Source organism: Geodermatophilus sp. Leaf369, assembly GCF_001424455.1.
In the GTDB taxonomy this organism is placed as follows: domain Bacteria; phylum Actinomycetota; class Actinomycetes; order Mycobacteriales; family Geodermatophilaceae; genus Klenkia.
This window is the reverse complement of the sequence record NZ_LMQA01000002.1, coordinates 962,813-1,018,780: the sequence shown is the minus strand read 5'-3', so window position 1 is coordinate 1,018,780 and position 55,968 is coordinate 962,813. Positions and strand designations below refer to the sequence as shown.

The window sequence follows — 55,968 nt, the reverse complement described above, 5'->3', positions numbered from 1 at the left end:
CGGTGACTGTACCCCGGGAGCCCCAGAGGCTCCAACTGTGCCCCTGGTGATCCTGCGGACCCGGACGGGCCGGGGCAGGACTACGAACGGGGGGTGATGCCGAAGGGGGCGAGGCCGGCGACGCCGCCGTCCTCGGCGGTGAGCACCCAGGGGCCCTCGGGGGTGATCGCCACGGTGTGCTCGAAGTGCGCGGCCCGCGACCCGTCCTTGGTGATGACGGTCCAGCCGTCCTCGAGCTCGACGGTGGCCGGGTCCCCCACGGTGACCATCGGCTCGATGGCCAGCGCCAGACCGGGGACCAGCTTGGGCCCCCGACCGGAGCGGCCGTAGTTCAGCACGTGCGGGTCCTGGTGCATCTCGGTGCCGATGCCGTGCCCGCCGTAGTGGTCGACGATCCCGTAGGCGTGCTCGTGGGCGGTGATGGACTCCTCGACCGCGTGGCTGATGTCGGTCAACCGACCTCCGACCAGGGCCTTGGCCAGCCCCGCCCACATCGACGTCTCGGTGACCGCCATCAGCGCGGCGTCCTCGGCGGAGGGCTCCCCCACCGTCACCGTGATCGCCGAGTCGCCGTGCCATCCCTGCAGGATCGCCCCGCAGTCGATGGAGATGTTGTCCCCGGCCGACAGCGTGCGACCCGACACCGGGATGCCGTGCACGATCTCCTCGTTGATCGAGGCGCAGATGCTGCCGGTGAACCCGTGGTACCCCAGGAACGACGGGATGGCCCCGGCGGTCCGGATGTGGTCCTCGGCGATGGCGTCGAGCTCCCCGGTGGTGACTCCTGGACGCACCTCGGCCCGCACCGCGGCCAGGGCCCCGGCCACCACCAGCCCTGCTGCCCGCATCAGCTCGATCTCGTGTGCGGTCTTGATCTGGATCATGCGTCCCCTCCACTTGGCCAGCAGCGGCACCCGGGAGAGCAGGTCGGCGCTCATCGCGCGACGTCCCTCATCGGTCGGTGGGCTGCTCGGCTGTCTCGTCGTCGTCGCGCTGGTGGCCCAGGGCCACCAGGGCACGGGCGGTGACCTCGTCGATCTCGCCGATCGCGTCGATGGTCGCCAACAGACCCGCCTGGTCGTACCAGCCCGACAGCGGCGCGGTCTGTTCCCGGTAGACCTCCAGGCGGTGCCGGACGGTCTCGGGCTTGTCGTCCTCGCGCTGCACGGGCTTGCCGTCGACGACCACGACACGACCCGACAGGCGGCGCACCAGCTCGTCCTCGTCCACGACGAGCTCCAGCACGCAGTCCAGGTGCTGGTCGAGCTCGGTCAGGGAGTCCCGCAGCTGCTCGGCCTGCGCGATGGTGCGGGGGAACCCGTCGAGCAGGAACCCCGCCTTGGCGTCGGGCTCGGCCAGCCGGTCGCTGACCATCGCCACGGTGATCTCGTCGGGGACGAGGTCCCCGGCGTCCATGTAGACCTTGGCCTGGGTGCCGAGCTCGGTCTTCCCGGTGACGTTGGCCCGGAAGATGTCGCCGGTGGAGATGGCCGGGACGCCCAGCTCGCCGGCGATGATCTGCGCCTGGGTGCCCTTGCCCGCTCCGGGGGGACCCAGCAGGACGACGCGCACTACTTCAGGAACCCTTCGTAGTTGCGCTGGTTGAGCTGCGTCTCGATCTGCTTCACCGTCTCCAAGCCCACTCCCACCATGATCAGCACCGCGGTCCCGCCGAACGGGAAGTTCTGGTTCTGCCCCTCTTGGGTGACCGAGAGGAACAGGTTGGGCAACACTGCCACCAGCCCCAGGTAGATCGACCCCGGCAGGGTGATCCGGGAGAGCACGTACTGGAGGTACTCGGCCGTCGGGCGGCCGGGACGGATGCCCGGGATGAAGCCGCCGTAGCGCTTCATGTCCTCGGCCCGCTCCTCCGGGTTGAACGTGATCGACACGTAGAAGTACGTGAAGAAGATGATCAACGCGAAGTAGATGGCGATGTGGATCGGGCTGGACTGGTTGATGACGTAGTTCTCGAAGAACTGGCGCACACCACCAGTCGCGTCGCCCTGCAGCTGGGTGATCAGCTGCGGCAGGTACAGCAGCGACGAGGCGAAGATGACCGGGATGACACCGGCCTGGTTCACCTTCAGCGGCAGGTAGGTCGACGTCCCGCCGTACATGCGGCGGCCCACCATGCGCTTGGCGTACTGCACCGGGATGCGGCGCTGGGCCTGCTCGACGTAGACCACCGAGGCGATGACCACCAGGGCCAGCACGCAGACCAGCGCGAAGACCAGGCCACCACGGGTCTGCAGGATCGAGCCGCCCTCGGCCGGGATGCGCGCGGCGATCGAGGTGAAGATCAGCACGGACATGCCGTTGCCGATCCCCTTCTCGGTCAGCAGCTCGCCCAGCCACATGATCACGGCGGTGCCGGCGGTCAGCGCGATCACCAGGACGACCGTGGTCCAGATCGAGTCGGAGGGGATCAGCTCCTGCTGGCAGTTCGGGAACAGCTGGCCACTGCGGGCCAGCGCGATGATCCCGGTGCTCTGCAACACCGCCAGTGCGATCGTCAGGTAGCGGGTGTACTGGGTCAGCTTGGCCTGACCCGACTGCCCCTCCTTCTTCAGCTGCTCGAACCGCGGGATGACCACGACGAGCAGCTGCACGATGATGCTGGCCGTGATGTACGGCATGATCCCGAGCGCGAAGATCGACAGCCGCAGGAGCGCGCCACCGGAGAACAGGTTGACCAGGGAGTAGACGTCCCGCTGGTCGGAGGCGTTGGCCTGGTCGAGGCAGCTGTTGATGGCCTCGATCGAGACGCCGGGTCCGGGGACGCTGGCGCCCAGCCGGTACACGGCGATGATCGCCAGGGAGAACAGAAGCTTGCGCCGGAGGTCTGGCGTCCGGAACGCCGCGGCGAACGCCTGCAGCACGTGCCCTCCCCGAGTCGGTCGTGTGAGGTTAGCAACGAGGGTGCCCGACTGGTCGCCGGGTCACCCTCAGGGTCTCCCGGCGCCGGCGCCGGGCTCCCCTGGTGCGCCACCGGCGCCCGTCGGAGGACGGGCCCCGGACAGCACGGACCCCCGGGGGGCAGGTGCACCCCGGGGGTCGGTGGGTCAGATCTGGGTGGTGCTGCCCCCGGCTGCGGAGATCTTCTCGATCGCCGATGCGGAGAAGGCGTGGGCGTGCACGGTGACGGTGACGCCACCGAGCTCGCCGGTGCCCAGGATCTTGACGGGCTGGCCACGCCGGACGGCGCCGGCGTCAGCCAGCGTGTCCGGGGTGAGGGCACCGCCGTCGGGGAACAGGGAGGCGATCCGGTCGAGGTTGACGACCTGGAAGACGACCTTGTTCCGGGGGGTGAAGCCCGAGAGCTTGGGCAGACGCTGGAACAGCGGCGTCTGACCACCCTCGAAGCGGGCCGAGACCTGGACGCGCGAGCCGGAGCCCTTGGTGCCGCGACCGGCGGTCTTGCCGCGCTTGCCGCCCTCACCACGACCCACACGGGTCTTCTTGGCGTGGGCGCCGGGTGCCGGGCGCAGGTGGTGGACCTTGAGAGTCATGTCAGTGTTCCTTCTCGTCCGCAGCTCAGACGATCTCTTCGACGGTGACCAGGTGCGGCACCGTCGCGACCATCCCGCGGATCTCGGGACGGTCCTCCTGCACGACCGAGTCGTTGATCCGCTTGAGACCCAGCGACCGCAGCGTCTGACGCTGGTTGGGCTTGGTCCCGATCTTGGACTTGATCTGGGTGACCTTGATCTGGCTCATGCTCAGGCCCCCTGACCGGCACGCGCCCGCAGCATGGCGGCGGGGGCGACGTCCTCGAGGGGCAGACCACGGCGGGCCGCGATCTCCTCGGGGCGGACGAGGTCCTTCAGCGCCTGCATGGTGGCGTGCACGATGTTGATCGGGTTGGAGGACCCGAGGCTCTTGGAGAGCACGTCGTGGATCCCGGCGCACTCGAGCACGGCACGCACCGGACCACCGGCGATGACGCCGGTACCCGGGCTGGCCGGCTTGAGCAGCACGACACCGGCCGCCGCCTCACCCTGCACGGGGTGCGGGATGGTGCTGGCGATGCGGGGCACCCGGTAGAAGTGCTTCTTGGCCTCCTCGACGCCCTTGGCGATGGCCGCGGGCACCTCCTTGGCCTTGCCGTAGCCAACACCCACGGTGCCGTCGCCGTCGCCGACGATCACCAGCGCGGTGAAGCTGAAGCGACGACCGCCCTTGACGACCTTCGAGACGCGGTTGATGGCCACGACCCGCTCCATGAACTGGCTCTTCTCGGCGGGACCGCCGGGGCCCCGACCGCCGCCGTCCCGACGGTCGCGACGGTCGTTGCCGCCCTGACCGCCCTGGCCGCCCTGTCCGCCGCCGGTGCCACCGGCACCGCCGGCGCCACCGCCGCGTCGCTGTGGTCCTGGCATCAGACGTCCCTCTCGATCTTCGTGTCGTTCATCAGAAGTCCAGCCCCGCGTCGCGGGCGCCGTCGGCGAGTGCCGCCAGCCGTCCGCTGTAGCGGTTGCCACCGCGGTCGAAGACGACGGCGGTGATGCCGGCGGCCTTCGCGCGGTCGGCCACGAGGGCCCCGACCTGACGGGCGAGGGCGGACTTGTCGCCCGCGGTGCCCTTCAGGCTGGCGTCCATCGTCGAGGCGTGCACCAGGGTGATGCCCTGGGTGTCGTCGACGACCTGCACGTGGACGTGGCGCGAGCTGCGCTTGACGACCAGGCGGGGGCGCTCGGGCGTACCGGAGACCCGCTTGCGGAGCCGGTTGTGCCGACGCAGTCGCGAGGTGCGACGCGCGGTGCTGGCGTCGGTGCCCACGGGCTTGTGCACCCGGGCCACCTTGTCGTTGGTCTGTGTCTGTGCCATCACTTGCCCGTCTTCCCGACCTTGCGCTTGACGACCTCGCCCTGGTACCGCACGCCCTTGCCCTTGTACGGGTCGGGCTTGCGCAGCTTGCGGATCTTGGCGGCGACCTCGCCGACCTGCTGCTTGTCGATGCCGGCGACCTTGAAACGGGTCGGGGCCTCGACGGTGAAGGTGATCCCCTCGGGGGCCTTGATGAGCACCGGGTGGCTGAAGCCGAGCGCGAACTCGAGGTCCGAGCCGCGGGCCTGCACGCGGTAACCGACACCGACGATCTCGAGGGTCTTGACGTAGCCCTCGGTGACACCGGTGATCATGTTCGCGATGAGCGTGCGGGAGAGACCGTGCAGTGCGCGGCTCTCACGCTCGTCGTCGGGGCGCTGCACGAGCAGCGAGCCCTCGTCGCTCTTCTCGACGAAGATCGGCGCGGCGACGGTGTGGGTGAGGGCGCCCTTGGGGCCCTTCACGTTGACCGTGCGGCCGTCGATGGCGACATCGACACCACCGGGCACCGTGACCGGGAGTCGTCCGATACGTGACATCTCGAGCTCCCCTTACCAGACGTAGGCGAGGACTTCCCCACCCACGCCCTTCTTGTTCGCCTGCTTGTCGGTCAGCAGACCGGTCGAGGTGGAGATGATCGCCACCCCGAGGCCGCCGAGGACCTTGGGCAGAGCAGTGGACTTCGCGTAGACGCGCAGGCCGGGCTTCGAGACCCGCCGGACGCCGGCGATGCTGCGCTCGCGGTTGGGGCCGTACTTGAGGTCGACCACCAGCTCCTTGCGGACCTGGCCGTCCTTCTCGACGTCGTTGACCTTCCAGCCGGCGATGTAGCCCTCCTGCTGGAGGATCTCCGCGACCTTGGTCTTGAGCTTCGACGAGGGCATGGCCGCGGCATCGTGGTACGCCGAGTTGGCGTTCCGGATGCGCGTCAGCATGTCCGCGATCGGGTCGGTCATCGTCATGTGTTCGTCGTGCCTCTCTCACCGCGGTTCCCGCCGCGCTCTGCGGGGGCCTCTCGGCGATCGGTGGTGCAGGAGGTGGTGCCTACGGAGCGCAGGTCACCAGGAGGACTTGGTCACGCCGGGAAGCTCGCCCGCGTGGGCCATCTCCCGGACGCAGATCCGGCACAGGCCGAACTTGCGGAAGACCGCGTGGGGGCGGCCGCAGCGCTGGCAGCGGGTGTAACCCCGGACCTTGAACTTGGGGGTGCGGTTCGCCTTGTTGACGAGAGCCTTCTTGGCCATGGTGTCTCCTCGTCCCGGGTCAGCGGGTCGTCTGCACGACGGTCCGGCCGGCGAAGGGGAAGCCCAGGAGGCTGAGCAGCTCGCGACCCTCCTCGTCGTTGGTGGCGGTGGTGACCAGCGTGATGTCCATGCCACGCGGGCGGTCGATCCGGTCGACGTCGATCTCGCGGAACATCGACTGCTCGGTGAGGCCGAAGGTGTAGTTGCCGTGGCCGTCGAACTGGGTGGAGCTCAGCCCACGGAAGTCACGGATGCGGGGCAGGGCCAGGCTGAGCAGCCGGTCCAGGAACTCCCACATGCGGTCGCCCCGGAGGGTGACCTTCGCACCGATCGGCATGCCCTCGCGCAGCTTGAACTGAGCGATGGACTTGCGGGCCCGGACCACGGCGGGCTTCTGCCCGGTGATCGCGGTGAGGTCACGGACGGCGCCGTCCATCAGCTTGGCGTCACGGGTGGCCTCACCCACGCCCATGTTGACCACGATCTTGGTCAGACCGGGGATCTGCATGACGTTGGCGTACCCGAACTCGCTCATCAGCGCCGGCGCGATGTCCGAGCGGTAGTGGGCGAGCAGCCGCGGCAGCTGCCGGGCGGCGGGGGCGTTCTGCGTGGTGGTCTCAGTCATGGTCACAGGTCCTTGCCGGAACGCTTCGAGACGCGGATGCTGCGGCCGTCCTCGTCCTTGCGGTAGCCGATGCGGGTCGGGGTGCCCTCGGAGTCGATCACCATCACGTTGCTCACGTGGATGGCGGCCTCCTGGGTGACGATCCCGCCGGACTGTGCACCGCGCTGGCTCGTGCTCACCCGCGTGTGCTTCTTGATGCGGCCGATGCCCTCGACGAGCACCTTGCCGGTCTTGGGGAAGGCGGCGATGACGCGGCCCTTGGCCCCCTTGTCCTTGCCGGACAGGACGACGACCTGGTCGCCCTTCTTGACCTTCAGCGAAGGCGTCTTGTCAGCCATGTTCACAGCACCTCCGGGGCGAGCGAGATGATCCGCATGAAGCGCTTGTCGCGCAGCTCGCGGCCGACGGGCCCGAAGATGCGGGTCCCGCGGGGGTCTCCGCTGTCGCGGATGATGACGGCGGCGTTCTCGTCGAACCGGATGTAGGAGCCGTCGGGACGACGACGCTCCTTCACGGTGCGGACGATGACGGCCTTGACGACGTCACCCTTCTTGACCCCTGCGCCGGGGAGGGCGTCCTTCACGGTGCCGACGATCACGTCGCCGATGCCCGCGTAGCGACGACCCGAGCCACCGAGGACACGGATGCACAAGATCTCCTTGGCACCGGTGTTGTCGGCGACGCGCAGTCGTGACTCCTGCTGGATCACTGCGTAGCTCCTGGGTTCTGTGGGTTGACCGCCGGGCCGAGACGGTGAAGCGGCGGTCGGGACTGACGTGCGACAGCCGGCGGCTCTCGCCGCCGGCCGTCAGGTCCCGGGTGTCGGCACGCCCGTGGGCGCGCCAGTGGTCCAGGGTACGCGCCACCCCGCCCCCCGGTGAAGGGGGGCGGGGCCGGCTCGTGCCTGGGGCTTACTTGGCCTTCTCGACGACGGACACCAGGCGCCAGCGCTTGGTGGCCGAGGTGGGCCGGGTCTCCATGATCTGGACCCGGTCGCCGATGCCGGCCGTGTTGCTCTCGTCGTGCGCCTTGAGCTTGCTCGTGCGACGCAGGACCTTGCCGTAGAGCGCGTGCTTCACGCGGTCCTCGACCTCGACGACGATGGTCTTGTCCATCTTGTCGCTGACCACGAGGCCCTCACGGACCTTGCGGTAGCCACGACCGGCCAGGCCGGGACCCGAGGCGACGGCCTCGTTGGTCTCGTTGGTGGTCTCGCTCATGCCACACCCTCGCTCGGGGCGACCGAGAGACCCAGCTCGCGCTCGCGCATGATCGTGTAGATCCGGGCGATGTCGCGGCGGACGGTCTGCAGTCGCCGGTTGTTGTCCAGCTGGCCGGTGGCCACCTGGAACCTCAGGTTGAACAGCTCTTCCCTCGACTCACGCAGACGCGTGGCGAGTTCGTCCACCGAGAGCTCGCGGAGCTCCGGGGCGGTGAGGCCGGCAGCCATCACACCTCTCCTTCACGGGTGATGAAGCGGCACTTCATGGGGAGCTTGTGGATGGCGCGGCGCATCGCCTCACGGGCGGTGGGCTCGTCGACACCGGACAGCTCGAACATGACGCGGCCGGGCTTCACGTTGGCGACCCACCACTCGGGCGAGCCCTTGCCGGAACCCATGCGGGTCTCGGCGGGCTTCTTGGTGAGCGGGCGGTCCGGGTAGATGGAGATCCAGACCTTGCCGCCACGCTTGATGTGGCGGGTCATGGCGATACGAGCGGACTCGATCTGACGGTTGGTCACGTAGGCGGGCTCGAGAGCCTGGATCGCGTACTCACCGAAGTTGATCGCGGTGCCGCCCTTGGCCCGACCGGTGCGGTCGGGACGGTGCTGCTTGCGGTGCTTGACGCGACGCGGGATCAGCATCTGTCAGCCCTCCTGGGGAGCGGTTGCCTCGGCACCGGCAGCCTCGGCGGTCGCGGTGCCCTCGGCGCCGACGGCCTCGCCGACGCTCTGCGCGGGAGCGGCCTCGGCCGTCGTGGGCTCCACCGCGGTGGCGGTGGTGTCCTCGGCAGGGGCCTCGGAGCCGGCGGTCGTGGGCTCGGCCGCAGCGCGACCGGCCTCGGTGCCACCAGCGGTGGTGCCGGTCGAACCCGACCGACGCGGACGCTGAGCCCGCTCGCGACGTTCCTGACGCTGGGCCAGGGCCTGGAGGGCCTCGCGCTCGGCCCGGGAGCCGCTCGCGTCGCCCTTGTAGATCCAGACCTTGACGCCGATGCGACCGAAGGTCGTGCGCGCCTCGTAGATGCCGTAGTCGATGTTCGCGCGCAGCGTGTGCAGCGGCACCCGACCCTCGCGGTAGAACTCCGACCGGCTCATCTCCGTGCCACCGAGGCGACCGGAGCACTGCACCCGGATGCCCTTGACCTGCGGGCTCCGCTGCGCGGACTGCATCGCCTTGCGCATGGCACGACGGAAGCTGACCCGGCTGGAGAGCTGCTCGGCGACGCCCTGGGCGACCAGCTGCGCGTCGGACTCGGGGTTCTTGACCTCGAGGATGTTCAGCTGCACCTGCTTGCCGGTGAGCTTCTCGAGCTCGCCGCGGATGCGGTCGGCCTCGGCGCCACGGCGACCGATGACGATGCCGGGGCGCGCGGTGTGGATGTCGACACGGACCCGGTCACGGGTGCGCTCGATCTCCACCTTCGAGATGCCGGCGCGCTCCATGCCCTTGCCCATCAGCTTGCGGATCGCCACGTCTTCCTTGACGTAGGCCGCGTACAGCTTGTCGGCGTACCACCGGGACTTGTAGTCGGTGGTGATGCCCAGGCGGAACCCGTGCGGGTTGACCTTCTGACCCACTAGCGGGTCCCTCCCTTCGAGTTGGTGTTGCCCGGCTGCCCGACCTGGGTGGCCGGACCCGTCTGACCGGTGTGGCGACGCGCCTTGCGGGAACGCAGGGCGAGCTCGGCGCTGGAGGCGACCGGGCTGACCTCGACGGTGATGTGCGCGGTCCGCTTGTTGATGCGGAACGCACGACCCTGCGCACGCGGACGGATCCGCTTGAGCGTCGGGCCCTCGTCGACGTAGGCGGCGCTGACGACCAGCGCGGCCGGGTCGAGCTGCAGGTTGTGCTCGGCGTTGGCCACCGCGGAGGCGACGACCTTGGCCACCGGCTCGCTGGCGGTCTGAGGGGCGAAGCGCAGCAGCGCCAGCGCCTCGTCGGTGGGCAGGTAGCGGATCATGTCGATCACGCGACGCGCCTTCATCGGGGTGACGCGGACGAACCGGGCCGTGGCCCGGGCGACCGGAGCGTCGGTCCCCAGCTGGGAAGTCATCTCAGGTTCTCCTCGTCCGCTCAGCCGCGCCGCGACCGGCGGTCGTCCTTGACGTGCCCACGGAAGGTGCGCGTGGGCGCGAACTCGCCGAGCTTGTGCCCGACCATGGCCTCGGTCACGAAGACCGGGACGTGCTTGCGCCCGTCGTGGACGGCCATGGTGTGGCCGAGCATGTCGGGGATGATCGTCGAACGCCGCGACCAGGTGCGGATGACGTTCTTGGTGCCCTTCTCGTTCTGGGCGTCCACCTTGGCGAGCAGGTGGTCGTCGACGAACGGGCCCTTCTTCAGGCTGCGTGGCATTGTCTGTCGGCTCCTCTACCCGCTCAGCGCTTCTTGTTCGCGCGCCGGCGGCGCACGATCATGGCGTCGGAGGCCTTGCGCTTGCGCGTGCGGCCCTCCGGCTTGCCCTTCGGGTTGACCGGGTGGCGTCCACCGGAGGTCTTCCCCTCACCACCACCGTGCGGGTGGTCGACCGGGTTCATGGCGACACCACGGACGGTCGGGCGCTTGCCCTTCCACCGCATCCGGCCGGCCTTGCCCCAGTTGATGTTCGACTGCTCGGCGTTGCCGACCTCGCCGATGGTGGCGCGGCAGCGGACGTCGACGTTGCGGATCTCGCCCGAGGGCATCCGCAGCTGGGCGAACCGACCCTCACGGGCCACCAGCTGGACGCTGGTGCCGGCCGAGCGGGCGATCTTGGCCCCGCCACCGGGCCGCAGCTCGATGGCGTGCACGACCGTGCCGACCGGGATGTTGCGCAGCGGCAGGTTGTTGCCGGGCTTGATGTCGGCGTTGGGGCCGCACTCGACCGGGTCGCCCTGCTTCAGCTTCGCCGGGGCGATGATGTAGCGCTTCTCGCCGTCGGCGTAGTGCAGCAGCGCGATGCGCGAGGTGCGGTTGGGGTCGTACTCGATGTGCGCCACCGTGGCGGGCACACCGTCCTTGTCGGCCCGACGGAAGTCGATGAGCCGGTAGGCACGCTTGTGCCCACCGCCCTGGTGGCGCGCGGTGACGCGGCCGTGGACGTTGCGGCCGCCCCGGCCGTGCAGCGGGCGGACCAGCGACTTCTCGGGGTGGTCGCGGGTGACCTCGGCGAAGTCGGCGACGGACGAGCCGCGTCGGCCCGGCGTCGTCGGCTTGTACTTACGGATGGCCATGGTGCCTACTCAGTCCCTGTCTGGTCTCGTGTGGTCGCTGGTCCCGGGGCCGTCAGGCGCCCGGACCGCCGAACAGCTCGATGCGGTCGCCAGGTGCCACGGAGACGATGGCGCGCTTGGTGTCCTTGCGCTTGCCCATCACGGCGCCCTTGGAGCGCTTCCGCTTGCCCTGCCGGTTGATCGTGTTGACGGCGAGGACCTTCACGTTGAAGACCTGCTGCACAGCGATCTTGATCTGCGTCTTGTTCGCGTCCGGGCGGACGATGAACGTGTACTTGTTCTGGTCGAGCAGCCCGTAGCTCTTCTCGGAGATCACCGGGGACAGCAGGACGTCCCGGGGGTCGCGGACGCTCATGCCTTCTCCTCGGTGGTCGCGGGTGCCATGGACGGCACCTCGCTGTCGATCTCGTGGGTCTCCAGGTCGGGGAGCTCGGAGCTGCTCGCGCGGCCCCGTCCGCCCTTGGCCGGCCCGGCGACGTACTCGGCCAGGGCGGTCTCGGTGAAGACCACCTCGTCGGCGCAGAGCACGTCGTAGGTGTTGAGCTGACCGGCCTCGATCAGGTGCACCCGCGGCACGTTGCGCAGGCTGACCCAGTTCAGGACGTCGTCCCGGTCCAGGACGACCAGCACGCGCTTGCCGGAGCTGATCGCGTCCAGGGCGGCGAGCGCGGCCTTCGTGGAGGGCGCGTCGCCCTCGACGAACGCGGTCACCACGGCGACGCGACCCTCACGGGCCCGGTCGGAGAGGGCACCGCGCAGGGCGGCGGCCTTCATCTTCTTGGGCGTGCGCTGGTCGTAGCTGCGCGGCTGCGGGCCGTGCGAGACACCGCCGCCCTCGAACTGCGGAGCGCGCAGCGAACCCTGACGGGCGCGGCCGGTGCCCTTCTGGCGGTACGGCTTGGCGCCGGTGCCGCTGACCTGGGCGCGCGTCTTCGTGGCGTGCGTGCCCTGGCGGGCAGCGGCCAGCTGGGCCACCACCACCTGGTGCATGAGCGACACGTTGGCGTTGGCGTCGAAGAGGGAGCCGGGCAGCGTGACGGTGCCCGAGGTCTCCCCCGCCGGCGTCTTGACGTCGACGGTGCGGTCGGCCCGCTCGGTCGTCGATGCGGTCACTTGGTGTCACTCCCCACGGGGCCGCCCTTGACCGCGGAGCGGACGAGGAGCAGGCCACCCTTCGGACCCGGGATGGCGCCCTTGATAAGCACCAGGCCCTTCTCGGTGTCGATCTTGTGGACCTTGAGGGACAGCGTGGTCGTGGTGACCGCGCCCATCCGACCGGCCATGCGCATGCCCTTGAACACGCGACCCGGGGTGGCACAGCCACCGATCGAGCCGGGCGAACGGTGCTTGCGCTGCACGCCGTGTCCGGCGCCCAGGCCCTTGAACCCGTGGCGCTTCATGACACCGGCGGTGCCCTTGCCCTTGCTGGTGCCTGTCACGTCGACGGTCACGACGCCGGTGAGGACGTCGGTGGTCAGCTCCTGGCCGACCGTGTAGTCGCCGGCGTCCTTCGTGCGGAGCTCGACCAGGTGCCGTCGCGGCGTGACGCCCGCCTTGGCGAAGTGCCCGCCTTCGGGCTTGTTCACCTTGCGGGGGTCGATCGCGCCGAACCCGAGCTGCACGGCGCTGTAGCCGTCCACCTCCGGGGTGCGCACCTGGGTGACCACGCACGGGCCCGCCTTGACCACGGTGACCGGCACGATGCGGTTGTTCTCGTCGAAGACCTGGGTCATCCCCAGCTTCTCGCCGAGGAGACCACGGAATGTGCTCGCCATTGTCTCGGTGCCCCTACTGGATGTTGACGTCGACCGAGGCCGGGAGGTCGATGCGCATGAGCGCGTCGACCGTCTTCGGCGTCGGGTCGAGGATGTCGATGAGCCGCTTGTGCGTACGCATCTCGAAGTGCTCCCGCGAGTCCTTGTACTTGTGCGGGGAGCGGATGACGCAGTACACGTTCTTCTCGGTCGGCAGCGGCACCGGGCCGACGACGCGCGCTCCGGTCTTCGTCACCGTGTCCACGATGCGCCGCGCCGAGGCGTCGATGGCCTCGTGGTCGTAGGCCTTCAACCGGATGCGGATCTTCTGTCCCGCCATCGCCTTGTCTCGCTCCTGCCGATCGGGTGTTGCCTTGGTCAGTACTGGGTCGGTTGACCCGGGTGCTCCCGGGACGACCCGGGCGGTGGGTGGCGGCCGGTCGCGGCCGCCACCCACCTGGGGACTACTGGTTGATCTTGACGACCCGGCCGGCGCCGACGGTGCGGCCACCCTCACGGATGGCGAAGCGCAGGCCCTCCTCCATGGCGATGGGCTGGATGAGCTCCACCGTCATCTCGGTGTTGTCGCCGGGCATGACCATCTCGGTGCCCGAGGGCAGCGTGACCACGCCGGTGACGTCCGTCGTCCGGAAGTAGAACTGGGGACGGTAGTTGTTGAAGAACGGCGTGTGACGGCCGCCCTCGTCCTTCGAGAGGATGTAGACCGAGCCCTCGAAGTTGGTGTGCGGGGTGATCGAGCCCGGCTTGACGACGACCTGGCCGCGCTCGACGTCCTCGCGCTTGATGCCGCGCAGGAGCAGCCCGACGTTGTCGCCGGCCTGGCCCTGGTCGAGCAGCTTGCGGAACATCTCGACACCGGTGACGGTCGTCTTCGACGAGGTCGGGCGGATGCCGACGATCTCGATCTCCTCGGAGACCTTGACGATGCCGCGCTCGACGCGACCGGTGACGACGGTGCCACGACCGGTGATCGTGAAGACGTCCTCGACGGGCATGAGGAACGGCTTGTCGATCTCGCGCTCGGGCTCGGGGATGGAGGCGTCGACCGCGTCCATGAGCTCCATGAGCTTGTCGCCCCACTCGGCGTCGCCCTCGAGCGCCTTCAGCGCCGAGACGCGCACGACCGGCAGGTCGTCACCCGGGAACTCGTACTCCGACAGCAGCTCGCGGACCTCGAGCTCGACGAGCTCCAGGATCTCCTCGTCGTCGACCATGTCGGACTTGTTCAGGGCCACGACGATGTAGGGGACGCCGACCTGGCGGGCCAGGAGCACGTGCTCCTTGGTCTGCGGCATCGGGCCATCGGTCGCCGCGACCACGAGGATCGCGCCGTCCATCTGGGCCGCGCCGGTGATCATGTTCTTGATGTAGTCGGCGTGCCCGGGGCAGTCGACGTGCGCGTAGTGCCGGTTCTCGGTCTGGTACTCGACGTGGGCGATGGAGATCGTGATCCCACGCGCCTTCTCCTCGGGCGCCTTGTCGATCTGGTCGAACGCGGACGCCTCGTTGAGGTTCGGGTACTTGTCGTGCAGGACCTTGGTGATCGCCGCGGTGAGCGTCGTCTTCCCGTGGTCGATGTGCCCGATGGTGCCGATGTTGACGTGCGGCTTGGTCCGCTCGAACTTGGCCTTGGCCACTGGGGTTCCTCTCGCTGAGTGTCTGTCGCAGTGCTGCTGCTGAGTCTGTGGGGTGCGGGCGGGTGCCCGCGCGGACCGGGCCGCCTGGTGGCTGCGGCCCGGACCGCTGTTACTCGCCGGTGGCCTTGGCGATGATCTCCTTGGCCACGTTGGAGGGCACCTCGGCGTAGGTGTCGAACACCATGGTGTAGCTCGCCCGTCCCTGGGTGCGGCTGCGCAGGTCGCCCACGTAGCCGAACATCTCCGACAGCGGGACCAGGGCCTTGACGACGCGGGCGCCGGAACGCTCCTCCATCGCCTGGATGGTCCCACGGCGGGAGTTCAGGTCGCCGATGACGTCGCCCATGTTCTCCTCGGGGGTGACGACCTCGACGGCCATCATGGGCTCGAGGAGAGCCGGGCTGGCCTTGCGGGCAGCCTCCTTGAAGGCGATCGAACCGGCGATCTTGAACGCCATCTCCGAGGAGTCGACCTCGTGGTAGGCGCCGTCGAGCAGCGAGGCCTTGACCCCGACCATCGGGTAGCCGGCGAGGATGCCGTACTGCATGGCGTCCTGCATGCCCGCGTCGACCGAGGGGATGTACTCCCGCGGGATGCGTCCACCGGTGACCTTGTTCTCGAAGGCGTAGGTCGCCGAGTCACCGCTCATCTCGAGCGGCTCGAGGGCGATCTGCACCTTCGCGAACTGGCCGGAACCACCGGTCTGCTTCTTGTGGGTGTAGTCGTAGCGCTCGACGGTCTTGCGGATCGTCTCGCGGTAGGCGACCTGGGGCTTGCCCACGTTGGCCTCGACGTTGAACTCACGCCGCATGCGGTCGACCAGGATCTCCAGGTGGAGCTCGCCCATGCCGGAGATGACGGTCTGGCCGGTCTCCTCGTCCAGGCGGACCTGGAACGTCGGGTCCTCCTCGGCGAGCTTCTGGATCGCCGTGCCCAGCTTCTCCTGGTCGCTCTTGGTCTTCGGCTCGATGGCCACCGAGATGACCGGCGCGGGGAAGGTCATCGACTCGAGGATGACGGGCTTCTGCGGGTCGCAGAGGGTGTCACCGGTCGTCGTCTGCTTCATGCCGTTGACGGCCACGATCTCGCCGGCGCCGACGCCCGCACGCTCTTCACGCTTGTTGGCGTGCATCTGGTAGATCTTGCCGACCCGCTCCTTGCGGTCCTTGGTGCTGTTCAGCACCGGGGACCCGGCGTCCAGACGCCCGGAGTACACGCGGATGTAGGTCAGCTTGCCCAGGTGCTGGTCGGCCTGGATCTTGAAGGCCAGAGCCGCGAAGGGCTCGGTCTCGTCGGCGTGCCGCAGGACCTCGGTCTCGCCGTCCAGCGCGGTGCCGACGATGGCCTCGACGTCCAGCGGGCTGGGGAGGTAGTCGGTGACGGCGTCGAGCATGGGCTGGACGCCCTTGTTCTTGAACGCCGAACCGGTGACGACGGGGTTGACCTCGCCGGCGATGGTGGACTTCCGGATCGCGGCCTTGAGGGTCGCGACCGAGATCTCCTCGCCACCGAGGTAGGACTCCATGATGTCGTCGTGGAAGTCGGCCAGGTTCTCGAGGAACTTGGTCCGGTACTCCGCGGCCTGCTCGGCGAGCTCGGCCGGGATCTCCTCGACCGCGTAGTCCTCGCCCAGCTTGGTCTCCCCGCGCCACGTGAGGGCGCGCATCTCGACCAGGTCGACGACGCCGATGAAGTCGCCCTCGGCACCGATCGGGATCTGCAGGACAAGCGGGTTGGCCGCCAGGCGCTCGACCATCATGTCGACGCAGCGGAAGAAGTTCGCCCCGGTGCGGTCGAGCTTGTTGACGAAGCACATGCGCGGGACGCCGTACTTCTCTGCCTGCCGCCAGACCTGCTCGGTCTGCGGCTCCACGCCGGCGACACCGTCGTAGACCGCGACGGCACCGTCGAGGACGCGGAGCGAGCGCTCCACCTCGACGGTGAAGTCCACGTGGCCCGGGGTGTCGATGATGTTGATGTCGAACCCGTTCCAGGTGCACTTCGTCGCGGCCGACGTGATGGTGATGCCGCGCTCCTGCTCCTGCTCCATCCAGTCCATGGTGGCCGCGCCGTCGTGGACCTCACCGATCTTGTAGTTGATCCCCGTGTAGAAGAGGATCCGCTCGGTGGTGGTGGTCTTGCCGGCGTCGATGTGCGCCATGATCCCGATGTTCCGGGTGTTGACGAGGTCGGCCATTGCCTTCTCCTCCTGCTCAAGTTCTTGACGCGGGCCCCGGGGGTGGCCCGGGGTTCGCCGCGGGGTGGCGGCTGGTGGCGCTGGTGGGTCTCACCAGCCGCCGGTGACTACCAGCGGTAGTGCGCGAAGGCCTTGTTCGACTCGGCCATCTTGTGGGTGTCCTCGCGGCGCTTGACCGCGGCACCGAGGCCGTTGCTGGCGTCCAGCAGCTCGTTCATGAGGCGCTCGGTCATCGTCTTCTCGCGACGCGACCGGGAGTACTGGATGAGCCAGCGCAGGCCCAGCGTGGTGCTGCGCGAGGCACGCACCTCGATCGGGACCTGGTAGGTGGCGCCACCGACACGACGGCTGCGGACCTCGAGGGCGGGCTTGACGTTGTCCAGCGCGCGCTTGAGGGTCACGACGGGGTCGGTGTCGTTCTTGGCCCGGACGCCCTCGAGGGCGCCGTAGACGATCGCCTCGGCGATGGAGCGCTTGCCGTCGACGAGCACCTTGTTCACCAGCTGGGTGACCAGCTGGGACTGGTAGACCGGGTCGACGACGAGCGGACGCTTCGGGGCGGGGCCCTTGCGCGGCATTAGCTCTTCTCCTTCTTCGCGCCGTAGCGGCTGCGAGCCTGCTTGCGGCCACGGACCGCCTGGGTGTCCAGGGAACCGCGGATGATCTTGTAGCGGACGCCGGGGAGGTCCTTCACGCGGCCACCACGCACGAGCACCATGGAGTGCTCCTGCAGGTTGTGGCCGACGCCGGGGATGTACGCCGTCACCTCGACACCGCTGGTCAGCCGGACGCGAGCGACCTTGCGCAGCGCCGAGTTCGGCTTCTTCGGCGTCGTCGTGTAGACGCGCGTGCACACGCCACGGCGCTGAGGGGATCCCTTCAACGCCGGGGTCTTGGTCTTCTCGACCTTGTCCTCGCGGCCCTTGCGGACCAGCTGCTGGATCGTGGGCATGGGTGGCCTTGATCTCCTGCCTGCGCTGGGTCGTGCTGTGGATGAGTGCCGTGCTGGTTCCTGCTGTGGTGCTCAGGTGCGGTGGTGCCTGGTCGATCGGTCCTGCTCCCGGGCCCGTCCTCAGACGTGGTCCGGCCCCCGCGGTCGGGCGTGTTGCCTTCTCGGAGTTCCGGGCCGCCTCGCTGGGAGTCGGACTCGGTCGCCCCTCGCGCCTGGAGCGCGATCCCGGGCTCTCGGTCGTGGACCGGGCGGGACCTCCTGGTGACCAGGCGATCCGGAGACCGACCCGGGCACCGCGGTGCGTCGGAGGAGGGAGCAGGCCCAGGTCTCCCTGGGCACGGCTGATGACGATACCCGGGCGGGTGGACCCGGTCAAAGCCGGGTCCGTCACGCCAGTTGCGGGCCCGCCTCCGACGTCGTCGTCAGGCCGTTCCCCGAGGGGCGTGCCGGACGGCGGCGACGGTTGCGCGGGCCCGGCCACCGCGAGGGGCGGACCCCGGGCAGTGGCCGGCCGGGACCGTACCGCCGTCGAGGCTACCGCCGGGGGGCCCGCCTGTCAGCCTGCGGTCGCCCGCGCGTCCCGTCCGGGCTGCTCCTGTCGTAGCCCCGCCCTACCGTCGGGAGGCACACCGTCACCCACTGCGCAGGAGGCCACCGTGCACGTCGACACCGCCCGCGAGCTGAAGGCCGCACTCTCCCAGCGGCTGTCCGAAGCCCCGCCGGGGGCCGTGGTGGCCAGCGGCCTGCCCGACGGGTCGGGCTGGAGCGGCATCGCCCTCGGTCTGGCACCGGTCGGCCCGGACCAGGTGCACCTGGCCGTGCGGCTGGTCTCCGAGGGCGACGCCGCCCTCGTCATGGACGGCCTCGACGACGCCGCCCGCAGCGAGGTCGACGTCCGCGTGATCGGTCCGGTCCGACCGCTCACCTCCCCCACCCCCGAGCAGCTGCAGCAGCGCACCCGTCCGCTGGTGCCCGGGCTCTCGGTGGCCCACCCCGACGTGACGGCCGGGACCCTGGGCGGCTTCGTCCGGCGGGCGGGCACGCCCGGCCTGCTGGTGCTGTCCAACAACCACGTGCTGGCCGCCAGCGACGCCGCCACCGAGGGCGACCCGGCGCTGCAGCCCGGCCCGGCCGACGGCGGCACGGCCAGGGACCGGGTCGGGACGCTGACGGCGTTCCAGCGGTTCGTGCCCACCGGCAACCTCGTCGACGCCGCGGTGGCCGCCCTGGACCCCGGGGTGGAGGCCGACCCGACCGGGTACCCCGGGGGTCCGCTGCTGGCCGCGGTGGCCGCCTCCCTCGAGATCGACCCCGACGAACTGGTGGAGAAGGTCGGCAGGACCACCGGGCACACCCACGGCCGGATCACCGCGGTCGAGGTGGACGGCGTGGGGGTGCAGTACGACGAGGGCGTGGTCTACACCTTCGACGACCAGGTCGAGATCGAGGGCGTCACCGGGGGCTTCAGCGACGGGGGCGACTCCGGGTCGGTCGTCTGGCGCAGCCGGGACCGCGCCCCGGTGGGTCTGCTGTTCGCCGGTTCGACCACCGGCGGGAGCAACGGCGGCGGTGTCACCTTCGTCAGCCCGCTGGCCACGGTGCTCCAGGTGCTCGGACTGGAGTGGGTGGCCGGCTGACGCGTCGCGGGCTTCCCACGCAGCGGCTCCCAGGAGCACCATGGGCCGGTGAGCACCCCGGCGACCGACCGCAGCGTGGCCAGTGCGGCCAAGACCGCCCTGGCCGCCCGGTTGGCCGCCGAGCCCGGTGTGGTCGGCGTGGGCATCGCCCGCCGGGCCTCGCAGTACGTGGTGCGGGTCGACCTGGTCGACGTCGACGCCGGGGTGTCGGTGCCCGGAGCCGTGGACGGGGTGCCGGTGGTGACCCGCGTGACGGGTCCGGTCCGGGCCCTCTGAGGCCCTGGGGCCGCACTCCCCCACGACCGGGCCTGCGCAGGACCGGTGGCCCGTGTCACAGTGCGTCTCGTGACCGGACGCCCCGTGGCCGACCCCCGCTCCAGCACCGTCGACGACGTCCTGCGCCGCAGCGCCGCGCGGGTGCCCGGCCGGGTCGCCCTGCGGTTCGCCGACCGGAGCTGGACCTACGCCGACCTCGACGACGCGGTGACCCGGGCTGCCGGGGTGCTGCTGGCCGCCGGCCTCGAGCCCGGTGACCGGGTGGCCGCCTACGGCCGCAACTCCGACGCGTACCTGATCGGCTACCTGGGCTGCGCCCGGGCCGGCCTGGTGCACGTGCCGGTGAACTACGCGTTGACCGGCGAGGAGCTGTCCTACCTGCTCGAGCAGTCCGGCAGCCGCCTCGTCCTGGTCGACCCGGGCCTGCGTGGAGCCCTCGACGCGGTGCTGGGCGACGTGCCGGCCGAGCAGGTGCTGAGCCTGCGTGACGCCGAGGACTCCCTGCTGGAGCGCAGCAGCACCGGCCCGGTGCCCGAGCTCGACGTGGACGTGACCGACCTCGACCTGGTGCAGCTGCTCTACACCTCGGGCACCACCAGCCGGCCCAAGGGCGCGATGATGACCCACCGCGCGCTGGTGCACGAGTACCTGTCCAGCGTGGTGGCCCTGCAGTGCGCCGAGGGCGACGACCCGCTGCACTGCATGCCGCTCTACCACTCGGCCGGGATGCACGTGTTCCTCATGCCCTACCTGGCCGTGGGGGCCACGAACTCCCTGATGGAGGCCCCCGACGTGCCCGAGGTGCTCCGCCGGGTGGAGGCCGAGCGCACCGGGGCCCTCTTCCTGGCCCCCACCGTGTGGGTGCCGCTGGCCAACCACCCCGACCTGGCCGACCGCGACCTGTCCTCGCTGCGCAAGGCCTTCTACGGGGCCTCGATCATGCCGGTGCCGGTCCTGCAGCGCCTGCAGCAGCGGCTGCCCGGGCTGGCGTTCTACAACTGCTTCGGTCAGTCCGAGATCGGGCCGCTGGCCACCGTGCTGCAACCCGCCGAGCACGACGCCCGACCGGACTCCTGCGGCCGACCGGTGCTGTTCGTCGAGGTGCGGGTGGTCGACGAGGACGGCTCCGACGTCGGCCCCGACGTGTCCGGGGAGCTGCTGTACCGCTCCCCGCAGCTGTGCACCGGGTACTGGGCGAACCCCGAGGCGACTGAGGCCGCCTTCCAGGGCGGGTGGTTCCACTCCGGGGACCTGGTGCGCCGGGACGCCGAGGGGTACCTCTACGTCGTCGACCGGATCAAGGACGTGATCAACACCGGCGGGGTCCTGGTCGCCTCCCGGGAGGTCGAGGACGCGCTCTACACCCACCCCGGTGTCGCCGAGGTGGCCGTCGTGGCCACCCCGGACGACCGCTGGATCGAGGCGGTCACCGCGGTGGTCGTCCGCCGGGACTCCCCCGAGGGGGCTGCGGTGGACGAGGCCGAGCTGATCGCGCACGCCCGGGGCACGTTGGCCGGGTTCAAGCTGCCCAAGCGGGTGCACTTCGTCGCCGAGCTCCCCCGCAACCAGTCCGGGAAGCTGCTCAAGCGCGTGCTCCGGGACGAGCTCACGGCCTCCCCCTCCGTCTGACCACCCCCACCACCCCAGGAGTCCCCCGTGCGCATCGGCATCCAGCTCAGCTACTCCTCCGGCGACTTCCGCGAGGCGGCCCAGGAGATCGTCGAGCTCGAGGGGGTGGGCCTGGACGTCGCGGTCGCCGCGGAGGTCTACACCTTCGACGCGGTCAGCCAGCTGGGGTACCTGGCGGCGGTGACCTCCTCGGTGGAGCTGATGAGCGGGATCCTCCCGATCTACAGCCGCACCCCGGCGCTGACCGCGATGACCGCGGCCGGGCTGGACTTCGTCTCCGGCGGCCGGTTCACCCTCGGGCTGGGCGCGTCCGGGCCCCAGGTGGTCGAGGGCTGGCACGGCGTCCCCTACGACGCACCCCTGGCCCGCACCCGGGAGGTCGTGGAGATCTGTCGGCAGGTGTGGCGCCGGGAGAAGCTCGAGCACGCCGGTCCGAAGTACACCGTCCCGCTGCCGGCCGACCAGGGCACCGGGCTGGGCAAGCCGCTCAAGCTGATCAACCACCCGGTGCGCGAGCGCATCCCGGTGCTGCTGGCCGCGATCGGGCCGAAGAACGTGCAGCTGGCCGCGGAGATCGCCGAGGTCTGGGAGCCCATCTGGTTCCACCCCGAGCGGGCCGCCGACGTGTGGGGCGAGGCGCTGAGCGCCGGGAAGGCCGTGCGCGACCCCGCGCTGGGCGAGCTCGGCATCGTCACCGGGGTGCCGGTGGCCATCGGGGACGACGTCGACCACCTGCACGACGCCGTCCGGCCGGCGTTGGCGCTCTACGTCGGGGGCATGGGGGCCAGGGGGAAGAACTTCTACAACGACCTCGCCGTGCGGTACGGGTACCCGGAGGCGGCTGCGACCGTGCAGGACCTCTACCTGAGCGGGCGGAAGGACGAGGCCGCGGCGGCACTGCCCGACGAGCTGGTCCGCGCGGTCTCCCTGATCGGTCCGGAGGGCCACGTCGCCGAGCGGCTGGCGGCCTTCGCCGAGGCGGGCGTGACGGTGGTGAACGCCCAGCCGCTGGACGACACCCGCGAGGGTCGTCGCGCGACCGTGGAGACCCTGGCCCGGCTCGCCCACGGCTGACCCGCACCCACTCCCCCGATGCGTCACGTGACGCGGGTGGGGACGGGCCGGACGCGCAGAGGCCCCGCAGACCAGCTGGTCTGCGGGGCCTCTGTCAGCGGTGGATCAGCTCCGCCAGTCGTACTCCTCCAGGCGGACGGCCTCGCCGGTGCCCGACCCGAAGACGTCCGGGCTGTAGTACTGCCCGTCGTCGTAGCCGGCCATCGTGTAGACCGCGGCGCGGGCCTCCTCGGTGGGCTCGACCGTGATGTTGCGGTAGCGGCTGATCCCGGTACCGGCCGGGATCAGCTTGCCGATGATCACGTTCTCCTTGAGCCCGAGCAGGCTGTCGCTCTTGCCCTGGATCGCGGCGTCGGTGAGCACCTTGGTCGTCTCCTGGAACGAGGCGGCGGACAGCCACGACTCGGTCGCCAGCGACGCCTTGGTGATCCCCATGAGGACCGGACGGGCCGAGGCCGGCTCGCCGCCCTCGGACACCACCCGACGGTTCTCGGTCTCGAAGAGCGTGCGCTCGACGAGTGCGCCCGGCAGGAACTCCGTGGCACCGGAGTCGATGATGGTCACCCGCTTCAGCATCTGGCGGATGATCACCTCGATGTGCTTGTCGTGGATCGACACGCCCTGGCTGCGGTAGACCTCCTGGACCTCACGGACCAGGTGCAGCTGCACCTCGCGGGGGCCCATGATGCGCAGCACCTCGTGCGGGTCGACAGCACCCTCGGTCAGCTGCTCGCCGACCTCGACGTGGCCGCCGTCCTCGACCCGCAGCCGCGAACGACGCGACAGCTTCTCGTAGACGACGTCGTCGGAGCCGTCGTCGGGAGCGATGGTGAGCTTGCGGAACTGCTCACCGTCCTCGATCGACACGGTCCCGGCGAGCTCGGCGATGGGCGCCTTGCCCTTGGGGACGCGAGCCTCGAAGAGCTCCACGATGCGGGGCAGACCGTGGGTGATGTCGTCACCGGCCACACCACCGGTGTGGAAGGTGCGCATCGTCAGCTGCGTGCCGGGCTCGCCGATGGACTGGGCGGCGATGATGCCGACCGCCTCGCCGACGTCCACGAGCTTGCCGGTGGCCAGCGAACGGCCGTAGCAGGTCGCGCAGGTGCCCAGCAGCGACTCACACGTGAGCACGCAGCGGACCTTGACCTCGCTGATGCCGGCGTCGACCAGCTCGGCGATGAGCACGTCGCCCAGGTCGGAACCGGCCGTCGCGACGACCGTCCCGTCCGAGGCCTCGACGTCCGCGGCCAGGGCCCGGGCGTAGACGCTGGTCTCGACGTGGGCGTCACGGGTGACCGTGCCGTCCACGACGGTGCCGATCGGCATGAGGACGCCGCGCTCGGTGCCGCAGTCCTCCTCGCGGATGATGACGTCCTGGCTGACGTCCACCAGACGACGGGTGAGGTACCCGGAGTCGGCGGTCCGCAGCGCGGTGTCGGCCAGGCCCTTGCGGGCGCCGTGCGTGGAGATGAAGTACTCCAGCACGGACAGACCCTCGCGGAAGTTGGCCTTGATCGGCCGCGGGATGATCTCGCCCTTGGGGTTGGCGACGAGACCACGCATGCCGGCGATCTGGCTGATCTGCATCATGTTGCCTCGGGCGCCCGAGTTGACCATGACCCAGACCGGGTTCGTGGTGGGGAAGTTGTCCACCATCGCCTGGCTGACCTCGGCCCGCGCACGGGTCCAGATCTCGATGAGCTCGGCACGACGCTCGGAGTCGGTGATGACGCCGCGCTCGTACTGCTTCTCGATCTTGCGGGCCTCGTCCTCGTGGCGCTCCAGGATCGCGGCCTTGGCCGGCGGGGTCACGACGTCGTCGATGGCGATCGTGATGCCCGCGCGGGTCGCCCAGTGGAACCCGGCCGCCTTGAGGGCGTCCAGGGTCGCGGCGACCTGCACCTTGGGGTAGCGCTCGGCGAGGTCGTTGACGATCGCCCCGAGCTCCTTCTTCGGCACCTGGTAGTTGACGAAGCGGTAGTCCTCGGGCAGGGCCTCGTTGAACAGCACCCGACCCAGCGAGGTGTGCACGACGGCCGGCTGGCCGGGCGTCCAGTCCTCGGGGGTCTCCCACGCGTCGTTCTTCGGGCCGTTGTCGACGCCGAAGACCTCGTCCAGCCGGATGAGCACACGCTCCTGGATGCCGATGGCACCCCGGTCGTAGGCCATGACGGCCTCCGAGGCGGACCCGTAGGCCTTGGGCAGCTCGTCGGCCCCACGCTCGTCGGCCGCGGCCTTGAGGGTCGTGAGGTGGTAGAGGCCCAGCACCATGTCCTGGGTCGGCGCGGTGATCGGACGACCGTCGGCCGGGCTCAGGATGTTGTTCGAGCTCAGCATCAGGATCCGGGCCTCGGCCTGCGCCTCGGCCGACAGCGGCAGGTGCACCGCCATCTGGTCCCCGTCGAAGTCCGCGTTGAACGCGGTGCAGACGAGCGGGTGGATCTGGATGGCCTTGCCCTCGACCAGCTGGGGCTCGAAGGCCTGGATGCCCAGACGGTGCAGCGTGGGTGCGCGGTTGAGCAGCACCGGGTGCTCGGTGATGACCTCTTCCAGCACGTCCCACACGACCGGGCGCGCACGCTCGACCATCCGCTTGGCGGACTTGATGTTCTGCGCGTGGTTGAGGTCGACCAGCCGCTTCATCACGAAGGGCTTGAAGAGCTCCAGGGCCATCTGCTTGGGCAGACCGCACTGGTGCAGCTTCAGCTGCGGGCCGACGACGATGACCGAACGGCCCGAGTAGTCGACGCGCTTGCCCAGCAGGTTCTGGCGGAACCGGCCCTGCTTGCCCTTGAGCAGGTCGCTCAGGGACTTCAGGGGCCGGTTGCCCGGACCGGTGACCGGACGGCCACGGCGACCGTTGTCGAACAGCGCGTCCACGGACTCCTGGAGCATCCGCTTCTCGTTGTTGACGATGATCTCCGGGGCGCCCAGGTCGAGCAGGCGCTTGAGCCGGTTGTTCCGGTTGATCACGCGGCGGTACAGGTCGTTCATGTCCGAGGTCGCGAAGCGGCCACCGTCCAGCTGCACCATCGGGCGCAGGTCCGGCGGGATGACCGGGACGCAGTCCAGCACCATGCCCATGGGCGAGTTGCGGGTCTGCTGGAACGCGGCCACGACCTTGAGCCGCTTCAGCGCGCGCAGCTTGCGCTGGCCCTTGCCGTTGCGGATGGTGTCGCGCAGCGAGACCGACTCGGCGTCGAGGTCGAAGTCCGACAGCAGCTTCTGCAGCGCCGCGGCGCCCATGCCGCCCTCGAAGTACTCACCGAAGCGGTCGCGCAGCTCGCGGTAGAGGCCCTCGTCGGCGATGAGCTGCTTGACCTCGAGCTTGCGGAAGGTGTCCATGACCTCGTCGAGACGGTCGATCTCCCGCTGCGCGCGGTCGCGCATCTGGCGCATCTCGCGCTCGCCGCCCTCGCGCACCTTGCGGCGCACGTCGGACTTGGCGCCCTCGGCCTCGAGCTCGGCGAGGTCGGCCTCCAGCTTCTGCTGGCGACCCTCCACGTCGGCGTCGCGACGGCTCTCCAGGTTGTGCTTCTCCGCGCTGATCTCGGCCTCGATCGTCGGGAGGTCGCGGTGCCGCGCCTCGCCGTCGACCGTGGTGATCAGGTAGGCCGCGAAGTAGATGATCTTCTCGAGGTCCTTGGGGGCCAGGTCGAGCAGGTAGCCCAACCGGGACGGGACGCCCTTGAAGAACCAGATGTGGGTCACCGGGGCGGCGAGCTCGATGTGCCCCATGCGCTCACGACGGACCTTGGCCCGGGTCACCTCGACGCCGCAGCGCTCGCAGATGATGCCCTTGAAGCGGACGCGCTTGTACTTGCCGCAGTAGCACTCCCAGTCCCGGGTGGGACCGAAGATCTTCTCGCAGAAGAGACCGTCCTTCTCCGGACGGAGGGTGCGGTAGTTGATGGTCTCCGGCTTCTTGACCTCACCGTGGGACCACTGACGGATGTCGTCGCCGCTGGCGAGACCGATGCGCAGTTCGTCGAAGAAGTTGACGTCGAGCAACTGATTACCCCTTTCCGGGGCTAGTTCTGCGTTTCTGGAGTCACGAGGTGGTGGCCGGCCGGCCCCGCATCACGGGGCCGGCCGGCGGTCGATCAGACGTCCTCGACGGAGGAGGGCTCGCGGCGGCTGAGGTCGATGCCCAGCTCCTCGGCGGCCCGGAAGACCTCGTCGTCGGTGTCGCGCAGCTCGATCGCGTTGCCGTCGGAGGAGAGGACCTCCACGTTCAGGCAGAGCGACTGGAGCTCCTTGAGCAGCACCTTGAAGGACTCGGGGATGCCCGGCTCGGGGATGTTCTCGCCCTTGACGATGGCCTCGTAGACCTTGACGCGCCCGAGGATGTCGTCGGACTTGATCGTCAGCAGCTCCTGCAGCGCGTACGCGGCGCCGTAGGCCTGCATCGCCCAGCACTCCATCTCACCGAAGCGCTGACCGCCGAACTGCGCCTTACCACCCAGCGGCTGCTGCGTGATCATCGAGTACGGGCCGGTGGAGCGGGCGTGGATCTTGTCGTCCACCAGGTGCAGGAGCTTCAGGATGTAGACGTAGCCCACCGAGATCGGCTCGGGGAAGGGCTCCCCGGAACGACCGTCGAACAGCCGGGCCTTGCCGGTCTCCTTGACCAGACGCTCGCCGTCGCGGGTGAGCGTCGTCGAGCCGAGCAGGCCGACGATCTCCTCCTCGCGGGCACCGTCGAACACCGGGGTCGCGGTCCGGGTGCCGGGAGCGGCACCGCGGGCGCCGGCGGGCAGGTTCTTGGCCCACTCCGGCTCGCCCTCGACCTGCCAGCCCGTCTTGGCGACCCACCCGAGGTGGGTCTCCAGGACCTGGCCGACGTTCATCCGGCCGGGCACGCCCAGCGGGTTGAGCACGATGTCGACCGGGGTGCCGTCCTCGAGGAAGGGCATGTCCTCCTGCGGGAGGATCTTGGAGATGACGCCCTTGTTCCCGTGGCGGCCGGCCAGCTTGTCACCGTCGGAGATCTTGCGCATCTGGGCCACGTAGACCCGGATGAGCTCGTTCACGCCGGCGGGGAGCTCGTCGCCGTCCTCGCGGGAGAAGACCCGGACGCCGATGACCTTCCCGGACTCACCGTGCTTGACCTTGAGGCTGGTGTCGCGGACCTCGCGGGCCTTCTCACCGAAGATCGCGCGCAGCAGCCGCTCCTCGGGGGTCAGCTCGGTCTCGCCCTTGGGCGTGACCTTGCCGACGAGGATGTCGCCGGGGACGACCTCGGCACCGATCCGGATGATCCCGCGCTCGTCGAGGTCGGCGAGGACCTCCTCGGAGACGTTCGGGATGTCCCGGGTGATCTCCTCGGCGCCCAGCTTGGTGTCGCGGGCGTCGACCTCGAACTCCTCGATGTGGATCGAGGACAGGACGTCGTCCTGCACGAGGCGCTGCGACAGGATGATCGCGTCCTCGTAGTTGTGGCCCTCCCACGGCATGAAGGCGACGAGCAGGTTCTTGCCCAGCGCCATCTCGCCCTGGTCGGTGCACGGACCGTCGGCGATGACCTGGCCGATCTCGACCCGCTGGCCCTCCTCGACGACCGGGGACTGGTTGATCGACGTCCCCTGGTTCGAGCGGCGGAACTTCAGCAGCCGGTAGGTCTGCCGGGTCCCGTCGTCGGCCATCACGGTCACGAAGTCCGCGGTGGAGTCCTCGACGACACCGGCCTTCTCGGCGGTGACGACGTCACCGGCGTCGACGGCGGCACGCAGCTCCATGCCGGTGCCGACCAGCGGCGCCTCGCTGCGCAGCAGCGGGACGGCCTGACGCTGCATGTTCGCGCCCATGAGCGCGCGGTTGGCGTCGTCGTGCTCCAGGAACGGGATCATCGCGGTGGCGACCGAGGTCATCTGCCGCGGCGAGACGTCCATGTAGTCGACGTTCTCGGGGGCGAGGTAGTCGACCTCACCGCCCTTGGTGCGGACCAGGACCCGCTCCTCGGCGAGGCGACCGGTGGCGTCGAGCGGGCTGTTGGCCTGCGCGACGACGAAGCGGTCCTCCTCGTCGGCGGTGAGGTAGTCGATCTGGTCGGTGACCTGACCGCCCTCGACCTTGCGGTACGGGGTCTCGATGAACCCGAAGGCGTTGACCCGCCCGAAGGAGGACAGCGACCCGATCAGGCCGATGTTCGGGCCTTCCGGGGTCTCGATCGGGCACATCCGGCCGTAGTGGCTGGGGTGCACGTCGCGCACCTCCATGCCTGCGCGCTCACGGGACAGACCACCCGGACCCAGCGCCGACAGGCGGCGCTTGTGGGTCAGACCCGCGAGCGGGTTGGTCTGGTCCATGAACTGCGAGAGCTGGCTGGTCCCGAAGAACTCCTTGATGGAGGCCACGACGGGACGGATGTTGATCAGGGTCTGCGGCGTGATCGCCTCGACGTCCTGGGTCGTCATCCGCTCGCGGACCACGCGCTCCATGCGGGAGAGGCCGACCCGGATCTGGTTCTGGATCAGCTCACCCACGGTGCGCAGGCGACGGTTGCCGAAGTGGTCGATGTCGTCCACGCCGTGGTCGGGCTCGCCGGCGTGCAGGCGCACGACGTACTCGATCGTGGCGACGATGTCGTCCTCGGTCAGCGTCTGCGTCGGCTGCGGCACGGCCACACCGAGCTTCTTGTTGACCTTGTACCGACCGACGCGGGCCAGGTCGTAGCGCTTGGGGTTGAAGAACAGGTTCTCCAGCAGCGCCTGGGCCGACTCACGCGTCGGCGGCTCGCCCGGACGCAGCTTGCGGTAGATGTCCAGCAGCGCCTCGTCCTGGCCGGCGATGTGGTCCTTCTCCAGGGTGGCCAGCATCGTGGGCGACCACTGGAAGTGCTCGCGGATGCGGTCCTCGTCCCAGCCCAGCGCCTTGAGCAGCACCGAGACGGGCTGACGGCGCTTGCGGTCGATGCGCACGCCGACGGTGTCGCGCTTGTCGACGTCGAACTCCAGCCACGCACCCCGGCTCGGGATGACCTTGGCGGAGAAGACGTCCTTGTCGCTGGTCTTGTCCAGGGTCTTGTCGAAGTAGACGCCCGGGGAGCGGACCAGCTGGGAGACGACGACGCGCTCGGTCCCGTTGATGACGAACGTGCCCTTGCTCGTCATGATCGGGAAGTCGCCCATGAACACCGTCTGGCTCTTGATCTCGCCGGTGGTGTTGTTCATGAACTCGGCGGTGACGAACAGCGGCGCCGCGTACGTCATGTCCTTGTCCTTGCACTCCTCGAGGGAGGCCTTGACGTCCTCGAAGCGCGGGTTGGAGAAGGACAGCGACATCGAGCCGCTGAAGTCCTCGATCGGGGAGATCTCCTCGAGGATGTCGGCCAGACCGCCGACGGCGGCGGCCTGCTCCTCGGGGGACAGCGTCGCCTTCCACTCCGGGCTGCCGACCAGCCAGTCGAAGGAGGCCGTCTGCAGCGCCAGCAGATCCGGCACCTCGAGGGGCTCGTGGATCTTGGCGAAGGAGACGCGCAGGGGCGCGCCGGGGATCTTCTGGGCCGCGGTGCCAGCGGTGTGCGCGCTGTCCTGCGGGTCGTCCGGGATGACCTGTTCGGTGCTGGTGGTGTCCGTGCTGGTGGGGCTGGAGCCTGCCAAGATGCGTCCTTTCAAGGACCTCACGACGTGCGGGCGGTCGGTGCGGGTCGTCCGTCAGCGGGGTAGTCGGCGCTGCGACCCGACGGCCGACGTGGTCCCACCGACGGCGTCAGCAGCAGGCGTCCCGGTCGTGTTCGGGAGCGCCCCTGGTGACCCGGCTCGGCGGGGTAGGCAGTCAGAGGGCAGCGCAACAGGAGACCCTACCCCTGTCGGGCCCCCCTGTCCACCGTGCGGCCGAGCGCCCCTGGGGGACGACGGCCCGCACGGGCGGGAGGCTCACGAACAGGCGGTACGGGTGGCACTGCCCGGGGGAATGATGCCAGGGGTGCGGCCCGCGCGACACCGCCACGCCGAGGCTGTGGACAGGCCCCCGGGGGCGTCAGCTCGTGGTGAGCAGGGTGAGCTCGCTGATCTTCCAGTCGCCGTCGACGTCGGTGACCGTGACCCGGACGGTCTGGGTGCAGGACTGCGCGCCCTCGTCGGTGACCGTGCACTCCGAGCCGGCTGGGGCGGCCTGGGTGCCGGAGTTGACCGACTCCACGACGTACTGGCCGAACACCACGAGGGTGGCGGTGTCCTGGGCCTCGTTGACCTGCTGCAGCCCGACCTCGAGCACCTCGTAGCTGGTGGTCGCCGAGACCTGCTCGTAGGTGTCGATGATCCCGCCCTGGGAGAGGTCGGCCTCGTACTGCTCGCGCAGCTCGCCGGTGAGGGCGTCGAGCTTGCGGTCGACGCTGCCCTGGGAGTCCCGGTAGTCGTAGGCGTAGACGTCCTCCACCCCGCTGCGGGCGGCGGCGAACACCGCGGCGTCCACGGAGCCCGGCTGCAAACGCTGCAGGAGCAGGTACCCGCCGCCGGCGGCCACGGCCACGCAGAGCAGGGCGAGCACGAGCACCAGGGCCGGCACCCGGCGCCGGGGCCGGGCGGCGGCGGGCTCGGGGGCCTTCGAGGCCCTCGGGGTCGTCGCGGCCTCCGAGGTCTTCGAGGTCTTCGAGGTCTTCGCGGTCTGCGGGGCCTTCGCGGTCGCCCCGGCGGCCGGGGTCGGACGGGGCACCGCAGCCGGACGGCGGCGCGGGGCGACGGGCGGGGTCCCGTCGCCGTCCTCGTCGGCGCGCCCTCTGCCGGCCACCCGGGGTCGGGGCGAGGGCCGCGGGCCCGGGCGTGCACCGGCCGCCCGGGGCCGGGGCGTCGGGCGCGGGCGGGGGGACTCCTCGGCCGGGGTCCCGTCGGGGGTGTCGGTCACGGTCGGCTCACCGTCCTGTGATCCCGGAGAGCAACCAGCGGTCGCCGTCCTTGGTCAGGTCGACCTCGATGCGGTAGCGCTGCACCTGGGTCTGCTCGGAGGCGTTGCTGCGCTGGGTGGACTGGATGACCATGAAGACCGTCGCGCTGTCGTCGTCGGCGGCACCGACGGCGGCCCCCACCACCTCGGTGTTCACCACGGCCTGGGCGTCGGTGATCTCCTGGCGCCGGGCGTCGAGCTGCCCGACGGACTCCTCCTGGAGGTCCCCGGTGGTCACCGAGCGGATCTGCTGGATGTCGTCGTCGAGGGTCAGGTGGTCGAACGAGGCGACGTCGACGATCCCGGCCCGCGCGGCCTGCAGGGCGTCCACGTAGTCGTCGGTGCGCACCGGGGACGGGTCGGGACGGGTCAGGAACAGGTACCCCGTCGCGGCGACGAGCAGCACCAGCAGCCCGGCCAGCACGGGCACCAGGGGCAGCGAGGGGCGCGACCGGGGAGCGGGGGCGGCGTCGTCGGGCTCCTCGTCGACCTCGGGGACGGCGTCGACCCCGGTCTCGGCGTCGACCGCGATCTCGGCGTCGACCGCGTCGTGGGAGTCGGGCTCGGTCGTGTCCGGATTGGTGGTGTCGGGGCGGGGATCGGCCACGGTGCGCTCCTCTCGTCGGTCGGTGGGTGGGGCTGCGGTGGCGGGCGTCACGGTACGACGGCGGGGAGCCGCCGCGCGCCACCGGAGGCGGGTCAGCCGGCCTGGCTGGAGAACGGGTTGGCGCTCAGCAGCCCGCCGAGCACCTCCTGGAGCAGCCCGGACACCGGCAGGGCGCCCGGCACGCCCGGGAGGGTGCTGCCCGGGGAGGCGACCCCGCCGTCCCCGTCGATGTTCTGCTCGCCGCGGATGCTCGAGCCGCTCTCGTCGACGCCGTCGGAGGGGTCGGGGTCCACCCCGCCCACCACGTCGCAGCGCACCGCGGAGGTGTCGAGGGTCGCCACCGCCTCCGGCGACCCCGAAGCGCCGGTGGACACGTAGCCCGAGGTGCAGGGCTGGGGGTCGTTGACGTTGGGCACGAAGCCGAAGTTGGCGCGCATGACGCCGTCGCTGCCCCGCCGGACCACCGAGAAGCTGCCGGTGACCACCTCGGGGTAGGTGACGAGCAGCTGCTCGACGCCGTCGAGCCGGGGCGTGGTGACGTCGTTGAGCACGTCGACGTTGCGGATCAGCGAGCCGAGTCCGGGGCCGGCGTCCACCACGAGCTGCTGCAGGGCGGCACCGGCGTCGGGGGCGTTGACCAGCAGGCTGCGCAGGTCGGCGTCGCTGCTGACCAGGGTGTCCGCGAGCAGTCGGAGGTCCGCCGCCCAGCTCTGGATGGCCGTGCGGGAGTCCACCTGGGTCTGCAGCACCGTCTGGCCGTCGGTGATCAGGGTCAGGGTCTGGGGCAGCGACTCCTCGGCGCGGGTCAGCAGCAGGTCGCCGTTGTCGATCAGCCGCGCGAGGTCGTCCCCGGCCCCGGCGAACGCGATGCCCAGCTCGTCGACGACGGTGCGCAGGTCCTCGGTGTCGATGGAGGTGACCAGCCCGTCGACGTCGAGGAGGAGCTGCTCGACCGGGATGGGGATCGAGGTGCGCTCGACCGGGATCACCGACCCCTGCCCCAGGAAGGGACCGGCGGCGTCGTCCGGGCGCAGGTCGACGTACTGCTCGCCGACGGCACTGCGGTTGGCGACCGCGGCCGCGGCGTCGGCCGGGATCTCCGGCGCGTCGGGGTCGATGTCCAGGGTGACCTCGACGCCGTCGTCGGTGAGGGCCATGTCGCTGACCCGGCCCACCGCGACGCCGCGGTAGGTGACCTCGGCGTTGACGAAGACGCCCCCGGAGTCGGCGAACTCCGCCGACACCTCGTAGCCCCCGCCGAACACCAGCCGGTCCAGCCCGACGTACCGGAAGCCCACGTAGCTCATGCCCAGGAGGGCGACGAGTGCGAAGGCCAGCAGCTGCAGCCGCGTGGTGCGGGTGATCACGGGGTCCCCCCGGTCAGCAGCCCGGTGAGGTCGGGCAGCCCGAGCAGGGTGCCGTCGGTGGCCTCGGTGAGGTCCGGGACGACGCCGGTGAGGTCGGGCAGGGTCGGCAGGCTGAACGGCGCCGCGGCTGCCCCGGCCGGCGCGCCGACCACCGTGGTGGCGTCGGGGCTCCCCGGGACCCCGCAGGAGTCGCCGACGACCTCCGCCGGGTCGAGCAGCACCAGCGCCCCGGAGGTCTGGTCCACCACGTACCGGCAGAAGAGGTCCTGCAGGTCGAGGTTGAGGTCCGCGGTGAGGTTGGTGAACAGGCCGTAGCCCCCGGTGCGCAGGTCCGGCCGGTACTGCAGCGCGGTCAGCGAGCTGGCCGGGAACGGGAAGGTGAGCAGCAGGTCCAGCGAACCGGCGAGGTCGGGGCCGGCGGCGGCGAGCTGGGTGAGGATCGGCTGCAGCAGCTGCAGGTCCGCGACCGTGTCCGCGCCGCTCTGGTTGATCACCCGGGTGCCCACGTCGCCGAGCTGGGCGAGCGAGTCGAGCATCGAGACCAGCAGGTCGCGCTGGGAGGTCAGCACGTCCAGCCCCGGCCCGATGGTGTCCAGCGCGGTGGTGATCGTGCCCGTGCCCGCCGAGAGGGTCGCCGACAGCGCGTTGATGCTGTCCAGCGCACGGCTGATCTCGGTGCGCTGGTCGTCCAGGCCGCCGATGAACGTGTCCAGCTGGGTCAACGTGTTGCGGACGGCGTCCTCCCGGCCCTCCAACGCCTGGCCGAGCTCGCTGGTGATCGTCTGCAGCTGGGTGAGCCCACCGCCGTTGAGCACCAGCGACAGCGCCCCCAGGACCTCCTCGACCTCCACGTTGCGGTTGGTCCGGTCCAGGGTGATCAGCGACCCGTCGGCGAGCTCCCCGGTGGGGGCCTCGGTGCCCGGGGCCGCGAGCTCCACGTACTTCTCCCCCAGCAACGAGGACTGGTTGATCGCCGCGACCGCGTTGGCCGGCAGCTCGACGTCCCCGGCCACCTCGACGGTGACCAGCGCGGTCCAGTCCTCCCCCAGGCTGATGTCGGTGACCTTCCCGACCGGCACGTCGGCGACCCGGACGCCGGACTGCGGCACGAGGTCCAGCACGTCGGCGAACTGGATCTGCACCAGGTAGGGCTCGTCGCCGACGTCGGCGCCCCCGGGCAGGTCCAGGGAGTAGGCCCCGCGGAAGCCACAGCCCGAGAGCAGCAGCGCGGTGCCGACCAGAGCCGTCACCCGGGTGGTGGTGGTCCGCTTCACGGCTGGACTCCTGGGATCGAGGGCAGACCGGGCAGGCCGGTGCCGCCACCGGGCAGCCCGGACGACGGCGAGAAGACCGCGGTGAGCAGCTCCTGCAGGTCGGGCACGCCGTTGCCGTTGAGGTCGTCGATCGCGCCGTCCCCGCCCGGGTCGCCGGACAGCAGCCGGGCGCAGACCTGGTCGATCGGGGGGAGCCCGAGCAGCGCGGTCACGTCGGTGAGGTCGACCCCGGCGAGCTGGAGCCGGCCGGCCTGACCGAGCAGCTGGCAGACCACGACGTCGGCGTTCTGGCTGCCCAGGGAGTTGTCCCGGGTGTCCAGCGTCCCGTAGTCGGGGTTGTAGGCGTGCGCGAGGTTGCCGATCGCGGCGGGGGCGACGTCGAGCACCTGCGCCAGGGCCTCCCGCTGCTGCACCAGGGTCAGGGTGACCGCGGACAGCCGGTCGACGTTGGTGGTCAGCAGCGCGGTGTTCTGCTGCACGAACCCGGCCACCTGACCCAGCGCCGAGGACAGCAGGGCGATGGCCGCGGCCAGGTCCTCCCGCTCGCCGGCCAGCTGCTCGGACACCGCGGCCAGGTTGTCGTTGAACTGCCCCACCTGGGCGTCGACGGTGGCCAGGGCGCTGGTGAAGACCTGCAGGTTCTCCACCGACCCGAACAGGTCGTCGCGGTTCTCGGCGAGGGTCTCCACGGCCTGGGAGAAGCCGGTCAGCGTGCTGTTGAGCGCCTGGCCGTTCCCGTCCAGGTTGGCCGCACCGACCTCCACGAGGTCCGACAGCGCTCCGTCCGCGTTGGCGCCGGTCGGGCCCAGGGCCACGGACAGGTCGTCCAGCGCCCCGTAGACCTGGTCGAGCTCGACCGGGGTGGCCGTGCGCTCCAGCGGCACCTCGGCGCCGTCGGCCATCGTCGGGCCACCGGAGTAGACCGGGGCGAACTGGACGTAGCGGTCGGCGACCAGCGAGGGCGCCAGGATCACCGCGACCGCCTCGGCGGGGACGTCGTAGTCCTCGTCGACGAGCATCTCCACCCGCACCCGGTCGCCCATCGGCGTCACCCGGGTGATCTCCCCGACGTCGATGCCCAGCACCCGGACGTCGGAGCCCTCGTAGAGCCCCACGGCCTGCCCGAACCAGGCGGTCACCCGCATCTGCCCCGCCGGGCGCAGCACGATCCAGCCCAGCGTGCCGACCAGGAGCACCGCCGCGGCCAGCGCCACGGCGCGCTGCAGCCGGCCGGTCACGGGGAGCACCCCACGAGCCCGCCGGTCGAGCCGGCCACCGAGCCGCAGAGCACGCCGCCGACGACGCCCGGGATCAGGTTGTCCACGAAGCTGTCGAACCACCGCCCGTTGCCCAGGGTGTTGGTGAAGACGGTGACGAAGGGCGCCAGGTTGGCCACCGTCTGCCCGAGGTCCTGGCGGTTGCGCTCGAGGATGGCCGTCACCTCTGACAGCTGGGCCAGCGCCGGGGTGAGCGCAGCGGTGTTGTCGTTGACCAGCCCGGCGAGCTGGGTGGCCAGGGTCTGGGTGTTGGTCAGGATCGAGTCGATGAGCGCCCGGCGTTCCTGCACCTCGGTGAGCAGGGTGTTGGAGTCCAGGATCAGCTGGGTGAACTCGCCGTTGCGGTCGGCCAGCACCTGGGTCACGTCCCGGGTGGCCGAGAGCAGCTGGCTCAGTTCGGCGTCCCGCGAGGAGATGGTGGTGGACAACCGGGACAGCCCCTCCAGTGAGGTCTGCACCTCGTCGGGGGTGTCGGCGAAGGTCTCGCTGAGCACCTCGAAGGACTGCGCCAGCTGGTCGGTGTCGACGTCGTCGATGGTCTGGGCCAGGCCGCTGAAGGCCTCCACGACGTCGTAGGGCGAGGCGGTGCGCTCCAGCGGGATCCGGTCGGCGGGGTCCAGGGCGGTCTCCCCGCGGGGCACCAGGGCCAGGAACTTCGCCCCCAGGACGGTCTCGATCTTGATCGCCGCCTCACTGCGGTCACCGACGAAGGCGTCGGACACCCGGAACTCGACCGTGACCGCGCCGTCCTCCAGCTGCAGGCTCTCCACCTGGCCGACCTTGACCCCGGCGATGCGCACCGGGTCGTCGGCCCGCAGGCCGGCGGACTCGCTGAAGGACGCCGAGTACACCGTCCCGCCGCCGATGAGCGGCAGCGACTGGGCGTTGAAGGCCAGCGCGACCAGCGCGACGATCACCGCGAGGCTGATCGCCCCGATCGTGACCGGGTCGCGGTCGCGGAAGGGCCGGGAGTCCCGTGCCATCAGCTGCACCCCGCCGATCCGTTGGCCGCGCCGCCCGGGGGCAGCTGGGCGTCGCCGACGACCGGCAGGGAGACCAGGCCGGACGCCGAACAGAGGTAGAAGTTGAACCAGCTGCCGTTGACCGCGGTGCGGGTCAGCAGGTCGGTCTTGACCGGGGCCAGCTGCAGGAAGTCCTCCAGCACGTCGCCGGTGTCGGCCAGGTTGGTCGACAGGTCGCCCAGGGCGGTGATGTCGGCGGCCAGCGGGGGCCGGGCGTCGGTGAGGAACTGCGACGTCGTCACCGCGAGGGTGTCGATGGTCTGCAGCGAGTCGAAGATCGAGTCCCGGTCGGCAGTCAGCCCGCTGACGAACTGCTGGAGCGAGACCACCAGCCCGCTCAGCTGCTGGTCACGGGCGGCGAGGGTGCCCACGACGCTGTTCAGGTTGTCGATCACGCTGCCGATCACGGCGTCCTGGTCGGCCAGCGAACCGGTGAGGGACGCGACGTGGCCCAGCAGGCTCTGGATCGTGCCGCCCTCGCCCTGGAACACCTGGATCAGCTCGTAGGACAACCGGTTGACGTCGTCGGGGCTCAGCGCCTGGAACAACGGCTGGAACCCGCCGAACAACACGGTGAGGTCCAGCGCCGGGGTGGTCTGCGCCAGCGGGATGGTGTCGCCGGCGGCCAGCGTGCGGCCGGCGGACCCCTCGCCCTCGGTGAGCGCGACGTAGCGCTGCCCCACCAGGTTGCGGTACCGGATGGTGGCCTGGACCCCGGCGGGCAGCCCGACCCCGGACTCCACCTCGAGCCCGACCTCGGCGACCGGCCGCTCGGCGTCGTCGGACAGTCCGATGGAGGTCACCTGCCCGACCCGCACCCCGGCGATGCGGATCTCGTCGCCCTCGACGAGCCCGGCGACGTCGGTGAACTGGGCCCGGTAGGCGGTCTGGTCTCCGTACCCGGCGTTGGTGATGGTGGCCAGCAGCACGTAGCTGGCCAGGATCGTGACCATCGCGAAGACGACCAGCTTGACGATCGGTGCGGTCAGGCCCCTCACGGCACCATCACCTGCGTCCCGCGCAGCACCGGGGCCATCGAGGACGCCGCCAGGTCGGAGACGTCGGCCGGGTCGGTGCCGGTCTGGTAGCCCAGCAGGTTCCGCACGAAGTCCAGCTCCCCGGTGCTCCCGGCCAGTCCCCCGCTGCCGCCGCCGTCGGTGAGCCCGGACGGGAACGCCGAGGCCAGCGACAGGTCGGTGCCCAGCCCCGTGCCCTCGCGTCCGGTCCGGGTGTCCCCTCCGGGGATGTCGGTGGGACCCGTGCCGCCCAGGCAGCGCGGGTTGCCGCTGACCGGGTTGTCGGCGGAGTCCACGCCGTCCAGCGGCGGGACCGGGCAGTAGTACTCGCCCTGGGCCGCGGCCGCGATGATCCCGTCGATGTCGCCCAGGCCCCGGCAGTCGGGACCGGAGACGTCGTCGTAGGCGGGCTGGTCACCCGGGGCGTACGGGTTGCGCGGCGGGAGGGTGACCGTCAGGTCCAGGTTCAGCGACGGGTCACCGTCGGCGCCGAAGGCCTCGCTGATCAGCGGGTTGAACCGGGTCAGCCCGTCGAGCAGGCAGGGGTACTCCGGGGAGTACTCCGCGAAGAGGCCCAGCACCGGCCGGGAGCCGGCGGCGAGCTGGATGAGGGCGTCCTCGTTGTCGGTCAGGAAGCCTGCCGCGGTCTGCGCCGAGCCGCCCACCACGGTGAAGGTGCGCCGCAGCTGCTCGGCCTGGTCGGTGACCGTGGAGGCCGTCACCGACAGGTCGTCGAGCACCGCCAGCAGGTCCGGGGCGGCGGCGTCGTAGGTGTCGGCGACGTCGGCCAGCAGCGAGACGTCGGCCTGCAGCTCGGGCAGCACGGTGTTCAGCTCCCCCACGTAGGCACCGGTGTCGGCCAGGTTCTCCCCCAGCAGGTCCCCCCGGCCGCGCAGGGCGTCGGCGACGGCGCCCAGGGTGTAGGACAGGTCGGCGGGGTCGACCGCCTGCAGCAGGGGCAGCAGGTCGTCGATCACCCGCTCGAGCTCGATGGCGTTCTCGCTGCGGTCCTGCGGGATCACGTCACCGGCGGCCAACCGCTCCGCCGACGGCGCCTCCGGGAGCTGCAGGGCCACGAACCGCTCGCCGAACAGGGTCTTGGGCAGCAGCCGGGCGCCGACGTTGGCCGGGATCCGTGCCAGGTGCTCGGGCTGGATCGCCAGCTCGATCTCGGCACCGTCGGCGGTGGCGCGCACCGCGCGCACCTCCCCCACGATGACCCCCCGCACCTTGACGTCGCTGGCGGTCTGCAGCTGGTTGCCGATCGAGTCGGTCTGCAGCGTCACGGTGACCGCGCCGCTGAACGCCTTCTGGTACGTCGCGACGGCGAGTCCCAGCAGCAGCGCGATGACCACCAGGAAGGCCAGGCCCTGCACCCGCTGCCGGACGACGGCACCCCTGCCCCGGCTCATCCCGCGATCCTCACCGTCGTGGTGGAGCCCCAGATGGCCAGGGACAGGAACAGGTCGATGACCATCACGGCCACGATCGAGAAGCGGACGGCCCGGCCCACGGCCAGGCCCACCCCGGCCGGCCCGCCACCGGCGCGGTAGCCGTAGTAGCAGTGGCTCAGGATGATCACGACGCTGAAGACCAGCACCTTGAGGAAGGACCACAGCACGTCCTGCGGGGGCAGGAAGAGGTTGAAGTAGTGGTCGTAGGTGCCCGCGGACTGCCCGTAGACCACCGTGGTGATGGTGCGGGTGGCGAAGTAGCTGGTGAGCAGGCCGATCACGTAGAGCGGGATCACCGCGACGAAGCCCGCGACGATGCGGGTGGTCACCAGGAAGGGCAGCGAGGGCACGCCCATGACCTCGAGGGCGTCGATCTCCTCGTTGATCCGCATCGCACCGATCTGGGCGGTGAACCCGCAGCCGACGGTCGCCGACAGCGCGAGCCCGGCGACCAGCGGGGCGATCTCCCGGGTGTTGAAGTAGGCGGAGAGGAACCCGGTGAACGCCGAGGTGCCCAGCTGGTCCAGTGCGGCGTAGCCCTGCAGGCCGACCTCGGTGCCGGTGAAGAAGGACAGGAAGGCGATGACGCCGACCGTGCCGCCGATGACCGCGAGCGCGCCGGTGCCGAAGCTGACCTCGGCCAGCAGCCGGAACGTCTCCCGCTTGTAGCGCTTGAGCGTGCGGGGCGTCCAGGCCAGCGCGCGGCCGTAGAAGCCGAGCTGGTCGCCGAGGTCGTCCAGCGTGGTCAGCGGACGGCGGTAGACCGTGCGCACGATCCGCCGGGTGCGCACCTTGACCCGGTCGACGGGTGAGAGGAGGGCCATCGTCACTGGCCCTTCGGCGGCACGAGCTGGAAGTAGATCGCGGTGATCACGAAGTTCACCGCGAACAGGAGCAGGAAGGTGATGACCACGGACTGGTTCACCGCGTCCCCGACCCCCTTGGGCCCGCCGCCGGCCCGCAGGCCCTTGTAGGAGGCCACGATCCCGGCGATCAGGCCGAAGACCAGCGCCTTGATCTCCCCGGACCAGAAGTCCTCGACCTGGGCCAGCGCGCTGAAGCTGGCCAGGTAGGCCCCCGGCGTCCCCCCTTGGAGGATCACGTTGAAGAAGTAGCCGCCGGTGACGCCGACGACCGACACCAGTCCGTTGAGCAGGACCGCGACCAGCATCGAGGCCAGCACCCGCGGCACGACCAGGCGCTGGATCGGGGAGATGCCCAGCACCTCCATGGCGTCGATCTCGTCGCGGATCTTGCGCGCTCCGAGGTCGGCGCAGATCGCCGAGCCGCCGGCCCCGGCGATGAGCAGGGCGGTGACGATGGGGCTGGCCTCGCGCAGCACGGCCAGCACCGACGCCGACCCGGTGAAGGACTGCGCGCCCAGCTGGCGGGTCAACGACCCCAGCTGCAGGGCGATGACCGCGCCGAACGGGATGGCGACCAGCGCGGTGGGCAGGATCGTCACCGAGGCGACGAACCAGGTCTGCTGGATGAACTCACGCAGCTGGAAGGGCCGCCGGAACACCGCCCGGACGACGTCCAGCGCGAAGGCGAACAGGTTGCCGCTGGCCTTGAGCGGGCGCAGCGGGGACAGCGGACCGTCGAGGAGCCCCGGCGCCTTCGGCCGCTCTCCCGGGGCCGCGCTCACGAGCGGCCCCGCGGGTCGGGGACGACGAGGTCGGCGCCGTCCTCGGTGCGCCACTCCCGGCCGGTCCCCGCGGTCGGGGTGTAGCTGCCGGAGTCGGCGAGGGCGAGCAGGTCGGCGGGCAGGCTGGCCCGGATCGCGTCGGCGGTCGTCGGGTCGTAGGTGTGCAGCATCCGGGCCACCCGCTCCTGCCGCCGGCGGACGGCCTTGCGCTCGGGCAGACCGGGGGTGGGCTCCAGCTGCGGCGGCACCGCCTCGCCACCGGAGGCGCCCTTGGGGCCCACGCCGTTGTGCTGGTCACCGCCCCGGGCCTCCAGGGCGGCCATCTCGGCCTCGACCTGGGCGACGTCCTTCTCCTCGCTCATCCCGATCGGGCCCTCGCGGCGTCCGTTGAGGAACTGCCGGACGACGGGCTCCTGGCTGGTGAGCAGCTGCTCGCGCGGGCCGAACATCGCCAGGTGCCGCCGGAAGAGCAGGCCGAGGTTGTCCGGCACGGTGCGGGCGGTGCCGATGTCGTGGGTGACGATGAGGAACGTGGCGTCGATCTGGGCGTTGAGGTCGACGATCAGCTGGTTGAGGTAGGCCACCCGGACCGGGTCCAGCCCGGAGTCCGGCTCGTCGAAGAGGATGACCTCGGGGTCCAGCACCAAGGCGCGGGCGATGCCGGCGCGCTTGCGCATGCCGCCGGAGATCTCCCCGGGGAGCTTCCCCTCGGTGCCGGCCAGACCGACCATGTCCATCTTCTCGCGCACGATGGCGCGGACCTCGGACTCGCTCTTCTTCGTGTGCTCGCGCAGCGGGAAGGCGACGTTGTCGTAGAGGTTCATCGACCCGAACAGCGCGCCGTCCTGGAACAGCACCCCGAACAGGCGGCGGACGTCGTAGAGCTGGCGCTCGGAACAGGTGACGATGTCGGTGTCGCTCATGACGATCGAGCCGCGTTCGGGCTTGAGCAGCCCCACCAGGGACTTCAGGAACACCGACTTGCCCGTGCCGGACGGCCCCAGCATCACCGAGATCTCCCCGGGCGGGAGCGTCAGGGTGACGTCGGACCAGATGTTCTGGCTGCCGAAGGACTTCGTGAGCCCCTCCACGTGCACCGCGACGCCCACGTCCGACCTCCCTCACCGACCACGCTGCCGGTCCCGCCGCACCTGGTGGTGACGCACGTCCTACTGAGGAGTAACGAAGCGTCAGGTTGGTGGTTACGTGGGTCACGGCAATCTCGTGGACCGTGTCCCACCCGTCGGGGGGAACGCCACAGGGGCCGCCCCCCTGACGGAGGACGGCCCCTGTGGGCGGTGCGGGGTGGTGCGGGGTGGTGCAGTTACTTGACGGTCACCGTGGCGCCGGCGCCCTCGAGAGCGGCCTTGGCCTTCTCGGCAGCGTCCTTGGCGACCTTCTCCAGGACGGGCTTGGGCGCACCGTCGACGAGGTCCTTGGCCTCCTTGAGGCCGAGGGACGTGAGGGCGCGCACCTCCTTGATGACCTGGATCTTCTTGTCGCCGGCAGCCTCGAGGACGACGTCGAACTCGTCCTGCTCGGCCGGGGCCTCGGCAGCGGCACCGGCGGCCGCGGGGGCGGCAGCGGCGACCGGGGCGGCGGCGGTGACGTCGAAGGTGGTCTCGAACTCCTTGACGAAGTCAGAGAGCTCCAGGAGCGTCATCTCCTTGAAAGCGTCGAGCAGCTCGTCCGTGGACAGCTTGGCCATGATGTCTCCTTCTGGGGTCAGTCGTCGCTGGCCGCGGGCGCGGCGTCAGCGTCGGTCGTGTCGGGGGTGGTGGGTGCAGCAGATGCGTCGTCGGCAGGAGCGTCGCCCGCGGGCTTCTTCTCCTTGAGCGCCTCGGCGAGCCGGGCGACCTGCGACAGCGGGGCCTGGAACAGCCCGGCGGCCTTGGTGAGGTTGCCCTTCATCGCGCCGGCGAGCTTGCCGAGGAGGACCTCACGGGACTCGACGTCGGCGAGGCGGGTGACCTCGGCGGCATCGACCGTGCGGCCTTCGACGACGCCGCCCTTGACGACCAGGGCCGGGTTGGCCTTGGCGAAGTCACGGATGGCCTTGGCGGCCTCCACCGGGTCACCGGCGATGAACGCGATGGCGGTGGGGCCGTTGAGGAGCGGTGCCAGGTCGGCGTGGCCGACCTGGTCCGCAGCCCGCTTCGTCAGGGTGTTCTTGACGACGGCGTAGGTGCTGCCCGCACCGAGGGAACGACGCAGCTGGGTCAGCTGCGCCACGGTCAGCCCGCGGTACTCGGTGAGCACCGCCGCACTCGAGTCCTGGAACCGGCTGGTGATCTCGTCGATCACCGCGGCCTTGGCCTGGGTGGGCATGGGCCTCCTCTCTCAGTCGGGGCGACCACCGGAGGAGACACGGCGCGCGACGATCGAGGGGCCCGGAGAACGAGGACGCCCCGTGCGCGAGGCGCGACGGGGCGTGGAGCAGGCCGGAGCCTGGGCCGAGCATCCGTCCACCTGCGCGGGACGCCCGGTGATCCGGGACCTTCGATCGCACGCGGACGTGCGACGACCAGCGGTCTGGGGGGAACTCCGCACACAGTACGCCATCGGGCGACACGTACCGTCGCGCCGGCCATCCGGGCGGCCTGCAGCGGCCGAACGCCGGAGGATTCGTCGCCAGCACCCCGAACGACTGGAGCACCGTCGCATGAGCAGCACCCCCTCCCCCGACCGCACCGTCGCCGGCCGCCTCGCCGCCCTCGTCGGTGAGGTCTTCGGCGGCCGCGTCCCGGTCCGGATCCGCGCCTGGGACGGCAGCGAGGCGGGCCCGACCGACGCACCGGTCGTCGTCCTCAACAGCCGCACCGCACTGCGCCGACTGCTGTGGGACCCCAACGAGCTGGGCCTGGCCCGGGCCTACGTGGCCGGGGAGATCGACGTGGAGGGCGACCTCGCCGAGGGCCTGTCCCGGGTGTGGTCGCTGGTCCGCGAGCGCCCGCCGGTGCTGCCCGGCCTGGGCGACCAGCTCCGCTGGGCCCGCACGGCCCTGCGGTTGGGCATCGTGGGGCGTCGTCCGGCCGCGCCCCCGGAGGAGGCCGTGCTCTCGGGTGAGAAGCACTCCACCGACCGGGACAGCGACGCGATCAGCTACCACTACGACCAGAGCAACGACGTCTACCAGGCACTGCTCGACGAGCACATGGCCTACTCGTGCGCCTACTTCCGGGAGGACCCGGCCACCGACCCCGGCGCCGCCGACGGCAGCTACACCGTGACCGAGGCCCAGCGGGACAAGCTCGAGCTGGTGTGCCGCAAGCTCGGCCTCCAGCCGGGCATGCGCCTGCTGGACGTCGGCTGCGGCTGGGGCTCGATGCTGCTCTACGCCGCCCAGCACCACGGCGTGCACGCCACCGGCGTGACCATCTCCGCCCAGCAGCGCGACCACATCGAGAAGCTGGTCGCCGAGCGCGGGCTGGCCGACCGGGTGACCGTCCGGCTGCAGGACTACCGGGACGTGCCGATGCCGGCCGAGGGGCCCTACGACGCGATCAGCTCGATCGAGATGAGCGAGCACGTCGGCCAGGAGCAGTACCCGGTCTACGCCGACACGCTCCACCGGCTGGTCAAGCCCGGCGGGCGGGTCCTCGTGCAGGCCATGAGCCACCCGAGCGCCCCCGGTGGCGGTGCGTTCATCGAGCGGTACGTCGCGCCGGACATGCACATGCGCCCGACCTGGGGGACGGCGGAGATGCTCGCCCGCCCTGGCCTGGAGCTGCGCGACGTGGAGAGCATCCGGGAGCACTACGACTGGACCGTGCGGGCCTGGGCGCAGCGCCTGGAGGACCGGTGGGACGAGGTCGTGGCGATCATCGGCGTCGCCGGTGCGCGGATCTGGCGGCTCTACCTCGCCGGTGGCGGGCTCACCTTCGCCGAGAACCGGATGGGCGTGGACCAGCTGCTCTTCGTCAAGCCGACCGACACCGGCCGCAGCGGCATGCCCGCCACCCGAGCCCCCTGGTCGCTGTGACGGGGCTGGACTGGGGCGCACTGGGGGTCAACGCCCTCGTCACCCTCGGCGTGCTGCTGGCGGTGTTCACCGGCACCTGGCTGCTGGCACTGAGGCTGGGCCGGCACTCGGTGGTCGACGTCGTCTGGGGGCTGGGCTTCGTCGTCGTGTCCCTGGTGGGCCTGGTGATCGCCCGGGCCGGTGACCACGGCGACCTGGGGCGGCAGCTGCTGGCCCTGGGGCTCACGGCCGCGTGGGGGGTCCGGCTGGCCGTGCACATCGGCCGGCGCAACGGGTCCCGCGAGGACCCGCGGTACGAGGAGATCGCCGCCCGGGCCACCGGGTCCCCGGCCGCCCACCTCTACCGCCGGGTGTACCTGCCCCAGACGGTGGTGCTCTTCGTGGTCTCCCTGCCGCTGCAGGTCGCGGCCTACCAGGAGGACCCAGCCACCTCGGGCTGGCCGCTGGTGGCCGCTCTGCTCGGCGTGGTCGTCTGGTCGGTGGGGTTCACCTTCGAGACCGTCGGCGACTGGCAGCTCGAGCGCTTCAAGGCCGACCCGGCGAACCAGGGCGAGGTGAACGACCAGGGGCTCTGGAAGTACACCCGGCACCCCAACTACTTCGGGGACGCCGCGGTCATGTGGGGCCTGTGGCTGCTCACCGCCGGGCACTGGTCGGGCCTGGTCTTCGTCCTGTGTCCGGTGCTCATGACGCTGAACCTGGTCAAGGGCTCGGGTGCGGCGATGACCGACAAGCGGATGACGAGCTCCCGTCGCGGCTTCGCCGAGTACGTGGAACGCACCAGCGGCTTCGTCCCGCTGCCTCCCAAGAAGCGCTAGGCAACGACAGAGGGGCCCCGCAGCCGACCGGCTGCGGGGCCCCTCTGTTCGTGCGCTGGTGTCAGACCTGGGAGGCCTCGTCGACCAGCAGGTTGCGGGTGCGGTTCGGGTCGACCTGGATGCCCGGGCCCATCGTCGTGGAGACGGTGACCTTGCGGACGTACCGGCCCTTGGCGGCCGAGGGCTTCGCGCGCAGGACCTCGTCGAGGGCGGCGGCGTAGTTCTCCACCAGCTTGGCCTCGTCGAAGGAGACCTTGCCGATCACCAGGTGCAGGTTCGACTGCTTGTCGACGCGGAAGTTGATCTTACCGCCCTTGATGTCGTTGACGGCCTTGGTGACGTCGGGGGTCACGGTGCCCGTCTTCGGGTTCGGCATCAGGCCACGGGGGCCGAGGATGCGGGCGATGCGACCGACCTTGGCCATCTGGTCCGGCGTCGCGATCGCGGCGTCGAAGTCCAGGAAGCCGCCCTGGATGCGCTCGATCAGGTCGTCGGACCCGACGACGTCGGCGCCGGCGGCCTCGGCCTCGGCGGCCTTGTCACCGGTGGCGAAGACGATGACGCGGGCGGTCTTGCCGGTGCCGTGGGGCAGGTTGACCGTGCCGCGGACCATCTGGTCGGCCTTGCGCGGGTCGACACCCAGGCGCATGGCGACCTCGACGGTCGCGTCGTAGGACGTGGTCGACGTCTGCTTGGCCAGACCGGCAGCCTGCAGGGGGCTGTACAGCTGGTTGGCGTCGACGAGCTCGGCTGCCTTGCGGTAGCCCTTTCCGTGCTTGGCCATTCGAGGTCCTCCTCGTTCGAGCCGCCCGGGGGCGACTGGCGTGGTGTGCGGGCCTGGCCGGCCCTCCCACAAGAGCGTTGGTGCAGGTGCGGGGGTGTGACGGCCCTGGTGCAGGGTCCCGGTGCGCGCGGAGCGTGTGCCGGGGGGCAGCAGGGTCCTTCTCAGGAGACGGTGATGCCCATCGACCGGGCGGTGCCGGCGATGATCTTCTCGGCCTCGTCGAGGTCGTTGGCGTTCAGGTCGACCATCTTGGTCTGGGCGATCTCCCGGACCTGGTCACGCGTGACGCTGGCGACCTTGGTCTTGTGCGGCTCGCCCGAGCCCTTCTCGACACCGGCGGCCTTGAGCAGCATGCGCGCGGCCGGCGGGGTCTTGGTGACGAAGGTGAACGAACGGTCCTCGAACACCGAGATCTCGACGGGGACGACGTCCCCGCGCTGGGACTCGGTCTCGGCGTTGTACGCCTTGCAGAACTCCATGATGTTGACGCCGTGCTGGCCGAGCGCCGGACCGACGGGCGGGGCGGGGGTGGCCGCACCGGCCTTGATCTGGAGCTTGATGACCGCGGTCAACCGCTTCCTGGGGGGCATGACTTCCTCTTCTTGTCGTTCAGGGGGTGGTGCAGTTCAGCCGGGCTCGATCTGACTAGATCTTCTGTACCTGGCTGAAGGACAGCTCGACCGGGGTCTCCCGGCCGAAGATGGAGACGAGCACCTGCAGCTTCTGCTGCTCGGCGTTGATCTCGTTGATGGTCGCCGGGAGGGTCGCGAACGGCCCGTCCATGACGGTGACGGACTCGCCGACCTCGAAGTCGACCAGCGGGGTGGAGGACCCGCCACCGGCGGCCGGGGTGGACTCGGCCGAGGCCGACTGCTGCGGGGTGGTCGCCGGGACCAGGAGCTTGACGACCTCGTCGATGCTCAGCGGCGAGGGCCGCGAGGTGGCGCCCACGAAGCCGGTGACGCCGGGGGTGTTGCGGACCGCACCCCAGGAGTCGTCGGTGAGGTCCATCCGGACGAGCAGGTAGCCGGGCAGCACCTTGCGGTTCACCTGGACCCGCTTGCCGTTCTTGATCTCGGTGACCTCCTCGGTGGGGACCTCGATCTGGAAGATGAAGTCCTCCATGTCCAACGAGGTGATCCGCGACTCGAGGTTGGTCTTGACCTTGTTCTCGTAACCGGCGTACGAGTGGATGACGTACCAGTCGCCGAACGCGCGGGTCAGCGCCTTGCGCATCGCCTCGGCGGGGTCCTCGTCCTCCTCCTCGGCGGTCGCGAGGACCTCCTCGGTGAGGGGGTCGTGGTCGGGGGCCGGCTCGGTCGCGGTGTCCCCGACGAGCGCGTCGTCGACGGCGCCGCGGGCGTTGCCGCTGCCCCCGGCGACGGCGTCGGCCATCGGGTTGTCGGCGGTCAGGTCGGCGGTGTCGACGGAGCCCTCGGCCGCACCGGTCTCGCGCAGCCCGGTCTCGGCGTCGACGGCACCGGTCGCAGCGTCGACGTCGGCGTCGGCCGCCGGCTCGTCGAGGGTGCTCTCGGTGGCGGCGTCGACGGCCTCGTCGGTCTCGCGGGGGTCGGTCACGGGGAGGTTCTCTTTCCTGTGCGTCGGTGGTGCGGTGGAGCGTGCGGAGTGCTGTGGGTCAGCCGAAGACGGCGATGACGCCCTGGGCGAAGAGGATGTCCAGGCCGGCGACCAGCGCGACCATGAAGGCCACGAAGACGATCACGACGGTCGTGTAGGTGATGAGCTCGCGGCGACCGGGCCAGATGACCTTGCGGAGCTCTGCGACGACCTCCCGCAGGAAGCGGCCGATGCTGCGCTTGTCGCGCAGCTCGGCGGCGCGGGCCCGCTCGGCGTCGGCGCGGGTGCGGGTGCCGCCGTCGGCGTCCTTGCCGGCCGAGCTCTTGCCGGCCGTCGAGCCGCGCGCGGGCCGGGTGGTGCTGGCCTCGCTCGCCGGGCGGCCGCCGGGCCGGTCGCGTCGACGCACCCGGGCGGCCGGAGCCTCGTCCCCGGTGTCCTCGTCCTCGTCGTCGTCGGCCGTGATGGCACCGCGACGACGACGGGTCGGGGTGGCGACCACCTTGTCCTCGTCCTCGGCGGCCTCGGCGGCGACGGCGTCCTCGGCGGCCTCGAGCTCGGCGGCGTCGTCGACCCCGGGGGTCTCGGCGTCGATCTGCTCGTCGGTCAGCTCGCCCTCGGACGCGCTCTCGGCGGGGCCGTCGGAGGCACCGGCAGCGCTGCTGCCCGTGCTGCCCGTGGCGTCGGCGGCGTCACCGGAGGAACGGCGTGCTCGCCCGTCCTCGGTGCCCGGCTCCTCGTCGCTCACTGCGCCTCGCCTCGTCTGTGGTCCGTCGGTGGTCCCGCCCGCGACCGCACCGGGCGGCCGTGACCGGTCCGGCGAGCCGCACGGTGGCGGGTCGTGCACACCGCCGGTGGCGCCGACGGCACGAGCAGGGGTGACAGGACTTGAACCTGCAGCCTGCGGTTTTGGAGACCGCTGCTCTGCCAATTGAGCTACACCCCTAGGTGACCGACCCCGGGGGGACGGACACCGGGGCACCTGCCTGACGACGGCGCGGTCGGGCCACCCGAGGACTTCCACAGGTGGGACCGGGGCACGCCGGTGACAGGGTCAGGAACCCCAGGACGAGAAGTGTACGGGACCGGGTGCGACGGCAGCCACCACGCCGTCGGGGTGGACTGACACGATGGTGCCCATGACCGCCTCGCCTGCGCCGGGGAGCGGCTCGTCCGAGCCCACGACCCCGGTCCCCGCCCCGTCGTCCGCCCCGTCGTCCGCGGCCGCCCCGAGCACGTCGACCGGTTCGCCCGCCGACCGCCGGGTCTCCCGGCGGATCGGCGCGATCGCGGAGTCCGCGACGCTGGCCGTCGACGCCAGGGCCAAGGCGCTCAAGGCCGCCGGCAAGCCGGTGATCGGCTTCGGCGCCGGGGAGCCGGACTTCCCGACGCCGGACTACGTCGTCGCCGCCGCCGTCGCCGCGGCGCAGGACCCGAAGTACCACCGCTACACCCCCGCCGGTGGGCTCCCCGCGCTCAAGGAGGCCATCGTCGCCAAGACGCTGCGCGACTCCGGCGTGCGGGCCACCCCGGCCGACGTGCTGGTGACCAACGGCGGTAAGCAGGCCGTCTACGAGGCCCTGGCCACCATGCTCGACCCCGGCGACGAGGTGCTCCTCCCGGCGCCGTACTGGACCACCTACCCCGAGGCCATCCGGCTGGCCGGCGGCGTGCCCGTGCCGGTCGTCGCCGACGAGCAGTCGGGCTACCTGGTCTCGGTGCGGCAGCTGGAGGCCGCGCGCACCGAGAAGACCAAGGTGCTGCTGTTCTGCTCCCCGTCCAACCCGACCGGCGCGGTCTACCCGCCCGAGCAGGTCGAGGAGATCGGCCGCTGGGCCTACGAGTCGGGCCTCTGGGTGCTCACCGACGAGATCTACGAGCACCTGACCTACGGCGGGGTGACCGCCCCCTCGATGCCGGCCGTCGTGCCCGAGCTGCAGTCCCGCTGCGTGATCGTCAACGGGGTCGCCAAGACCTACGCGATGACCGGCTGGCGGGTCGGCTGGATCCTCGGCCCCTCCGACGTCGTCAAGGCCGCGACCAACCTGCAGTCGCACGCCACCTCGAACGTGGCCAACGTGTCCCAGGTGGCGGCGATCGCGGCGCTCACCGGCGACCTGTCGGCGGTCGACGCCATGAAGGTCGCCTTCGACCGCCGTCGGCACCTGATCGTGGACATGCTGCGGGAGATCCCGGGCATCGCCTGCCCCGAGCCCCAGGGCGCCTTCTACGTCTACCCGTCGGTCAAGGCCCTGCTGGGGCGGGAGATCGCCGGGCGGACGCCCACGACCAGCGTGGAGCTGGCCGAGCTGATCCTGGAGGAGGCCGAGGTCGCCGTCGTCCCCGGCGAGGCCTTCGGCACCCCTGGCTACCTGCGGCTGTCCTACGCCCTCGGGGACGACGACCTGGTCGAGGGCGTCACCCGGATGCAGCGGCTGCTCGGCACCGCCGGCTGACCCCTCCTCAGTCGGGCAGGTCGTCCTCGTCCAGCGCGCCGGCCTCGACCAGCACCCGGGTCGCGGCCGGCAGGTCGGCCAGGGCGAGGGCGAGGTCGGCCGGGGTCGCCGTCGTCCACGCGGTGGCGTCGACGTAGCAGCGGACCGCGGTGTCGAAGGCCTCGGCCCCCGCGGCGTCCCGCGCCTCGGCCAGTGCCGCAGCCCCCTTCCCGTAGACGGTCTCGATGTACGCCGCATCGGTCGGGAAGTCGGCCATCGTGCCGCCGACCGGGGCCTCCTCGGCCAGCGCCTGCTCGACGTGCGCCGGGGAGAGCGCCCCCTCGACGGACTCGGCATAGCTGGCGAAGGCCTCGTCGAGCCACGGGTCGCGGTACTGGTCGTCGCCGACCATCCCGTAGAACCACATGTGGGCCACCTCGTGCAGCAGGACCACCGGAGCCGCGCTGGCCAGCAGGATCGAGCTCGGGTACTCGATCCCGCCGCCGTAGTCGGGCAGCACGGGCACGGTCAGCGTGGCGTAGGGGAACGGGCCGAAGCGCTCGGCGAGGCGCTCCACGTCCTGGGCGGTGGCGTCGGCGACCTCCTGGGGGTCCTGGCGGTCACCGGCCAGCACGCCCGCGGTGACGCGCACCCCGTCCACCTCGGCGGAGGCGGTCGTGAAGCTGCCCACGGCGACGCTGACGTCGCGGGCCACCGGCTCCCGCGAGGTCCACCGCCGGCGTCCGTCGCCGGCATCGGTGGGCTCGGCCTGGTCACCGGTCATCAGCACGGTGAGCTCGGCCGGCGCCTCGACGGTGATCCGGGTGTCGGCGACAGGACTGGAGGCCGTCTCGCCCAGCAGGTCGACGAACGGGGCGCGGGACCAGCCGACCCCGGGTTCCCAGGCCAGCAGCGGCGCCCCACTGGCCCACCAGGACACCTCGTCGTCGGTGCCGACGCGGTCGAAGCCGCCCTCGCCGAGGGTCAGCGTGAACGCCAGCGTCACCTCGGTGGCGTCACCGGCGGCCAGCTCGTCGGAGAGCTCCACGACGTAGGCCCCGCCGGGTCCGGCGGCGCCCAGCGACTCGTAGGACCCGGCTGCCACGTCGTCGCCGGTCACGTCGTCGACGACCAGGGAGGAACCCGCCTCGGCCGAGCCCGGGGCGTTGGGCACCAGCCGGAACACCAGCTCGTCGACGTCGAGGTCCGGGGTGAAGACGACGGTCTCGGTGCCGGTGACGGTGCGCCGGTCCTCGGACAGGTCGAAGGAGAGCGCCACCTGCGGGCGGTCCGGGTCGGGGGCCGCCCGCTCGTCGGGACACGCCGCAGCACCCGTGGGCGCCTCGGTGGGGGTGGCCGCGGGGGTGTCGGCGACGTCGGCGACCCGCTCGGCGAACGAGGTGCACCCGGTGAGGACCAGGACGCCGCCGAGGGCAGCGGCGGTCAGCCTGCCGCGCCTGGTCACGGACTCAGCTCAGGACAACGACGGCACGGGCGAGGGACAGCACCTTCTCGCCACCGCTGGTGACCGTGAGGTCCACGCGGACCCGCTGGTCCTCCTGCAGGGCCGCCACCCGGCCGCGGACGACGACCTCGGCCCCCACGCCGTCGTCGGGCACCACGACGGGGCGGCTGAAGCGGACGGAGTACTCCGCCAGGGCGCCGGGGTCACCGGCCCAGGCGGTGACGGCGCGGGCGGCCAGACCGGCGGTGAGCATGCCGTGCGCGATCACGCCGGGCAGGCCCACCTCGGTGGCGACCCGCTCGTTCCAGTGGATGACGTTGAAGTCACCCGAGGCGCCGGCGTAGCGCACGAGATCGGCCCGGGTGACCGGGAAGACCTGTTCGGGCAGCTCGGTGCCCACCTCGACGTCGGCGTACCGGACGGCGGCGCTCACGCGGTGCCCCGGGCGACCAGCATCGAGCTGGTGCGGCAGACGGGCTCGCCGTCCTCGGTGGTGAGGTCCACCCGGGTGGTGAGCATGTCGTTGCCGGCCACGCTGCGGACCGCCTCGACCGAGGCGGTGGCGACGAGGCGGTCCCCGGCCCGGATCGGGCGGTGGTGCACGAACCTCTGCTCGCCGTGCACGACGCGGCTGTAGTCGATGGAGACCTCGGGGTCGGCCAGCACGACCTCCCCGGCACCCAGGCTCAGCACGATGGCGAACGTGGGCGGGGCGATGACGTCGGGGTGGCCGGCCGCGCGGGCGGCCTCGGGGTCGACGTACACCGAGTCGGGGTCACCGAGAGCGCGGGCGAACTCGGCGATCTTCTCGCGACCCACCTCGTACACGACGGAGGGCGGGTAGCTGCGCCCGACCAGTCCTGCGTCCAGCGCCATGCTCCCCGCCCTCCGTCGACGTCCTGCGTGTCCTGCTGGGGTCAGCGGGTCTCGCGGTGGACGGTGTGCTTCTTGTCCGTGGGGCAGTACTTCTTGAGCTCGAGCCGGTCGGGGTCGTTCCGACGGTTCTTGCGGGTGATGTAGTTGCGGTTCTTGCACTCCTGGCAGGCCAGGGTGATCTTCGGGCGTACGTCGGTGGCTGCCATGAGCGTTTCCTCGCCTTGTGGTGATCAGTGGTGTGCGGGGGGACCCCCGACACGGCGACGGACCCCGAGGTGGGGTCCGTCGTGGTGTAGCGGCGACCGGACTTGAACCGGTGACACAACGATTATGAGCCGTTTGCTCTACCAGGCTGAGCTACGCCGCCGGGTCGATCCTGCAGTCCGGTCTGTCGACTGGACCGGCCGATCGGAGCCCCTTTACGGAATCGAACCGTAGACCTTCTCCTTACCATGGAGACGCTCTGCCGACTGAGCTAAAGGGGCCTGCCTGCGCCGCTGAGACCCTACGCCCTGAGGCGCTGAGCCCCTCGCGGAGCGTGCCGGGAGACTCTAACAAACGCGTTCAGGACCGCACGAACAGCCTCCGGTGCGGCGCGCCCGGGGCGGCGGTGCGGACCCCCGTACGGGCCAGCAGCCAGGCCTCGAGGCGGTCGTCGGGGAGCGGCCGGCTGACCAGGAAGCCCTGCAGCTTGTCGCAGCCCATCTCGGCCAGCAGGTCCCGGGTGACCTCGTCCTCGACGCCCTCGGCCACCACCCGCAGGCCCAGGTTGTGCGCGAGCTCGACGATCGAGCGGGCGATGAAGGACTCGCTCTGGCTGGTCGACATGCCGAGCACGAAGGACTTGTCGATCTTCAGCTCGTCGATGGGCAGCTGCCGGAGCTGGGACAGCGAGGAGTAGCCGGTGCCGAAGTCGTCCATGGACAACCGCAGGCCCAGGGAGTGCAGGTCGGCCAGCACGGTGGAGTTGCGCACCGAGTCGTCGACCACGCTGCCCTCGGTCAGCTCGAGGGTCAGCAGCTCACCGGGCACGCCGTGCAGCCGCAGCGCGGCACGCACCCGGTCGACCAGGTCGGTCTCGGCCAGGCACCGGGCGGAGAGGTTGACCGCGACCGACAGGGCGATGTCCTGGTCCAGCCACCGCCGGCAGCGGGCCAGCGCGAGGTCGAGCACGTAGTCGGTGACCACGCCGATCCGGCCGATCTGCTCGGCCAGGCCGATGAAGTCGTCCGGGGGGACGTTGCCGTAACGCGGGTGCGCCCAGCGGACCAGGGTCTCCACCGCCACGATGTCCGACGTCGCGGTGTCCACGATGGGCTGGAAGACCACGGTGATCTGCTTCTCGGCCATCGCCGACTCGAGCTCGGTGCCCAGCTGCAGCCGGCGCAGGCTCTGCTGGTCCAGCACCGGGTGGTAGCTGGCCACCCCGCCGGAGCTGTGGCCGGCCAGCAGGGCGACGTCGGCCCGCTGCATGAGCGCACCGGACTCGTCCCCGTGCACCGGGGAGGCGGCCACTCCCAGGGTGAGCGACACCTCCAGGTCCAGCCCGGCCACCCGGGCCCGGGTGGACGCGGCGTCGCGCAGCCGGCGGGCGGCGCGCTCGGTGGCCGGCAGGCTCAACCCGGGCAGCAGGACGGCGAACTGCCCGCCCTCCATCCGGGCCACCAGGGCGGTGGGCGGTGCGTGCTCGCGCAGCAGACCGGCGGTCACGAGCAGGAGCTCGTCGCTGGCTGCGTGACCCAGGGTGTCGGTGACCTCGGTGTAGTTGTCCAGGGAGGCCAGCACCAGACCGATCCGGGCCACCCCGGGCGCCACGGCCAGCAGCGCGTCGACCTCGGCGGCCAGCCGTTGCCGGTTGGGCAGCCCGGTCAGCCGGTCGTGGTCGGCGTCGTAGCGGATCCGGGTCAGCAGCTGCTGCTGGCGGATGGCGGCGTTGACGTGGGTGAGCATCGAGTCCAGCGCGGCCCGGTCGCCCTCGGCGAAGGACACGATGTCGCTCTGCCGGTCGCACACCTCGAGGTAGCCGTACTCCCCCGCCGCGGTCACGACCGGGGCGCCGAGCACCTCCTGGGCCCCTCTGCGGTCGAGGGCGGCCCGCTCCTCGGGGGTGGCCCGCGCGCCGGTGACCAGCACGGGCGCCCCGTGCTCGGCAGCCACCGCACGGCGGCGGACGAGGTCGTCGGGGTCGCTGGGCCCGTCGTACCAGGGCGCCGAACCCCCGTCCTGCGAGACGACGAGCCGGGGCTCCTCGTCGAGGTACGGGGGCAGCCACAGGGCCACCCGGTCGGCGTTGAGGAGCTCCCGCACCGCGGTGACGATCTGCTGGACGCCCGCGTCGTCGGGGCTGACCTGTTCCACCCGTCGCGCGAAGTCGTAGACCCGCTGGACGTTGCGCCGTTCCCGGGCGACCCGGGCCGACTGCCGGAACACCGCCACCAGCGCGAGGACGACGGGGACGACCAGCGCCCAGGCCCACGGCGACTGCCCGGCGAGCACCAGGGCCACGACGGCGACCAGGCCGCTGAGCGGGCCCATGACGAAGACGGGCACCACGGCACCGGTCCAGTACGAGTGGCCCGGCGCCCGATCGGCGACGCTGATGGCCACCCAGACCATGGCGAAGGCCACGACGCCGGCTGCGGTCACGGCGAGGTAGAGCACCAGCCAGCTGACCGGCTCCTGGATGTCCGGGGAGCCCAGCCAGCGGTAGACGGCGGCGGCCGCCGCGACCTCGACGACGGCCAAGGCGGCGTTGAAGACGGCCTTGGCGGCCACGTACCGCTTGACGGCCAGGACGACGCTCACCGCCACGACCCGGGCGACGGCGGTCCAGAAGCCCCCGATCTCGACCAGCCCGAGCACGAGGGCCAGTTCCACCGTGGCCACCGACAGCGTCTGACGGCGGTACTCGAAGTCGAAGTGCACCGACTCCGTCAGGAGGAAGGCGACCAGGAGGGCCACGACCGCGTACGCCGACGGGGCCGGCGTGACGTCGGCGAGGGAGAAGGAGGCGCCCAGGCACGCCAGCAGGACGGCTGCGCCGGCGAGGAGCCAGGGCTGCCGCACAACCGCTCGCCCAGCGGAGCTGGGGACCTGGACCTCGGCCAACATCGACCCTGACTGGTGTAGGGAAAGTCGTTGGCCGAGGCTAACAGCGATCAGGCCCCTG

Annotated in this window: 58 protein-coding genes, 3 tRNA genes and 1 pseudogene; 7 read left to right on the top strand and 55 right to left on the bottom strand. The window is 71.0% G+C overall.

Annotated elements, in window-relative coordinates; genetic code table 11:
- Positions 1–80: 80 nt before the first annotated feature.
- From map to rpsL, 28 genes and pseudogenes are all read right to left on the bottom strand, one after another.
- Positions 81–938: a type I methionyl aminopeptidase gene (map, locus tag ASG36_RS13830; protein ID WP_235494973.1), complete on the bottom strand. Its 858-nt coding sequence runs from the start codon at positions 936–938 to the stop codon at positions 81–83.
- A gap of 13 nt (positions 939–951) precedes the next feature.
- Positions 952–1,572, bottom strand: coding sequence for an adenylate kinase (locus tag ASG36_RS13825; RefSeq protein ID WP_055764660.1), 621 nt, complete (start codon positions 1,570–1,572; stop codon positions 952–954).
- Positions 1,572–2,882: a preprotein translocase subunit SecY gene (secY, locus tag ASG36_RS13820; RefSeq protein WP_055764658.1), complete on the bottom strand. Its 1,311-nt coding sequence runs from the start codon at positions 2,880–2,882 to the stop codon at positions 1,572–1,574. The genes ASG36_RS13825 and secY overlap by 1 nt, the downstream gene beginning before the upstream one ends.
- A gap of 183 nt (positions 2,883–3,065) precedes the next feature.
- A complete protein-coding gene (gene rplO, locus ASG36_RS13815) occupies positions 3,066–3,512 on the bottom strand; it encodes a 50S ribosomal protein L15 (RefSeq protein WP_055764656.1) in 447 nt (148 codons plus the stop codon).
- 25 nt (positions 3,513–3,537) lie between these two features.
- On the bottom strand, positions 3,538–3,720 hold the full coding sequence (gene rpmD / locus ASG36_RS13810; protein WP_055764654.1) for a 50S ribosomal protein L30: 183 nt from the start codon (positions 3,718–3,720) through the stop codon (positions 3,538–3,540).
- 2 nt (positions 3,721–3,722) lie between these two features.
- Positions 3,723–4,226, bottom strand: coding sequence for a 30S ribosomal protein S5 (gene rpsE / locus ASG36_RS13805; protein ID WP_235495014.1), 504 nt, complete (start codon positions 4,224–4,226; stop codon positions 3,723–3,725).
- Positions 4,227–4,413: 187 nt separating this feature from the next.
- Positions 4,414–4,830 (bottom strand): 50S ribosomal protein L18, encoded by a 417-nt coding sequence (gene rplR, locus ASG36_RS13800; protein ID WP_082523152.1) that lies wholly within the window; start codon positions 4,828–4,830, stop codon positions 4,414–4,416.
- On the bottom strand, positions 4,830–5,369 hold the full coding sequence (rplF, locus tag ASG36_RS13795) for a 50S ribosomal protein L6 (RefSeq protein ID WP_055764648.1): 540 nt from the start codon (positions 5,367–5,369) through the stop codon (positions 4,830–4,832). Before rplF ends, rplR begins: the two co-directional genes overlap by 1 nt.
- 12 nt (positions 5,370–5,381) lie before the next feature.
- Entirely contained in the window at positions 5,382–5,792 is a 411-nt protein-coding gene (gene rpsH, locus ASG36_RS13790; protein WP_055764646.1) for a 30S ribosomal protein S8, read from the bottom strand.
- A gap of 96 nt (positions 5,793–5,888) precedes the next feature.
- Positions 5,889–6,074 carry a type Z 30S ribosomal protein S14 gene (locus tag ASG36_RS13785; protein WP_055764644.1) on the bottom strand — a complete coding sequence of 62 codons (186 nt, stop codon included), beginning with the start codon at positions 6,072–6,074 and terminating at the stop codon, positions 5,889–5,891.
- 19 nt (positions 6,075–6,093) lie between these two features.
- Positions 6,094–6,699 carry a 50S ribosomal protein L5 gene (gene rplE, locus ASG36_RS13780; RefSeq protein WP_055764642.1) on the bottom strand — a complete coding sequence of 202 codons (606 nt, stop codon included), beginning with the start codon at positions 6,697–6,699 and terminating at the stop codon, positions 6,094–6,096.
- Positions 6,700–6,701: 2 nt separating this feature from the next.
- Complete coding sequence (gene rplX, locus ASG36_RS13775) at positions 6,702–7,016, bottom strand: 50S ribosomal protein L24 (RefSeq protein WP_055765178.1); 315 nt, start codon at positions 7,014–7,016, stop codon at positions 6,702–6,704.
- Positions 7,017–7,039: 23 nt separating this feature from the next.
- The gene (gene rplN, locus ASG36_RS13770; protein ID WP_014377983.1) at positions 7,040–7,408 is read right to left on the bottom strand and encodes a 50S ribosomal protein L14; all 369 of its coding nucleotides are present in this window, start codon (positions 7,406–7,408) and stop codon (positions 7,040–7,042) included.
- 202 nt (positions 7,409–7,610) lie between these two features.
- Positions 7,611–7,919: a 30S ribosomal protein S17 gene (rpsQ, locus tag ASG36_RS13765; protein ID WP_055764641.1), complete on the bottom strand. Its 309-nt coding sequence runs from the start codon at positions 7,917–7,919 to the stop codon at positions 7,611–7,613.
- On the bottom strand, positions 7,916–8,149 hold the full coding sequence (gene rpmC / locus ASG36_RS13760; protein ID WP_055765175.1) for a 50S ribosomal protein L29: 234 nt from the start codon (positions 8,147–8,149) through the stop codon (positions 7,916–7,918). The genes rpsQ and rpmC overlap by 4 nt, the downstream gene beginning before the upstream one ends.
- Complete coding sequence (gene rplP / locus ASG36_RS13755; protein ID WP_055764639.1) at positions 8,149–8,565, bottom strand: 50S ribosomal protein L16; 417 nt, start codon at positions 8,563–8,565, stop codon at positions 8,149–8,151. Before rplP ends, rpmC begins: the two co-directional genes overlap by 1 nt.
- A 3-nt stretch (positions 8,566–8,568) precedes the next feature.
- A complete protein-coding gene (rpsC, locus tag ASG36_RS13750; protein WP_055764637.1) occupies positions 8,569–9,501 on the bottom strand; it encodes a 30S ribosomal protein S3 in 933 nt (310 codons plus the stop codon).
- Between the two features lie 125 nt (positions 9,502–9,626).
- Positions 9,627–9,977 (bottom strand): annotated as a pseudogene (gene rplV / locus ASG36_RS13745) (50S ribosomal protein L22); the annotation flags it as partial.
- A gap of 20 nt (positions 9,978–9,997) precedes the next feature.
- Positions 9,998–10,279 carry a 30S ribosomal protein S19 gene (gene rpsS, locus ASG36_RS13740; RefSeq protein WP_055764633.1) on the bottom strand — a complete coding sequence of 94 codons (282 nt, stop codon included), beginning with the start codon at positions 10,277–10,279 and terminating at the stop codon, positions 9,998–10,000.
- A 23-nt stretch (positions 10,280–10,302) separates the two neighbouring features.
- Positions 10,303–11,136 (bottom strand): 50S ribosomal protein L2, encoded by an 834-nt coding sequence (rplB, locus tag ASG36_RS13735; RefSeq protein WP_055764630.1) that lies wholly within the window; start codon positions 11,134–11,136, stop codon positions 10,303–10,305.
- A 52-nt stretch (positions 11,137–11,188) separates the two neighbouring features.
- Positions 11,189–11,491 carry a 50S ribosomal protein L23 gene (gene rplW, locus ASG36_RS13730; protein ID WP_055764628.1) on the bottom strand — a complete coding sequence of 101 codons (303 nt, stop codon included), beginning with the start codon at positions 11,489–11,491 and terminating at the stop codon, positions 11,189–11,191.
- On the bottom strand, positions 11,488–12,249 hold the full coding sequence (gene rplD / locus ASG36_RS13725) for a 50S ribosomal protein L4 (protein WP_055764626.1): 762 nt from the start codon (positions 12,247–12,249) through the stop codon (positions 11,488–11,490). Before rplD ends, rplW begins: the two co-directional genes overlap by 4 nt.
- Entirely contained in the window at positions 12,246–12,911 is a 666-nt protein-coding gene (gene rplC, locus ASG36_RS13720) for a 50S ribosomal protein L3 (protein ID WP_055764624.1), read from the bottom strand. The genes rplD and rplC overlap by 4 nt, the downstream gene beginning before the upstream one ends.
- 13 nt (positions 12,912–12,924) lie before the next feature.
- Complete coding sequence (rpsJ, locus tag ASG36_RS13715; protein ID WP_014742859.1) at positions 12,925–13,230, bottom strand: 30S ribosomal protein S10; 306 nt, start codon at positions 13,228–13,230, stop codon at positions 12,925–12,927.
- Between the two features lie 124 nt (positions 13,231–13,354).
- Positions 13,355–14,548, bottom strand: coding sequence for an elongation factor Tu (tuf, locus tag ASG36_RS13710; protein WP_055764622.1), 1,194 nt, complete (start codon positions 14,546–14,548; stop codon positions 13,355–13,357).
- 109 nt (positions 14,549–14,657) lie between these two features.
- Complete coding sequence (gene fusA / locus ASG36_RS13705; RefSeq protein ID WP_055764620.1) at positions 14,658–16,745, bottom strand: elongation factor G; 2,088 nt, start codon at positions 16,743–16,745, stop codon at positions 14,658–14,660.
- Between the two features lie 107 nt (positions 16,746–16,852).
- On the bottom strand, positions 16,853–17,323 hold the full coding sequence (rpsG, locus tag ASG36_RS13700; RefSeq protein WP_055764617.1) for a 30S ribosomal protein S7: 471 nt from the start codon (positions 17,321–17,323) through the stop codon (positions 16,853–16,855).
- A complete protein-coding gene (rpsL, locus tag ASG36_RS13695; protein ID WP_055764615.1) occupies positions 17,323–17,697 on the bottom strand; it encodes a 30S ribosomal protein S12 in 375 nt (124 codons plus the stop codon). Before rpsL ends, rpsG begins: the two co-directional genes overlap by 1 nt.
- Before the next feature lie 656 nt (positions 17,698–18,353).
- Here rpsL and ASG36_RS13690 point away from each other — a divergent pair.
- From ASG36_RS13690 to ASG36_RS13675, 4 genes are all read left to right on the top strand, one after another.
- Complete coding sequence (locus ASG36_RS13690; protein WP_055764613.1) at positions 18,354–19,334, top strand: hypothetical protein; 981 nt, start codon at positions 18,354–18,356, stop codon at positions 19,332–19,334.
- 48 nt (positions 19,335–19,382) lie between these two features.
- Entirely contained in the window at positions 19,383–19,610 is a 228-nt protein-coding gene (locus ASG36_RS13685; protein WP_055764611.1) for a hypothetical protein, read from the top strand.
- A 69-nt stretch (positions 19,611–19,679) separates the two neighbouring features.
- The gene (locus tag ASG36_RS13680; RefSeq protein ID WP_235494971.1) at positions 19,680–21,239 is read left to right on the top strand and encodes an acyl-CoA synthetase; all 1,560 of its coding nucleotides are present in this window, start codon (positions 19,680–19,682) and stop codon (positions 21,237–21,239) included.
- Positions 21,240–21,266: 27 nt separating this feature from the next.
- Positions 21,267–22,313, top strand: coding sequence for an LLM class F420-dependent oxidoreductase (locus tag ASG36_RS13675; RefSeq protein ID WP_055764609.1), 1,047 nt, complete (start codon positions 21,267–21,269; stop codon positions 22,311–22,313).
- Positions 22,314–22,418: 105 nt separating this feature from the next.
- Here the strand turns inward: ASG36_RS13675 and ASG36_RS13670 are convergent, their stop codons facing one another.
- From ASG36_RS13670 to rplJ, 15 genes are all read right to left on the bottom strand, one after another.
- Complete coding sequence (locus ASG36_RS13670) at positions 22,419–26,327, bottom strand: DNA-directed RNA polymerase subunit beta' (RefSeq protein WP_055764607.1); 3,909 nt, start codon at positions 26,325–26,327, stop codon at positions 22,419–22,421.
- A 92-nt stretch (positions 26,328–26,419) separates the two neighbouring features.
- Positions 26,420–29,812, bottom strand: a complete 3,393-nt coding sequence (rpoB, locus tag ASG36_RS13665) for a DNA-directed RNA polymerase subunit beta (protein ID WP_055765167.1) — start codon at positions 29,810–29,812, stop codon at positions 26,420–26,422.
- 484 nt (positions 29,813–30,296) lie between these two features.
- Positions 30,297–31,160, bottom strand: coding sequence for a hypothetical protein (locus ASG36_RS13660; RefSeq protein ID WP_055764605.1), 864 nt, complete (start codon positions 31,158–31,160; stop codon positions 30,297–30,299).
- A gap of 7 nt (positions 31,161–31,167) precedes the next feature.
- Entirely contained in the window at positions 31,168–31,806 is a 639-nt protein-coding gene (locus ASG36_RS13655) for a hypothetical protein (RefSeq protein ID WP_055764603.1), read from the bottom strand.
- 92 nt (positions 31,807–31,898) lie between these two features.
- Complete coding sequence (locus tag ASG36_RS13650; protein ID WP_055764601.1) at positions 31,899–33,173, bottom strand: MCE family protein; 1,275 nt, start codon at positions 33,171–33,173, stop codon at positions 31,899–31,901.
- Positions 33,170–34,447 carry an MCE family protein gene (locus tag ASG36_RS13645; protein WP_235494967.1) on the bottom strand — a complete coding sequence of 426 codons (1,278 nt, stop codon included), beginning with the start codon at positions 34,445–34,447 and terminating at the stop codon, positions 33,170–33,172. The genes ASG36_RS13650 and ASG36_RS13645 overlap by 4 nt, the downstream gene beginning before the upstream one ends.
- The gene (locus ASG36_RS13640; protein ID WP_055765164.1) at positions 34,444–35,685 is read right to left on the bottom strand and encodes an MCE family protein; all 1,242 of its coding nucleotides are present in this window, start codon (positions 35,683–35,685) and stop codon (positions 34,444–34,446) included. Before ASG36_RS13640 ends, ASG36_RS13645 begins: the two co-directional genes overlap by 4 nt.
- On the bottom strand, positions 35,682–36,707 hold the full coding sequence (locus ASG36_RS13635; protein WP_055765161.1) for an MCE family protein: 1,026 nt from the start codon (positions 36,705–36,707) through the stop codon (positions 35,682–35,684). Before ASG36_RS13635 ends, ASG36_RS13640 begins: the two co-directional genes overlap by 4 nt.
- The gene (locus tag ASG36_RS13630) at positions 36,707–37,744 is read right to left on the bottom strand and encodes an MCE family protein (protein ID WP_055764599.1); all 1,038 of its coding nucleotides are present in this window, start codon (positions 37,742–37,744) and stop codon (positions 36,707–36,709) included. Before ASG36_RS13630 ends, ASG36_RS13635 begins: the two co-directional genes overlap by 1 nt.
- Positions 37,741–39,174: an MCE family protein gene (locus tag ASG36_RS13625; protein ID WP_055764597.1), complete on the bottom strand. Its 1,434-nt coding sequence runs from the start codon at positions 39,172–39,174 to the stop codon at positions 37,741–37,743. The genes ASG36_RS13630 and ASG36_RS13625 overlap by 4 nt, the downstream gene beginning before the upstream one ends.
- Complete coding sequence (locus ASG36_RS13620) at positions 39,171–40,040, bottom strand: ABC transporter permease (RefSeq protein WP_235494965.1); 870 nt, start codon at positions 40,038–40,040, stop codon at positions 39,171–39,173. Before ASG36_RS13620 ends, ASG36_RS13625 begins: the two co-directional genes overlap by 4 nt.
- A 2-nt stretch (positions 40,041–40,042) precedes the next feature.
- Entirely contained in the window at positions 40,043–40,801 is a 759-nt protein-coding gene (locus ASG36_RS13615) for an ABC transporter permease (RefSeq protein ID WP_200944502.1), read from the bottom strand.
- A gap of 59 nt (positions 40,802–40,860) precedes the next feature.
- Positions 40,861–41,973: an ABC transporter ATP-binding protein gene (locus tag ASG36_RS13610; protein ID WP_055764595.1), complete on the bottom strand. Its 1,113-nt coding sequence runs from the start codon at positions 41,971–41,973 to the stop codon at positions 40,861–40,863.
- 215 nt (positions 41,974–42,188) lie between these two features.
- The gene (gene rplL, locus ASG36_RS13605; RefSeq protein WP_055764592.1) at positions 42,189–42,572 is read right to left on the bottom strand and encodes a 50S ribosomal protein L7/L12; all 384 of its coding nucleotides are present in this window, start codon (positions 42,570–42,572) and stop codon (positions 42,189–42,191) included.
- 17 nt (positions 42,573–42,589) lie between these two features.
- Entirely contained in the window at positions 42,590–43,192 is a 603-nt protein-coding gene (gene rplJ, locus ASG36_RS13600) for a 50S ribosomal protein L10 (RefSeq protein WP_055764590.1), read from the bottom strand.
- A gap of 334 nt (positions 43,193–43,526) precedes the next feature.
- Between rplJ and ASG36_RS13595 the strand changes: the two genes are divergently transcribed.
- Positions 43,527–44,846, top strand: coding sequence for a cyclopropane-fatty-acyl-phospholipid synthase family protein (locus tag ASG36_RS13595; protein ID WP_055764589.1), 1,320 nt, complete (start codon positions 43,527–43,529; stop codon positions 44,844–44,846).
- Complete coding sequence (locus ASG36_RS13590) at positions 44,843–45,664, top strand: DUF1295 domain-containing protein (protein WP_055764587.1); 822 nt, start codon at positions 44,843–44,845, stop codon at positions 45,662–45,664. Before ASG36_RS13595 ends, ASG36_RS13590 begins: the two co-directional genes overlap by 4 nt.
- 61 nt (positions 45,665–45,725) lie before the next feature.
- Here the strand turns inward: ASG36_RS13590 and rplA are convergent, their stop codons facing one another.
- From rplA to ASG36_RS13565, 5 genes are all read right to left on the bottom strand, one after another.
- The gene (gene rplA, locus ASG36_RS13585; protein WP_055764585.1) at positions 45,726–46,448 is read right to left on the bottom strand and encodes a 50S ribosomal protein L1; all 723 of its coding nucleotides are present in this window, start codon (positions 46,446–46,448) and stop codon (positions 45,726–45,728) included.
- 161 nt (positions 46,449–46,609) lie between these two features.
- A complete protein-coding gene (rplK, locus tag ASG36_RS13580) occupies positions 46,610–47,038 on the bottom strand; it encodes a 50S ribosomal protein L11 (protein ID WP_055764583.1) in 429 nt (142 codons plus the stop codon).
- Positions 47,039–47,093: 55 nt separating this feature from the next.
- Entirely contained in the window at positions 47,094–48,026 is a 933-nt protein-coding gene (gene nusG / locus ASG36_RS13575) for a transcription termination/antitermination protein NusG (RefSeq protein ID WP_055764581.1), read from the bottom strand.
- A 58-nt stretch (positions 48,027–48,084) separates the two neighbouring features.
- Positions 48,085–48,771: a preprotein translocase subunit SecE gene (gene secE / locus ASG36_RS21575; RefSeq protein WP_082523081.1), complete on the bottom strand. Its 687-nt coding sequence runs from the start codon at positions 48,769–48,771 to the stop codon at positions 48,085–48,087.
- 125 nt (positions 48,772–48,896) lie between these two features.
- Positions 48,897–48,969 (bottom strand) — tRNA-Trp (locus ASG36_RS13565).
- A gap of 193 nt (positions 48,970–49,162) precedes the next feature.
- Here ASG36_RS13565 and ASG36_RS13560 point away from each other — a divergent pair.
- Positions 49,163–50,479: a pyridoxal phosphate-dependent aminotransferase gene (locus ASG36_RS13560; RefSeq protein WP_055765148.1), complete on the top strand. Its 1,317-nt coding sequence runs from the start codon at positions 49,163–49,165 to the stop codon at positions 50,477–50,479.
- A 7-nt stretch (positions 50,480–50,486) separates the two neighbouring features.
- On the opposite strand, the gene ASG36_RS13555 is transcribed toward ASG36_RS13560, so the two are convergent.
- From ASG36_RS13555 to ASG36_RS13525, 7 genes are all read right to left on the bottom strand, one after another.
- A complete protein-coding gene (locus tag ASG36_RS13555) occupies positions 50,487–51,923 on the bottom strand; it encodes a M1 family aminopeptidase (RefSeq protein ID WP_055764579.1) in 1,437 nt (478 codons plus the stop codon).
- Between the two features lie 4 nt (positions 51,924–51,927).
- Entirely contained in the window at positions 51,928–52,356 is a 429-nt protein-coding gene (locus ASG36_RS13550) for a MaoC/PaaZ C-terminal domain-containing protein (protein WP_055764577.1), read from the bottom strand.
- Complete coding sequence (locus ASG36_RS13545; protein WP_055764575.1) at positions 52,353–52,799, bottom strand: MaoC family dehydratase N-terminal domain-containing protein; 447 nt, start codon at positions 52,797–52,799, stop codon at positions 52,353–52,355. The genes ASG36_RS13550 and ASG36_RS13545 overlap by 4 nt, the downstream gene beginning before the upstream one ends.
- Positions 52,800–52,840: 41 nt before the next feature.
- Positions 52,841–53,005: a 50S ribosomal protein L33 gene (gene rpmG, locus ASG36_RS13540; RefSeq protein ID WP_055764573.1), complete on the bottom strand. Its 165-nt coding sequence runs from the start codon at positions 53,003–53,005 to the stop codon at positions 52,841–52,843.
- Positions 53,006–53,092: 87 nt separating this feature from the next.
- Positions 53,093–53,166, bottom strand: a tRNA-Met gene (locus tag ASG36_RS13535).
- Positions 53,167–53,211: 45 nt separating this feature from the next.
- A tRNA-Thr gene (locus tag ASG36_RS13530) sits at positions 53,212–53,284 on the bottom strand.
- A 79-nt stretch (positions 53,285–53,363) separates the two neighbouring features.
- Entirely contained in the window at positions 53,364–55,865 is a 2,502-nt protein-coding gene (locus ASG36_RS13525) for a bifunctional diguanylate cyclase/phosphodiesterase (RefSeq protein WP_235494962.1), read from the bottom strand.
- Positions 55,866–55,968: the final 103 nt, after the last annotated feature.

Coding starts and splice junctions, on each gene's coding strand:
- ASG36_RS13785 (WP_055764644.1), bottom strand. CDS start 6,074: ATGGCCAAGAAGGCTCTCGTCAACAAGGCGAACCGCACCCCCAAGTTC.
- rplJ (WP_055764590.1), bottom strand. CDS start 43,192: ATGCCCACCCAGGCCAAGGCCGCGGTGATCGACGAGATCACCAGCCGG.
- fusA (WP_055764620.1), bottom strand. CDS start 16,745: ATGGCCGACCTCGTCAACACCCGGAACATCGGGATCATGGCGCACATC.
- map (WP_235494973.1), bottom strand. CDS start 938: ATGAGCGCCGACCTGCTCTCCCGGGTGCCGCTGCTGGCCAAGTGGAGG.
- rpsJ (WP_014742859.1), bottom strand. CDS start 13,230: ATGGCGGGACAGAAGATCCGCATCCGGTTGAAGGCCTACGACCACGAG.
- rplC (WP_055764624.1), bottom strand. CDS start 12,911: ATGGCGAGCACATTCCGTGGTCTCCTCGGCGAGAAGCTGGGGATGACC.
- rplO (WP_055764656.1), bottom strand. CDS start 3,512: ATGACTCTCAAGGTCCACCACCTGCGCCCGGCACCCGGCGCCCACGCC.
- rpsS (WP_055764633.1), bottom strand. CDS start 10,279: ATGCCACGCAGCCTGAAGAAGGGCCCGTTCGTCGACGACCACCTGCTC.
- rpmD (WP_055764654.1), bottom strand. CDS start 3,720: ATGAGCCAGATCAAGGTCACCCAGATCAAGTCCAAGATCGGGACCAAG.
- rpmC (WP_055765175.1), bottom strand. CDS start 8,149: ATGGCTGCCGGCCTCACCGCCCCGGAGCTCCGCGAGCTCTCGGTGGAC.
- rpmG (WP_055764573.1), bottom strand. CDS start 53,005: ATGGCAGCCACCGACGTACGCCCGAAGATCACCCTGGCCTGCCAGGAG.
- rplL (WP_055764592.1), bottom strand. CDS start 42,572: ATGGCCAAGCTGTCCACGGACGAGCTGCTCGACGCTTTCAAGGAGATG.
- ASG36_RS13620 (WP_235494965.1), bottom strand. CDS start 40,040: ATGGCCCTCCTCTCACCCGTCGACCGGGTCAAGGTGCGCACCCGGCGG.
- ASG36_RS13635 (WP_055765161.1), bottom strand. CDS start 36,707: ATGGCACGGGACTCCCGGCCCTTCCGCGACCGCGACCCGGTCACGATC.
- ASG36_RS13545 (WP_055764575.1), bottom strand. CDS start 52,799: ATGGCGCTGGACGCAGGACTGGTCGGGCGCAGCTACCCGCCCTCCGTC.
- rplA (WP_055764585.1), bottom strand. CDS start 46,448: ATGGCCAAGCACGGAAAGGGCTACCGCAAGGCAGCCGAGCTCGTCGAC.
- ASG36_RS13560 (WP_055765148.1), top strand. CDS start 49,163: ATGACCGCCTCGCCTGCGCCGGGGAGCGGCTCGTCCGAGCCCACGACC.
- rplW (WP_055764628.1), bottom strand. CDS start 11,491: ATGAGCGTCCGCGACCCCCGGGACGTCCTGCTGTCCCCGGTGATCTCC.
- rpsL (WP_055764615.1), bottom strand. CDS start 17,697: ATGCCCACGATCCAGCAGCTGGTCCGCAAGGGCCGCGAGGACAAGGTC.
- rpsH (WP_055764646.1), bottom strand. CDS start 5,792: ATGACGATGACCGACCCGATCGCGGACATGCTGACGCGCATCCGGAAC.
- rplP (WP_055764639.1), bottom strand. CDS start 8,565: ATGCTGATCCCGCGTCGCGTCAAGCACCGCAAGCAGCACCGTCCCGAC.
- rplB (WP_055764630.1), bottom strand. CDS start 11,136: ATGGCCATCCGTAAGTACAAGCCGACGACGCCGGGCCGACGCGGCTCG.
- ASG36_RS13595 (WP_055764589.1), top strand. CDS start 43,527: ATGAGCAGCACCCCCTCCCCCGACCGCACCGTCGCCGGCCGCCTCGCC.
- rpsG (WP_055764617.1), bottom strand. CDS start 17,323: ATGCCGCGCAAGGGCCCCGCCCCGAAGCGTCCGCTCGTCGTCGACCCG.
- ASG36_RS13625 (WP_055764597.1), bottom strand. CDS start 39,174: ATGAGCCGGGGCAGGGGTGCCGTCGTCCGGCAGCGGGTGCAGGGCCTG.
- rplE (WP_055764642.1), bottom strand. CDS start 6,699: ATGACTGAGACCACCACGCAGAACGCCCCCGCCGCCCGGCAGCTGCCG.
- rplF (WP_055764648.1), bottom strand. CDS start 5,369: ATGTCACGTATCGGACGACTCCCGGTCACGGTGCCCGGTGGTGTCGAT.
- rplK (WP_055764583.1), bottom strand. CDS start 47,038: ATGCCCCCCAGGAAGCGGTTGACCGCGGTCATCAAGCTCCAGATCAAG.
- rplR (WP_082523152.1), bottom strand. CDS start 4,830: ATGGCACAGACACAGACCAACGACAAGGTGGCCCGGGTGCACAAGCCC.
- rpsE (WP_235495014.1), bottom strand. CDS start 4,226: ATGGAGCGGGTCGTGGCCATCAACCGCGTCTCGAAGGTCGTCAAGGGC.
- rpsQ (WP_055764641.1), bottom strand. CDS start 7,919: ATGAGCGAGACCACCAACGAGACCAACGAGGCCGTCGCCTCGGGTCCC.